Source organism: Sphingobium sp. SG1, from assembly GCF_057063145.1.
Genome location: NZ_JBVVOJ010000014.1, coordinates 1 through 55,337, shown reverse-complemented (window position 1 = coordinate 55,337; position 55,337 = coordinate 1). Strand labels below are relative to the sequence as shown.

The 55,337-nt window shown below is 65.6% G+C and carries 53 protein-coding genes (1 of these 53 running past the window's edge); 29 read left to right on the top strand and 24 right to left on the bottom strand.

Annotation, left to right across the window (positions count from 1 at the left end; all coding sequences use genetic code 11):
* A protein-coding gene (locus AC0KVN_RS22040; protein WP_435568076.1) for an SMP-30/gluconolactonase/LRE family protein crosses the window boundary here: on the top strand, nt 1–1,579 show its 3' portion. Its footprint begins 20 nt before the window's first position; only the last 1,579 of its 1,599 coding nucleotides appear in the window; its start codon lies off the left edge, out of view; it ends in the stop codon at nt 1,577–1,579.
* Here the strand turns inward: AC0KVN_RS22040 and AC0KVN_RS22035 are convergent.
* On the bottom strand, nt 1,565–2,398 hold the full coding sequence (locus tag AC0KVN_RS22035) for an IclR family transcriptional regulator (protein WP_435568075.1): 834 nt from the start codon (nt 2,396–2,398) through the stop codon (nt 1,565–1,567). The genes AC0KVN_RS22040 and AC0KVN_RS22035 overlap by 15 nt on opposite strands.
* A 155-nt stretch (nt 2,399–2,553) precedes the next feature.
* Here AC0KVN_RS22035 and AC0KVN_RS22030 point away from each other — a divergent pair, with 155 nt between their 5' ends.
* The 4 genes from AC0KVN_RS22030 to AC0KVN_RS22015 all read left to right on the top strand — a co-directional run bounded on the left by AC0KVN_RS22030 (nt 2,554) and on the right by AC0KVN_RS22015 (nt 7,589).
* A complete protein-coding gene (locus AC0KVN_RS22030) occupies nt 2,554–4,137 on the top strand; it encodes an acetate--CoA ligase (protein WP_435568074.1) in 1,584 nt (527 codons plus the stop codon).
* Nucleotides 4,138–4,153: 16 nt separating this feature from the next.
* Nucleotides 4,154–5,302 carry an FAS1-like dehydratase domain-containing protein gene (locus tag AC0KVN_RS22025; protein WP_435568073.1) on the top strand — a complete coding sequence of 383 codons (1,149 nt, stop codon included), beginning with the start codon at nt 4,154–4,156 and terminating at the stop codon, nt 5,300–5,302.
* A gap of 68 nt (nt 5,303–5,370) precedes the next feature.
* Entirely contained in the window at nt 5,371–6,588 is a 1,218-nt protein-coding gene (locus AC0KVN_RS22020; RefSeq protein WP_435568072.1) for a CaiB/BaiF CoA transferase family protein, read from the top strand.
* An 83-nt stretch (nt 6,589–6,671) separates the two neighbouring features.
* A complete protein-coding gene (locus AC0KVN_RS22015; protein WP_278986881.1) occupies nt 6,672–7,589 on the top strand; it encodes an SDR family NAD(P)-dependent oxidoreductase in 918 nt (305 codons plus the stop codon).
* Nucleotides 7,590–7,593: 4 nt separating this feature from the next.
* Here the strand turns inward: AC0KVN_RS22015 and AC0KVN_RS22010 are convergent, their stop codons facing one another.
* From AC0KVN_RS22010 to AC0KVN_RS21975, 8 genes are all read right to left on the bottom strand, one after another.
* Nucleotides 7,594–8,001 (bottom strand): nuclear transport factor 2 family protein, encoded by a 408-nt coding sequence (locus tag AC0KVN_RS22010; RefSeq protein ID WP_435568071.1) that lies wholly within the window; start codon nt 7,999–8,001, stop codon nt 7,594–7,596.
* Nucleotides 8,002–8,005: 4 nt separating this feature from the next.
* On the bottom strand, nt 8,006–9,169 hold the full coding sequence (locus AC0KVN_RS22005) for a sulfotransferase family protein (RefSeq protein ID WP_435568070.1): 1,164 nt from the start codon (nt 9,167–9,169) through the stop codon (nt 8,006–8,008).
* Nucleotides 9,170–9,190: 21 nt separating this feature from the next.
* Complete coding sequence (locus tag AC0KVN_RS22000; RefSeq protein WP_435568069.1) at nt 9,191–9,940, bottom strand: 3'(2'),5'-bisphosphate nucleotidase CysQ; 750 nt, start codon at nt 9,938–9,940, stop codon at nt 9,191–9,193.
* 11 nt (nt 9,941–9,951) lie between these two features.
* Nucleotides 9,952–11,871, bottom strand: a complete 1,920-nt coding sequence (gene cysN / locus AC0KVN_RS21995) for a sulfate adenylyltransferase subunit CysN (protein ID WP_435568068.1) — start codon at nt 11,869–11,871, stop codon at nt 9,952–9,954.
* A 129-nt stretch (nt 11,872–12,000) separates the two neighbouring features.
* A complete protein-coding gene (gene cysD / locus AC0KVN_RS21990; protein ID WP_435568067.1) occupies nt 12,001–12,906 on the bottom strand; it encodes a sulfate adenylyltransferase subunit CysD in 906 nt (301 codons plus the stop codon).
* Nucleotides 12,907–12,929: 23 nt separating this feature from the next.
* Entirely contained in the window at nt 12,930–14,186 is a 1,257-nt protein-coding gene (locus tag AC0KVN_RS21985) for an MBL fold metallo-hydrolase (RefSeq protein ID WP_435568066.1), read from the bottom strand.
* Nucleotides 14,183–15,196 (bottom strand): zinc-dependent alcohol dehydrogenase, encoded by a 1,014-nt coding sequence (locus AC0KVN_RS21980; RefSeq protein WP_435568065.1) that lies wholly within the window; start codon nt 15,194–15,196, stop codon nt 14,183–14,185. Before AC0KVN_RS21980 ends, AC0KVN_RS21985 begins: the two co-directional genes overlap by 4 nt.
* A 21-nt stretch (nt 15,197–15,217) precedes the next feature.
* Nucleotides 15,218–16,039, bottom strand: coding sequence for an SDR family NAD(P)-dependent oxidoreductase (locus AC0KVN_RS21975; RefSeq protein ID WP_037518837.1), 822 nt, complete (start codon nt 16,037–16,039; stop codon nt 15,218–15,220).
* 151 nt (nt 16,040–16,190) lie between these two features.
* On the opposite strand from AC0KVN_RS21975, the gene AC0KVN_RS21970 reads away from it, so the two are divergent.
* The 4 genes from AC0KVN_RS21970 to AC0KVN_RS21955 all read left to right on the top strand — a co-directional run bounded on the left by AC0KVN_RS21970 (nt 16,191) and on the right by AC0KVN_RS21955 (nt 19,286).
* Nucleotides 16,191–17,057 (top strand): helix-turn-helix domain-containing protein, encoded by an 867-nt coding sequence (locus AC0KVN_RS21970; protein ID WP_037518834.1) that lies wholly within the window; start codon nt 16,191–16,193, stop codon nt 17,055–17,057.
* Nucleotides 17,058–17,184: 127 nt separating this feature from the next.
* Nucleotides 17,185–18,336 (top strand): sulfotransferase family protein, encoded by a 1,152-nt coding sequence (locus AC0KVN_RS21965; RefSeq protein ID WP_435568064.1) that lies wholly within the window; start codon nt 17,185–17,187, stop codon nt 18,334–18,336.
* Nucleotides 18,337–18,339: 3 nt separating this feature from the next.
* Nucleotides 18,340–18,807, top strand: coding sequence for a VOC family protein (locus tag AC0KVN_RS21960; RefSeq protein ID WP_435568063.1), 468 nt, complete (start codon nt 18,340–18,342; stop codon nt 18,805–18,807).
* 95 nt (nt 18,808–18,902) lie between these two features.
* Nucleotides 18,903–19,286, top strand: coding sequence for a VOC family protein (locus AC0KVN_RS21955; RefSeq protein WP_313230931.1), 384 nt, complete (start codon nt 18,903–18,905; stop codon nt 19,284–19,286).
* A 1-nt stretch (nt 19,287) separates the two neighbouring features.
* On the opposite strand, the gene AC0KVN_RS21950 is transcribed toward AC0KVN_RS21955, so the two are convergent.
* A complete protein-coding gene (locus tag AC0KVN_RS21950; RefSeq protein ID WP_423301503.1) occupies nt 19,288–20,088 on the bottom strand; it encodes an SDR family NAD(P)-dependent oxidoreductase in 801 nt (266 codons plus the stop codon).
* Nucleotides 20,089–20,347: 259 nt separating this feature from the next.
* Between AC0KVN_RS21950 and AC0KVN_RS21945 the strand changes: the two genes are divergently transcribed.
* From AC0KVN_RS21945 to AC0KVN_RS21910, 8 genes are all read left to right on the top strand, one after another.
* Nucleotides 20,348–22,777 (top strand): TonB-dependent receptor, encoded by a 2,430-nt coding sequence (locus AC0KVN_RS21945; RefSeq protein ID WP_435568062.1) that lies wholly within the window; start codon nt 20,348–20,350, stop codon nt 22,775–22,777.
* 209 nt (nt 22,778–22,986) lie between these two features.
* The gene (locus tag AC0KVN_RS21940; protein WP_010336475.1) at nt 22,987–23,667 is read left to right on the top strand and encodes a TetR/AcrR family transcriptional regulator; all 681 of its coding nucleotides are present in this window, start codon (nt 22,987–22,989) and stop codon (nt 23,665–23,667) included.
* Between the two features lie 42 nt (nt 23,668–23,709).
* Entirely contained in the window at nt 23,710–24,693 is a 984-nt protein-coding gene (acuI, locus tag AC0KVN_RS21935) for an acrylyl-CoA reductase (NADPH) (RefSeq protein ID WP_435568061.1), read from the top strand.
* A gap of 4 nt (nt 24,694–24,697) precedes the next feature.
* Complete coding sequence (locus AC0KVN_RS21930; RefSeq protein ID WP_435568060.1) at nt 24,698–26,374, top strand: class I adenylate-forming enzyme family protein; 1,677 nt, start codon at nt 24,698–24,700, stop codon at nt 26,372–26,374.
* On the top strand, nt 26,371–27,270 hold the full coding sequence (locus tag AC0KVN_RS21925) for a sugar phosphate isomerase/epimerase family protein (protein ID WP_435568059.1): 900 nt from the start codon (nt 26,371–26,373) through the stop codon (nt 27,268–27,270). Before AC0KVN_RS21930 ends, AC0KVN_RS21925 begins: the two co-directional genes overlap by 4 nt.
* Nucleotides 27,271–27,297: 27 nt before the next feature.
* The gene (locus AC0KVN_RS21920) at nt 27,298–28,059 is read left to right on the top strand and encodes an SDR family NAD(P)-dependent oxidoreductase (protein WP_435568058.1); all 762 of its coding nucleotides are present in this window, start codon (nt 27,298–27,300) and stop codon (nt 28,057–28,059) included.
* Nucleotides 28,059–28,481: a nuclear transport factor 2 family protein gene (locus AC0KVN_RS21915; RefSeq protein ID WP_435568057.1), complete on the top strand. Its 423-nt coding sequence runs from the start codon at nt 28,059–28,061 to the stop codon at nt 28,479–28,481. The genes AC0KVN_RS21920 and AC0KVN_RS21915 overlap by 1 nt, the downstream gene beginning before the upstream one ends.
* Before the next feature lie 78 nt (nt 28,482–28,559).
* The gene (locus AC0KVN_RS21910; protein WP_017501849.1) at nt 28,560–29,252 is read left to right on the top strand and encodes a CDP-alcohol phosphatidyltransferase family protein; all 693 of its coding nucleotides are present in this window, start codon (nt 28,560–28,562) and stop codon (nt 29,250–29,252) included.
* Between the two features lie 6 nt (nt 29,253–29,258).
* Here the strand turns inward: AC0KVN_RS21910 and AC0KVN_RS21905 are convergent, their stop codons facing one another.
* Nucleotides 29,259–29,798 (bottom strand): cupin domain-containing protein, encoded by a 540-nt coding sequence (locus tag AC0KVN_RS21905; RefSeq protein ID WP_435568056.1) that lies wholly within the window; start codon nt 29,796–29,798, stop codon nt 29,259–29,261.
* 185 nt (nt 29,799–29,983) lie between these two features.
* Here AC0KVN_RS21905 and AC0KVN_RS21900 point away from each other — a divergent pair, with 185 nt between their 5' ends.
* From AC0KVN_RS21900 to AC0KVN_RS21885, 4 genes are all read left to right on the top strand, one after another.
* Nucleotides 29,984–30,766, top strand: a complete 783-nt coding sequence (locus tag AC0KVN_RS21900) for a hypothetical protein (RefSeq protein ID WP_435568055.1) — start codon at nt 29,984–29,986, stop codon at nt 30,764–30,766.
* Between the two features lie 100 nt (nt 30,767–30,866).
* Nucleotides 30,867–31,604 (top strand): SDR family oxidoreductase, encoded by a 738-nt coding sequence (locus AC0KVN_RS21895; RefSeq protein ID WP_435568054.1) that lies wholly within the window; start codon nt 30,867–30,869, stop codon nt 31,602–31,604.
* A 51-nt stretch (nt 31,605–31,655) separates the two neighbouring features.
* Nucleotides 31,656–33,125 carry an aldehyde dehydrogenase family protein gene (locus tag AC0KVN_RS21890; RefSeq protein ID WP_435568053.1) on the top strand — a complete coding sequence of 490 codons (1,470 nt, stop codon included), beginning with the start codon at nt 31,656–31,658 and terminating at the stop codon, nt 33,123–33,125.
* A 31-nt stretch (nt 33,126–33,156) separates the two neighbouring features.
* On the top strand, nt 33,157–33,891 hold the full coding sequence (locus AC0KVN_RS21885; protein ID WP_435568052.1) for a TetR/AcrR family transcriptional regulator: 735 nt from the start codon (nt 33,157–33,159) through the stop codon (nt 33,889–33,891).
* A 264-nt stretch (nt 33,892–34,155) separates the two neighbouring features.
* Here the strand turns inward: AC0KVN_RS21885 and AC0KVN_RS21880 are convergent, their stop codons facing one another.
* The 4 genes from AC0KVN_RS21880 to AC0KVN_RS21865 are packed head-to-tail and all read right to left on the bottom strand — an operon-like array spanning nt 34,156 to nt 38,275.
* Nucleotides 34,156–34,962 carry an enoyl-CoA hydratase/isomerase family protein gene (locus tag AC0KVN_RS21880; protein WP_367349564.1) on the bottom strand — a complete coding sequence of 269 codons (807 nt, stop codon included), beginning with the start codon at nt 34,960–34,962 and terminating at the stop codon, nt 34,156–34,158.
* A gap of 10 nt (nt 34,963–34,972) precedes the next feature.
* A complete protein-coding gene (locus AC0KVN_RS21875; RefSeq protein WP_435568051.1) occupies nt 34,973–37,183 on the bottom strand; it encodes an acyl-CoA dehydrogenase family protein in 2,211 nt (736 codons plus the stop codon).
* A gap of 5 nt (nt 37,184–37,188) precedes the next feature.
* A complete protein-coding gene (locus AC0KVN_RS21870) occupies nt 37,189–38,022 on the bottom strand; it encodes a coniferyl-alcohol dehydrogenase (protein ID WP_010336461.1) in 834 nt (277 codons plus the stop codon).
* Nucleotides 38,023–38,044: 22 nt separating this feature from the next.
* Nucleotides 38,045–38,275, bottom strand: a complete 231-nt coding sequence (locus AC0KVN_RS21865) for a ferredoxin (protein WP_004209034.1) — start codon at nt 38,273–38,275, stop codon at nt 38,045–38,047.
* A 234-nt stretch (nt 38,276–38,509) separates the two neighbouring features.
* Here AC0KVN_RS21865 and AC0KVN_RS21860 point away from each other — a divergent pair, with 234 nt between their 5' ends.
* The 5 genes from AC0KVN_RS21860 to AC0KVN_RS21840 are packed head-to-tail and all read left to right on the top strand — an operon-like array spanning nt 38,510 to nt 43,064.
* Nucleotides 38,510–39,763, top strand: coding sequence for a cytochrome P450 (locus tag AC0KVN_RS21860; protein WP_010336460.1), 1,254 nt, complete (start codon nt 38,510–38,512; stop codon nt 39,761–39,763).
* A complete protein-coding gene (locus AC0KVN_RS21855) occupies nt 39,763–40,167 on the top strand; it encodes a Zn-ribbon domain-containing OB-fold protein (protein WP_004209032.1) in 405 nt (134 codons plus the stop codon). The genes AC0KVN_RS21860 and AC0KVN_RS21855 overlap by 1 nt, the downstream gene beginning before the upstream one ends.
* Nucleotides 40,164–41,330, top strand: a complete 1,167-nt coding sequence (locus AC0KVN_RS21850) for a thiolase family protein (RefSeq protein WP_435568050.1) — start codon at nt 40,164–40,166, stop codon at nt 41,328–41,330. The genes AC0KVN_RS21855 and AC0KVN_RS21850 overlap by 4 nt, the downstream gene beginning before the upstream one ends.
* A 5-nt stretch (nt 41,331–41,335) precedes the next feature.
* Complete coding sequence (locus AC0KVN_RS21845; protein ID WP_435568049.1) at nt 41,336–42,082, top strand: DUF2889 domain-containing protein; 747 nt, start codon at nt 41,336–41,338, stop codon at nt 42,080–42,082.
* 13 nt (nt 42,083–42,095) lie between these two features.
* Nucleotides 42,096–43,064, top strand: a complete 969-nt coding sequence (locus tag AC0KVN_RS21840; protein ID WP_435568110.1) for an alpha/beta hydrolase — start codon at nt 42,096–42,098, stop codon at nt 43,062–43,064.
* A gap of 9 nt (nt 43,065–43,073) precedes the next feature.
* On the opposite strand, the gene AC0KVN_RS21835 is transcribed toward AC0KVN_RS21840, so the two are convergent.
* The 6 genes from AC0KVN_RS21835 to AC0KVN_RS21810 form a co-directional block, all read right to left on the bottom strand.
* A complete protein-coding gene (locus tag AC0KVN_RS21835) occupies nt 43,074–44,081 on the bottom strand; it encodes an LLM class flavin-dependent oxidoreductase (RefSeq protein WP_435568048.1) in 1,008 nt (335 codons plus the stop codon).
* A 78-nt stretch (nt 44,082–44,159) separates the two neighbouring features.
* Nucleotides 44,160–44,999 carry a TauD/TfdA dioxygenase family protein gene (locus AC0KVN_RS21830; protein WP_037521676.1) on the bottom strand — a complete coding sequence of 280 codons (840 nt, stop codon included), beginning with the start codon at nt 44,997–44,999 and terminating at the stop codon, nt 44,160–44,162.
* Between the two features lie 73 nt (nt 45,000–45,072).
* Nucleotides 45,073–45,657, bottom strand: coding sequence for a TetR/AcrR family transcriptional regulator (locus AC0KVN_RS21825; protein WP_234831948.1), 585 nt, complete (start codon nt 45,655–45,657; stop codon nt 45,073–45,075).
* A gap of 67 nt (nt 45,658–45,724) precedes the next feature.
* Nucleotides 45,725–46,477, bottom strand: coding sequence for an SDR family NAD(P)-dependent oxidoreductase (locus AC0KVN_RS21820; protein WP_435568047.1), 753 nt, complete (start codon nt 46,475–46,477; stop codon nt 45,725–45,727).
* A gap of 37 nt (nt 46,478–46,514) precedes the next feature.
* Complete coding sequence (locus tag AC0KVN_RS21815) at nt 46,515–47,336, bottom strand: TauD/TfdA dioxygenase family protein (protein WP_206434215.1); 822 nt, start codon at nt 47,334–47,336, stop codon at nt 46,515–46,517.
* A gap of 104 nt (nt 47,337–47,440) precedes the next feature.
* Nucleotides 47,441–47,953, bottom strand: a complete 513-nt coding sequence (locus AC0KVN_RS21810; RefSeq protein WP_483656386.1) for a nuclear transport factor 2 family protein — start codon at nt 47,951–47,953, stop codon at nt 47,441–47,443.
* Between the two features lie 124 nt (nt 47,954–48,077).
* Between AC0KVN_RS21810 and AC0KVN_RS21805 the strand changes: the two genes are divergently transcribed.
* Together AC0KVN_RS21805 and AC0KVN_RS21800 are read left to right on the top strand one after the other, a co-directional pair.
* Entirely contained in the window at nt 48,078–48,638 is a 561-nt protein-coding gene (locus AC0KVN_RS21805) for a TetR/AcrR family transcriptional regulator (RefSeq protein ID WP_367349554.1), read from the top strand.
* A gap of 97 nt (nt 48,639–48,735) precedes the next feature.
* The gene (locus tag AC0KVN_RS21800; RefSeq protein ID WP_435568046.1) at nt 48,736–50,187 is read left to right on the top strand and encodes a carboxylesterase/lipase family protein; all 1,452 of its coding nucleotides are present in this window, start codon (nt 48,736–48,738) and stop codon (nt 50,185–50,187) included.
* Here AC0KVN_RS21800 and AC0KVN_RS21795 read toward each other — a convergent pair.
* Genes AC0KVN_RS21795 through cysD (AC0KVN_RS21785) form a run of 3 tightly spaced genes read right to left on the bottom strand, consistent with a single transcriptional unit; the run spans nt 50,184 to nt 53,817 of the window.
* Nucleotides 50,184–50,915: a 3'(2'),5'-bisphosphate nucleotidase CysQ gene (locus AC0KVN_RS21795; protein WP_435568045.1), complete on the bottom strand. Its 732-nt coding sequence runs from the start codon at nt 50,913–50,915 to the stop codon at nt 50,184–50,186. The two genes, AC0KVN_RS21800 and AC0KVN_RS21795, sit on opposite strands and share 4 nt — an antisense overlap.
* Nucleotides 50,916–50,926: 11 nt before the next feature.
* Nucleotides 50,927–52,885, bottom strand: coding sequence for a sulfate adenylyltransferase subunit CysN (gene cysN / locus AC0KVN_RS21790; protein ID WP_483656385.1), 1,959 nt, complete (start codon nt 52,883–52,885; stop codon nt 50,927–50,929).
* Nucleotides 52,885–53,817 (bottom strand): sulfate adenylyltransferase subunit CysD, encoded by a 933-nt coding sequence (gene cysD, locus AC0KVN_RS21785; RefSeq protein WP_313737922.1) that lies wholly within the window; start codon nt 53,815–53,817, stop codon nt 52,885–52,887. Before cysD (AC0KVN_RS21785) ends, cysN (AC0KVN_RS21790) begins: the two co-directional genes overlap by 1 nt.
* 191 nt (nt 53,818–54,008) lie before the next feature.
* Between cysD (AC0KVN_RS21785) and AC0KVN_RS21780 the strand changes: the two genes are divergently transcribed.
* Nucleotides 54,009–55,022, top strand: a complete 1,014-nt coding sequence (locus AC0KVN_RS21780) for an aldo/keto reductase (RefSeq protein ID WP_435568043.1) — start codon at nt 54,009–54,011, stop codon at nt 55,020–55,022.
* Nucleotides 55,023–55,337: the final 315 nt, after the last annotated feature.

Below are 55,337 nucleotides of genomic sequence, written 5' to 3'. Positions count from 1 at the left end.
CTATGGCGCCGCCAGTGCTGCGATCGCTGCCGAGGGCTGGTCGCTCGCGCGATTGACCCCGCCCAGCCGCCTGCACGGCGCCAATGGCCTGGCGACCGGGCCGGACGGGCGTCTCTATGTCGCACAGGTCGGTGGCAGCCAGGTCAGCGCGATCGATGTCGACAGCGGCGCGATCGAGACGATCAGCGCGATGGGCGGCGCCATCGTCGCGCCTGACGATCTGGTGTTCGACGATGCCGGCAACCTCTATCTGACCGAGATTACCGAGGGCCGGGTCGCGATGCGCACGCCATCGGGCGACGTGCGGGTGGTGCGCGGCGACATTCCGGTCGCCAATCCGATCACCTGGCATCAGGGCCGGCTGATTGCGGGCGAATGCCGCATCGGTGCGCGGATCATGGAACTGGACCTGGATGGGGGCGAACCGCGCGTCATCCTCGACAATATCCCGATGGCCAACGCCTTTCAGGTCGGGCCGGACGGCAAACTCTATTTTCCCGTGATGGGCGCCAACGAGATCTGGCGGGTGGACCTGAATGGCGGCGCGCCCGAAGTGGTAGCCGGCGATCTGGGCGTACCGGATTCGGTGAAGTTCGACAGCAAGGGGCGGATCGTCACGACCCAGGTGGCCAGCGGCCAGGTGCTGCGGCTCGACCTGGTGAGCGGCACACGCGAGGTGCTGGCCGATCTTGGCCCGGGCCTCGACAATGTCAGCTTCATCGGCGACCGCATCTTCGTGTCGAGCATTCCGGGCGAGATCACCGAATTGCTGGGCGACGGCAAGGTGCGATCGATGGTGCCGCGCGCACTGCAATGGCCGCTGGGTCTCGCCATGGGCGCGGACGGCGCGTTGTTCGTTGCTGACGGCACTTTCGGATATACGCTGCGGTCCGGCGAGGCGCTGACCCTCGCCGGCATGATCTTCTACCCCGGCTGCCCCGGCTATATGCGCGGTGTCGCAGCTGGCGCGCAGGCGGGGGAGTGGATCATCAGCACCGGCCTTGGCGCGGTGGCGCGCTATCGGCCGGGGCAAGGGGAAAGCGATTTCCTCGCCACCGGCCTCGACCAGTTGATGGGCGTGGCGGTCGCGTCGGGTGGCGCGGTGGTCGTCGCCGAATATGGCACGGGCAGGCTGCTCTCGATCGAGAATGGCGCGGTCAGCGAACTCGCGACCGGACTCGACAAGCCGATGGGCGTGGCGCTGGCGCCGGACGGGACAGTCTATGTTGCCGAGGCCGGGGCGGGGCGCGTGCTGCGCATCGCGGGCGGTCGCAGCGAGACGATCATCGATGGTCTTGGTCGGCCGGAAGGGCTGGCGATCCATGATGGGAAGCTGTTCGTCGTCGATACGCTGGCCAAGACATTGATCGCCACCGACCTGTCGGGCGGCGGGCGTGAGACGATCGCCAGCGCCCTGCCGGTCGGCGCGCCCGCCGGCGTGACGCCCAAATTCCTGGGCCCGATCGGTGACATGGCCGGGCCGATGATCAATTTCGCCGATGTGACGGCGGGACCGGACGGCACGCTCTATGTCTCGGGCGACGCCGAAGGGAGCGTGCTGGCGCTACGCCGCCGGTAGGGGACGGTCGCCGCTGAGCTGCTCGCTGAGCGCGTCCGCAGCCTCGACCAGCGCCTGTTGCAATGCGCCCAGCCCTTCGCGTTGCAGAGCGGCGCCGATGCCGATCGCGACCAGCGCATGGACCGGGCGGCCGGCGCCTTTCCACACCGGCGCGGAGACGACGGTGACGCCGGCAATATATTGGCCCTCGTCCACCGCGAAGCCCTGCGTGCGGGTCTGGCGCAATTGTTCCATCCAGTCGGCGAAGGGCGGCGGATCGTCCCAGCGCAGCGTGTCGAACCGCGCCTTCAGTTCCTTCTCGCCATAATCGCCAAAGGCGGCGATGCAGCGGCCGGTGGCGCTGATGAGAGCGGGAAAGCGGCTGCCGACCTGGGCGCTCAGCTGAAAGCCGCTGCCCGACTGCGCCATGGCGACGACGATCATATGATCGAGGCCCACCGCCTGCACCCCCAGCATGGTGAGGCCGAAGCGCTGGGCCAGCCGGTCGAGCACGGGCTGGGCAAGGTCGTTGAAGGCGTCGCGGCGCAGCCAGTTGCGCGCCAGCGTCAGCACGCCGGCCTGCAGCGCATAGCGTTTGGTGTCGGGATCGAAGGCGACCAGTTCCTCCTCCACCAGCGCGCGCAGCACATAGAGGCAGGTGCTGGGCACCAGCCCCAGTTCCTTGGCGATCGCCTGCACGCCGAGCGGTCGGTCGCTCTTGCCCAGCAGACGCAGGATTGCGGCGGCACGGGCGATGGCGGGCGCCTTGCTCTCCTGCACGGCCTTGGCGACCTTGCGGACGGTGGAGGGCGGGCGGGGCGTGGTGCGGCTGTCGGTCATGGCGCCATCCTATCGCGACGCCGATGGCCTGTCATTCGAAATATAGAACATTATTCACCATTTACAACAAATGAGTCGCTGTGACATCGCTTGTGGCAAGCAGCGACGGGGGTTTGACCCGTTCGCCCGGTTGAATACCGGACCGATGGGATGGGATGATGGCGAAGCTAACCGACTATCGCAGCTATGCCGATGCACAGGCACATGCGACCTCAGCGGCGCTGTGGGATCTGTTCGACGGCGACCGCGAAGACCTCAACATCGCCCATGAATGCATCACCCGCCATGCCGACGGATCGGGCCGCGCCGCCGTGCGCATCGCTCATGCCGCCAATGGTGATGATGGCGGCCGGGACGAGATATTGAGCTTCGACGCGATCGCGGCGGGCGCCGCGCGCTTCGCCCATTGGCTCGATGCCGAGGGTATTCAGCCAGGCGAACGCATCGCCTTCATGCTGGAGCCTTCGCTGCCCTTCTATGTCTGTCTGTTCGGGGCGATGCAGACCGGCGCGATCTCGGTACCGCTCTTCACCCTGTTCGGCCCGGATGCGCTGCGGCTGCGGGTGGATGACTGCAAGCCGACCATCCTCATCACCAATGCCGAAAAGGCGGAGCTTGCGCGCAGCATGGATGGCCCGCGCGTGATCGTCGCCGACGACGCATTGCTGGCCGATCTCGCCCGTTTCCCGGCGACTTACAGCCCGAAGACCAAGGCCAATGACCTGGCCGTCTTCCAATATACGTCGGGCACCACGCGCGAACTGCCCGAGGCGGTGAAGCACAGCCATCGCGCGCTGGTGACGTTGATGTTCGCCGCCCTCTACGGCACCGGCATCCGGCCGGGCGACGAATTTTTCTGCCCTTCCTCGCCGGCCTGGGGCCATGGCCTGTGGCATGGCACGCTGGCGCCGCTGGGGCTGGGCGTGACCACCGGCACCTTTGCCGGCCGCTTCGATCCGGTGCGGCTGATGCAGGCGCTGTCGGATCACAAAATCACCAACATGTCGGCCGCCGCGACCCATTATCGTATGATGAAGAATAGCGGCCGGGCCGCCGACTTCGCCTTCCATTTCGACAAGCTGTCCTACACCGGCGAGCCGATCGACCCGGCGACGCTGGAGTTCATCGGCGCCCATTTCAAGGTGCCGGCCTGTTCCATGTATGGCACGACTGAGATCGGCGTGGTGCTGGTCAACTATCCCGGCGCGCAGGATTTCATGGTGAAGCCGGGTTCGCTGGGCAAGGCGGTGCCGGGCCAGAAGCTGGAAGTGCAGCGCCCCGATGGCAGCGCCTGCGACCCCGGCGAGATTGGCGAACTGATGCTGTGGCGCCGCGACCGGTGGGAAACCACCAAGGACCGGGCGAAGATCGACGCTGACGGCTATTTCTACCATTGCGGCCGCGCCGACGACGTCATCATCTCGGCCGGCTGGACGATGAGCGCGGTCGAGATCGAGAATACGCTGCTCAAGCATGAGGCGGTGCTGGAATGCGCGGTGATCGGCGTGCCCGACGACAAGCGCGGCCAGGTGGTGAAGGCCTTCATCATCCTCAATCGCGACGGCAGCGATGCGCTGGTCCGCGAATTGCAGGACTTCACCCGCGAAAAGCTCGCCCAGCACGAATTTCCCCGCATCGTCGAATTCGTGACCGACCTGCCCAAGACGCCGGCCGGCAAGGTTCACCGCAAGATATTGAGAGATCGTGAGGCCGCCAAGGCGGTCGAACTCGCCAACTGAAGTCAGGAGAAGAGAGATGGCAACATTGGCCGCCGCGCCCGTGAACAAATTCCCCAAGATCACCGAGGAGGGGCTGGACGACCTGCGCAAGCGCATCGGCGTCAAGATCGAGAATACGGTCGAGCCGTGGAACTACGAAGCCACGCGCGACGCGATCCGCCACTATGCGCACGGTATCGGCGACGATAATCCACTGTGGTGCGATCCGGCCTATGCCGAGAAGACAAAACATGGTTCGCTGGTCGCGCTGCCGAGCTTCCTGTTCACCACCAGCCGCATCATCTCGGGCTATTGCGGTGGCCTGTCGGGCGTCCATGCGATGTGGGCGGGGGCCGACTGGACCTGGCACAAGCCGGTGCTGCGCAACGACACCATCCGCACCGAGGCCTATTTGAAGGATCTGATCGAGCATCAGACCAAGTTCGCCGGCCGCAGCTTCCAGCAGATCTATCATGTCGATTTCTTCAACCAGTCGGGCGACAAGGTGGCCGAAGGCGACAGCTGGGTGTTCCGCACCGACCGCGACGAAGCGCGCGAGCGTGGCACCAAGTACACCGAAGCCCGTGGCCGGGTGGAGCCCTTCACCGACGAACAGCTCGCCGAAATGTACAAGCTGTACGAGAAGGAAGAAATTCGCGGCGCCACGCCCCGTTATTGGGAAGATGTGCAGGTCGGCGACGAACTGCCGCGCATGATGAAGGGGCCGATGACCGTCACCGGCTTCATCTGCTACGCGCAGGGCTGGGGCGGCCTCTATATCCGCGCCAACAAGCTCGCCTGGAAGATGCAGCAGAAGCATCCCGGCACCGGCATCAAGAACCGCTTCAACGTGCCCGACTGCCCGGAACGCGTCCATTGGGACGAGGCGTTCGCGCTCGAAGTCGGCGCGCCGGGCGCTTATGACTATGGTCCGGAACGCTGCAGCTGGCTGACCCATCAGGTCACCAACTGGATCGGCGACGACGGCTTCCTGCACAAGAGCAAGTGCCAGATCCGCCGCCACAATCCCGATGGCGACGTGATCTTCATCGACGGCAGCGTGATCCGCAAGTTCGAGGAGAATGGCAAGAAATATGTCGAGATCCAGCAGCGCGCGGAAACCCATCGCGGCGAAGTCTCGGCCTTCGGCACCTCGATCGCCGAACTGCCCAGCCGCCCGGCCTGATCCGGGCGCGGCGGACCGTTCCTTCCCCCTGGGGAGGATTTGGGATGGGACGGTCCGCTGGACGATACATGATGGACAGCCACGACAAGAATATATGGGCGGGGCCGCTGGCCGGGGTGCGGGTGCTGGATTTCACCCGCGTCCTGGCCGGCCCCTCGGCTGCATTGGCGCTCGCCGATCTGGGCGCGGAGGTGATCAAGGTGGAGCCGCCGGGCAGTGGCGACGACACCCGCAGCTTCCCGCCGCTGCGCGACGGCGAGAGCCATTATTTCCTCAGCGTCAATCGCGGCAAGAAGAGCATCGTGCTCGACCTCAAGGCCCCCGAGGGGCTGGCGATCGCCCGCGATCTGGCGGCCAAGTCCGACATCCTCATCGAAAATTACCGGCCCGGCGTGATGGACCGGCTGGGCCTTGGCTATGAGGCGCTGTCGGCGATCAATCCCGGCCTCATCTATTGCGCCATTTCGGGTTTCGGCATGACCGGGCCACTCAAGGACCGGCCGTCCTTCGACATCGTGCTGCAGGCCATGTCCGGCGCGCTCAGCGTCAATGGCGAGCCGGGCGGACTGCCGACCAAGCTCGGCATTCCGCTGGGCGATCTGGTCGGCGGCATCAACGGGCCGATCGCGATCCTCGCCGCCCTGCATGAGCGCCATGCGACCGGGCGTGGCCGGCTGATCGACATCAGCCTGATGGACGGGATGATCGGCCTGCTCGGCTATCTGGCGCAACTCAGCTTCTTCACCGGGCAGGATCCGGTGCCGCAGGGATCGCAGCACCCCAATCTCGTCCCTTATGGCGTCTTCCCGGCCAGCGACGGGTCGATCGTGATCGCCTGTCTCACCAATCATTTCTGGGGCAAGATCTGCGCCGCGCTGGGCCTGGAGGCGCTGGCCGACGATCCGCGATACGACATGCTGGACAAGAGGCGCGAGCGGCGGGCGGAGGTGAACGCCCTGCTGTCGGCGGTGACCCAGACCCGCACCGTGGCTGACCTCGCCGATCTGTTCGCCGCGCATCAGGTGCCCCATGCGCCGATCCTGACCATCAGCGAGGCGCTGGCCCAGCCGCAGACGCTTGCCCGCAACATGGTGGTGGAGACCGAGCACAGGACGCTGGGCATGATCCCGATCGTCAACCGTCCCTTCCGCTTCCCCGGCGCCGAGCAGCCTGTGCCGAGCGCCCCGCCGGTGCTGGGCGAGCATAGCGATGCGGTGCTGGCAGACCTTCTGGGGATGGATGCGCAGACCATCGCCCGGTTGCGCGGCGCGGGCATCGTCGCCTGAGCGATCAATTGCCCGCCCGCTTGGGGGGAGGGGGCACGCACCGCTAAGCTCCCCGCCAACCATCATCCGGGAGAGAGACTATCATGCTGCGATTTGACGACCGCGTCGCCCTGATCACCGGCGCCGGGCGTGGCCTCGGCCGGGCCTATGCACTGCTGCTGGCGGCGCGCGGCGCGAAGGTGGTGGTCAATGATCCCGGCGTCAGCATGCAGGGCGAAGGGACCGATGCCGGCCCGGCCCAGTCCGTGGTGGACGAAATCCGCGCCGCCGGCGGCCAGGCGATCGCCTCGACCGACAGCGTCGCCACCCCCGAAGGCGGACAGGCGATGATCGACCTCGCCCGCGACCATTTCGGTAGCATCGACATCCTTATCCACAATGCCGGCATCGTCCGGCGCGGCGGTCTGGCGGAACTCAGCTATGCCGATTTCGAGACGGTGCTCGACGTTCATCTGCGCGGCGCCTTCCATGTCGTGCGCGCCGCCTTCCCGCATATGTGTGCGGCGACTTATGGCCGCATCGTCCTCACCGGATCGATCAACGGCCTTTATGGCAATGCCGGCGTGGTCAATTACAGCGTGGCCAAGGCGGGGATGATCGGCCTGTCCAACGTCGCCGCGATAGAGGGCGCGGCCCATGGGGTGAAGAGCAACATCATCCTGCCCGGCGCCGTCACCCGCATGGCCGAGGGTCTCGACACCAGCGCCTATCCGCCGATGGATCCGGAGCTGGTCGCACCCGCCGTCGGCTATCTCGCGCATCAGGATTGCGCCGTCAGCGGTGAGATGCTGATCGCCATGGCTGGCCGCGTCGCGCGGGCCTACACGATGGAAACGGTCGGCGTGTTCCAGCCCGACTGGACGATCGAGCAGATTGCCGATCGGCTGGAGGGGATACGCGACACGCAGGACGCGCTGCTGTTTCCACCAGTCCCCACCGGCCATCTTGACCATCTGCGCTACAGTTTCGCAATGGCCAGTCAGGGCGCCAAGCAGGGCTGATTGCTCAGCCCTGTTTCGCCGCCATCATCGCCTGGATCAGCGGCTTGATCTGGGCTTCCACCGGCGCCGGGTTGAAATGCTCGGCGACCGAGGCGATCCGGCCGTCGCGGATGCGCAGCAGGAAGACATAGCGATTGGCGAAGGGCTCGCCATTCACCAGCGTGCCGGCCGACCGCACCTCGGCCGCGACCCGGTCCGCTTCGGCCGTCAGCGAATCGACGGTGAAGGTCAGCCCGCCCTGGAACAGCGACCCCAGCATCGCGACGCCGCGCTGATAGGATGCGCGCGGCGCATCGACGCCCGACGTCGTCGTCCAGGCGGTCATGTCGTCGGTCAGCAATTCGTCCGGCAGTGCCGCCGCCGACAGGGCGGCGAAGAAGCGGCGGGCGAGATCATGATGGGCCTGCGTCATCGGATCAGGCCTTCACGGGGATCGAGAAGCGATCGGTATAGGCCTTGAAATGGGCGTGGATCTGCGCCCGATCGAGGCCATAATCGGCCAGGTCATAGCTGTGCTTGCCATGTTTGCCCTGTGGATTGGCGGCCAGCATCGCGGTCATGCCGGCTTCCGCTTCCGCCGTGAACGGTTCGTCGAAGCGAGCATAGAGTTTGCGCATCTCGCCGATCGGGTCGCGCAGCTGGTCGTCATACTGGATGTCCTGGATCGCATCCTGGCCATGCTTGGCGCGATAGGCCAGCATCCGCTCGATCATCAGGTCGAAGGTGCGCAGTTGCGAGCGGCCGACCTCGACCGGGTCGACATCGGCGCTGAACATCTTGCGCACCTGATAGACGAGGGAGCAGGCCGAGCCGACGACATCGGCCGGATCGCGATGGGTCATGACCAGTTGGGCATCGGGATAGACGGTGGTGAGGTCGTCCAGGAACAGCGGATGCCAGGGATTCTTCAGTGTCCAGCGGCCGCCATTTTCTGCCTGCAGCAATTGCAGCAGCCGCTTGTGATAGCGGAAGGCGGGCAGGTAGCTCGTGGCGAACAGCCATTTCTGATAGCTCGGCACATGCAGAACCGAGTCATAATATTGGGCGCAGAAGGACGGCGCCATGGCGAACTGGCACTCGGTCGGGCTGTCGGCATCCTCATGATGGATGGCCGAAATATGCGGCGCATATTTGAGCGACATGTCCAGCCGCGCCTGTTCCGCGACATAGCGCGGGTCGCTGCTGAGCGTGCCGGCCGCAGCGGGCGGCGCCGAATTGAATGCTTCCCAGCGCAGGAAGGACCGGCGAGCCGGATCTGCGTTCAGCAGGTTGATCGTCAAGGTTGTGCCGGTGCGCGGCAGGCCGAAGACGAACATCGGTTTCTCGACCGGCGCGTCGAGCAATTCGGGATGGCGGGCGAGCCAGTCCTCGACCTGCAAGCGGTTGGCGAGCGTCGCGGTCAGCTGCTGCGCCCAGCGGCCCTGCGCCGATTCGGTCAGATGCGCCTCGCGATTGATCGCGTCGACCAGCACGTCCAGCCCTTCCAATATGGCGTCGTCGCCGAGATTGGTGAGGCCGGTCTGGGCACGCGCGGCGGCGACCAGGGCGTCGGCGTCGAGGCCGATGGTGTCGGTGGTCATGATCCTCTTCCCTTCTGTTTTTCAGGCGGCCTGCGCCGCGATCTCGGCCAAGGCCCCCAGCACGCTGTCGGCATGTTCATGCCGACAGATGAGGAGGTCGGGCATGTATGTGTCTTCTTGGTTGTAGATGAGCGGCGATCCATCGATGCGGGATGCATGGAGGCCGTGTGCGAGCGCGACGGCGGCGGGTGCGCAGCTGTCCCATTCATATTGGCCGCCGGCATGGAGATAGATGTCGGCCTGGCCCAGGATCACGGCCATGGCCTTGGCGCCGGCCGATCCCATGGGCACCAGCTCGGCGCCCAGCGCCTCTGCGACCGCGACCGCCTGGGGTGCGGGGCGGGTGCGGGAGACGACCATGCGGAGCTTTTCGGGCGCGGGCGGGATGGCGCGCGGCTGGTCGGTGCGCAGGACGATGCCGTCTTCATGGCCCGGCAGCGCAACCGCACCGATGGTGGCGACGCCGTCGATGGCGAGGCCGACATGGACGGCCCAGTCGGCGCGTTCCTCGCCATATTCGCGGGTGCCGTCGACCGGATCGACGATCCACACGCGGCTGTGGGTCAGTCGCGCCCCGTCACAGGCCATCTCCTCGGAGAGCAACCCATCCTCGGCCCGCTGTTCCCGCAGCGCATGGACGAGGAATTGGTTGGCGGTCTGGTCGCCGGCCTTGCCGAGCGCCTTGGCGCTGAACAGGCCCGAGGCGCGGACCTCCAGCAGCAGGCGGCCGGCGGTTTCGGCGAGATGGGCGGCCAGGTCCGCGTCGGTCATGCTGCCCTCTCTCATTTGAGCGGCATGATCTTGCGGATGATATGCTCGGCGGCCTCTTCCGGCGTCATCTCGACGGTGTTGACCCGTATCTCGGGGCTGGTGGGCGCCTCATAGGGACTGTCGATGCCGGTGAAGTTCTTGAGGCTGCCCGAGCGCGCCTTCTTGTAGAGACCCTTGACGTCGCGCGCCTCGGCGACCTCCAGCGGGGTATCGACGAAGATCTCGATGAACTCGCCGTCCGGCAGCATCTCGCGCACCATCTCGCGCTCGGCGCGGAAGGGGGAGATGAAGGCGGTCAGCACGATCAGGCCCGCGTCGGCCATCAGCTTGGCAACCTCGCCGACCCGGCGGATATTCTCGATCCGGTCTGCCTCGGTAAAGCCCAGATCCTTGTTGAGGCCATGGCGGATATTGTCGCCATCCAAGAGGAAGGTGTGGCGGTTCATCAGCGCGAGCCGCTTTTCCACCTCATTGGCGATGGTCGACTTGCCCGAGCCCGAGAGGCCGGTGAACCAGAGGATGCGGGGCACCTGGTTCTTGAGCTGGGCATGGGCCTCGCGGCCGATGTCGGTCGCCTGCCAATGGACATTCTGGGCGCGGCGCAGCGAGAAGTGGAGCATGCCCGCCGCCACGGTGCGGTTGCTGATCTTGTCGATCAGAATGAAGCCGCCCAAGGTCCGGTTGTCGGCATAGGGCTCGAACGTGATCGGCTTGTCGGTCGCCAGTTCGGCAACGCCAATGGCATTGAGGTCCAGCGTCTTGGCCGCCAGATGCTCCATGGTGTTGACGTTGACGACATATTTGGGCGCCTGGACAGTGGCCGAGACGCTCTGTGTGCCGATCTTGAGCCAATAGGGCCGACCCGGCAGCATCGCCTCGTCATCCATCCACACGATGGTCGCCTCGAACTGGCTGGAGACCTCGGGCGGATTGTCGGCGACCGCGATCACGTCGCCGCGCGAACAGTCGATCTCATCGGCAAAGCACAGGGTCACCGACTGGCCGGCGATCGCTTCGTCGAGGTCGCCATCGAGCGTGACGATGCGACTGATGGTGCTGGTCTTGCCCGAGGGCAGCACCCGCACGGCATCGCCCGGCTTGACCGATCCGCTGGCGATCAGGCCGGCAAAGCCGCGAAAGTCGAGATTGGGGCGATTGACCCACTGGACCGGCATGCGGAAGGGCTTGGCCGCCGCGGTGGTGGCATCGACCTCGACGCTTTCGAGATGGGCCATCAGCGTTGGGCCCTGATACCAGGGGGTGTTGTCGGACCGGGCGGTGATATTGTCGCCCTTGAAGCCGGAGATGGGGATGGGCGTGAAGGCGCTGATGCCGATCGATTGCGCGAACGCGGCATAATCGGCGACGATCTTGTCGAACACGGCCTGGTCATAGCCGACCAGGTCCATCTTGTTGACGGCGAGCACGATGTTGCGGATGCCGATCAGGTGGGCGAGGTAGCTGTGGCGCCGCGTCTGGGTCAAGATGCCCTTGCGCGCGTCGATCAGGATGACGGCCAGGTCGGCGGTGGACGCGCCGGTGACCATGTTGCGGGTATATTGTTCATGGCCGGGCGTGTCGGCGACGATGAACTTGCGCTTCTCGGTGGCGAAGAAGCGATAGGCGACGTCGATGGTGATGCCCTGTTCGCGCTCGGCGGCGAGGCCATCGACCAGCAGGGCGAAGTCGATCTCTTGGCCCTGGGTGCCGACGCGCTTGCTATCGGCCTGCAGCGCCTCGAGCTGATCCTCGAAGATCATCTTGCTGTCATAGAGCAGCCGCCCGATCAGGGTGGACTTGCCGTCATCGACCGAGCCGCAGGTGATGAAGCGCAGCATGGTCTTGTGCTGATGGACGTCGAGATAGGCGTCGATGTCCTGCGCGATGAGGGCATCGGTCTGGTAGATCGGGTCGGCGAGCGTATCGGTCATTGGCTTTGTCCCGTCATCCCAGCGAAGGCTGGGATCTCGTTGATCTTGGGGAGAGGGTCAGCCCGGAGGCCTGAGGCCCCGGCCTTTGCCGGGGTTGACGCTTCGGAACGCTACGCATTCCGTGGCGCGTCAAAAATACCCCTCCTGCTTCTTCTTCTCCATGCCGGCGCCGCCGGCATCCTTGTCGATGGCGCGTCCCTGGCGCTCGGATGTGGTGGTGAGCAGCATCTCCTGGATCACCTCCGACAGGGTGCTGGCCTCGCTCTCGACCGCGCCGGTGAGCGGATAGCAGCCCAGCGTGCGGAAGCGGATCGAGCGCTCGACCGGCACTTCGCCGGGCTCAAGCGGGAAGCGCTCATCATCGACCATCAGCAGCATGCCGTCGCGCTCGACGGTGGGGCGCGGCGCGGCGAAATAGAGCGGCACGATCTCGATGCCCTCGAGCTGGATATATTGCCAGATGTCGAGCTCGGTCCAGTTGCTGATCGGGAAGACGCGGATGCTCTCGCCCTTGGCCTTGCGGGCATTATAGAGGTTCCAGAGTTCCGGCCGCTGGTTCTTGGGATCCCAGCCATGCGAGGCGGTGCGGAAGGAGAAGATGCGCTCCTTGGCACGGCTCTTCTCCTCGTCGCGGCGCGCGCCGCCGAAGGCCGCGTCGAAGCCGAACTTGTCGAGCGCCTGCTTCAACCCTTCCGTCTTCCACATGTCGGTATGGAGCGCGCCATGGTCGAACGGGTTGATGCCGCGGGCCTGCGCTTCGGGATTATGATGGACCAGCAGTTCCATCCCCGCGTCACGCGCGGCCTTGTCGCGCAGGTCGTACATCGCGCGGAACTTCCAGGTGGTGTCGACATGGAGCAGCGGGAAGGGTGGCGGCGAGGGATAGAAGGCCTTCTTGGCCAGATGCAGCATCACCGCCGAATCCTTGCCCACCGAATACAGCATCACAGGCCGATCCGCCTCCGACACAACCTCCCGCAATATATGTATGCTCTCCGCCTCTAGGCGCTCCAAATGGGTAAGACTGCGTGCCATGATTATGCTTCCTGAAATGGGGGTCAGGCGGCCGGGAGCCGCTTGTCGGCGTCGGCGATTTCCGCCTTCAGCCACATGGTTTCGGACAGGTTGGTGCCGCCGCTGCGGGCGAGCAATTGTTCGAGCGCGGCCTTCTTGACGGTCAGCGCCGCCTCATGGTCGGGCGCGACGCCCAGCGCGATGTCGAGCAGGTGCAGCGCCTCGAGCGGGCGCCCGGCTGCGGCATGGACATGGGCGCGCGCGGCGAGCGCCCCGGCACCGCCGGCCAGTTCGACCAGGTCGGGATAGACGGTCGGGCGCGGCACGCCATAAAGGGCGGTGGTGCCATCCTCATAATGGAACCAGCCGGCATTTTCCTCCCAGATGGCGCGGACGACCCAGCTGGTCTTGCCATGGAATTCGCCGATCCGGATATCCTCTGGCAGGACGATCTCGCGCATCAGATCCTGCACAGGACGACCGGCATTCATGCCGGCGATCGTCTCGCGCTCGATATAGGTGACGGCGGCATGCATCCGGTCGAGATCGGCGCGGATCGCGTCTGCACCACGGATCGGATCGCCATGGCCGGTGATGACCAGTTCGGGTTCGAGCGACCGGACATGCTCCAGCGACTGGAGATAGGCGCGCACCAGCCGGGGGCGGTCGCCGCGCATCGTCACCAGATTGGGCATGGAGCGCCACACCGGGCCGAACAGATTGCCGGTGAAGATGATCTTTTCTTCGGGCATCCAGACGAACACCGAGCAGAGCGTCTCGCCGCCCGGCGTCTTCACCACCTCGAACTTGCGGCCACCCTGTTCGAAGGCATGGACGGTCTCGACCATCCGGCCGGGGATGATGCGTGGCGGCTTGGGCGGCGGACCGTCGCGCCGGGTCATCGATGCCCAGAGCTTGCCCGATCGGATGCCGAGGAACGGGCCGAGCCGGTCGAAATACTCTTCCGTGTCGACGAAGTTGACACCCGTGATGACCTGCGTGCCCGGCTCTGTCTGGTCGGGCAGGGCGCCATAATGGTCGGGATGGGCCTGGGTGACGATGATGCGTTTCAGCGCGCCGGTGCGGTGGGGGGCGAACAGCCCCTTGTTGCGCGCGCCATTGCCCAGGAAGCCGGTATTGACGAGCAGGTCGCCATCGCCCGTCGTCACCAGATAGGCGTTGGAAATATCCTTCACCATGAAGATGCTCTCGGTGATCGCCTCCGCCTCGGTCTGGCCCTGTCCAGCCATGACGAGCGCACCCAAAGGCGTCTGCGGTTTCTCGGTGGCTTGCGTGCTCATGCGTCGGCTCCCTCGAACTCGATCATGACCTTGGCGGATTGCGGACGGGCGGCGATCTCCAGCCCCTCCATCACCTGCGCGAAGGGCAATTTATGACTGATCAGCGCCGCGATCTTGTCCTTGAGGCGCGGCATGGCGGCGATCACGTCGGGCATTTCGGTCGGATAGCCGACCGCCGTGGTGATCGTCATTTCCGTCGTCAGCATCGGACCGGCGGGCAACTCGATCGGCTTCATATAGGCGGCGGTGATGACATGGCGGGCATGGGTCTTGGCCATGGCGATCACGTCGGACAGGATGGAGGGCGCGCCGGCCGCATCGATATAGGCGTCGGTCTGCGCCTTTTCGCGGCCGAACACGGTGGTGGTGCCGTGGATCGCCTTGATCCGGGCGATCACATCTTCCTTCGCCGGATTGATCGTGTGGGCGCCGAGCGCGCGGGCCCGCTCCAGCCGTTCCTCGGCCAGGTCGAGCGCGATCACATCCTGGCAACCCCGGTCGATCGCCCACAGCACCATGCCAAGGCCGATCGGACCGCAGCCGAAGATCACGATCTTGTCGCCCGCCCTGGCCTGCGCCCGGTTGACGCCATGCATCGCCACCGACAACGGCTCGCACATGGCGGCGACATCATAGGGGATGCCGTCAGGGATCGGCAGCAGGCTGTCGCCCAGCCGCGCGTCGCGGACCAGCAGTTCTTCGGTAAAGGCGCCCTCCGGCCCGCCGCTGCCGATGAAGCTGGGGGTCATCATCGGGTTGATGATGACGCTTTGGCCGACGCTGACGCCCGCCACTTCCTCACCGACGATCATGATCTCGCCCGCGCCCTCATGGCCGAGCGCGGTCAGCTTGCCGGGGCCGGGAATGCCGCCATTCTTGATATAGCTGAGGTCGCTGCCGCAAATGCCGCAGGCCTTCATCTTCACGACGACGTCCTTCGGACCCGGCTCGGGCCGCTGATAGGCGTCGAGCCGGACATCGTTCACATCATGGATGTTGAGCAGGTGCATCGGGGCGCTCCGTCGATCGGCTCAGAAGGCGTAGGGCGGATAGACGAGGCTGCCGCCGTCGATGACGATCGTGTCGCCGCTATGGTAACGCGAGGCGTCGGACGCGAGATAGGCGCCGATCCCTTCGAAATCCTCGATCGCGCCGGGGCGATGGATCGGCGTCTTGGCGGAGAAATGGGCGTCGACGGCGGCCATGCGGGCCTTCATCTCCTCGCTCATTTCGCCATCGCCGCCGATGCCGGTCTTGATATAGCCGGGCGCAATGCTGTTGGCGCGGATCTCATATTTGCCCAGTTCCGCCGCCATGCCGCGCACGGCGGCGCCCATGCCACCCTTCGACGCGGCATAATTGTTGATCCCGGCAATGCCATGGAACATCGACAGGCTGCCGCAATAGACCAGGCTGCCGCCCGGCTCGCCGGCCTCGGCGCGGGCGACCATCGCCTTGGCCCCTTCGCGCAGGGTGAAGAAGGCGCCATGCAGGTTGACCGCCAGCAGATCATGCCATTCGGCCGAATCCAGCGTCAGCACCGAGCGCGAACGCGAGGCGCGGCCCGAATTGGCGAAGACGCAGTCGATGCGGCCGAAATCGGCGAGCAATGTGGCATAGCCGTCGATGATCGCCTCTTCCGACGCGACATCGACCTGATAGGTTTCGACCCGGCCGGCGCCGGCTTCGCGCAGGGCTGCGGCTGCGGCTGCGTTCTTGTCCGTGTTGCGGGCCCAGATGGCGATGTCGCCGCCCATCTTGGCGACGCCCATGGCGAAGCCCAGGCCGATGCCGCCATTGCCGCCGGTGACCAGCGTGACCTTGCCCGTGCAGTCGAAAAGACCCTTAGCCATTCATCTCTCTCCATAGGGTGCCGCATCGTTGGCGGCTTGCCTGATGGCCCGAGGATGGGGGCGACTCCGGCGCCGACGCAATTGACCAGACTGTCGAGAATGAGCCATAGTGCAGCGATAGGGCCAAACATGGCCAGAGAGCGGGGGAGCGATGGCGGAATCCTATGCCAGGTCGGTTTTCGAGGCCGAGATTGCGGTGCCGCAGGCGCAGGCGCGGATCATGCGGCTCGACCTGGCGGGGCCGACCGACCGCATTTTCCGGCGCGAGCGCCATTATTGGCTCGACATGTGCCTGACCCCCCGGCCCGAGCGGGTGCGCGGCTGCTATGCCGACCATTGGGGGCCGCATCGCTATGAGCGGCTGGGCGAGATTTTCCTGGTGCCGCCGGGGCAGGCCTTGCGGTTGCGGACCGAAGGGCAGGGCAGCCAGTCTTCGGTTGTGTGCGAGATCAAGGCGGAGGCGATCGACCGCTGGCTCGATGGGCCGATCGAATGGACCGACAGTCGGCTCGCCGCCTGTCTCGACATCGCCCATCCGCATATGCGCGCCTGCCTGTTCCGCCTGGCGGAAGAGGTGAACCGGCCGGGGCCGGGCAGCATCGTGCTGACCGAACTGATCGCCGGGCAGCTGGCGATCGAGGTGGCGCGCTACTGCCAGGCGATCGCGGAGGGACCGGCGACCGGGGGGCTTGCCACCTGGCGGTTGCGGCGGATCGACGAGCGGCTGCAACTGGGCGGCGCGGCGCCCTCGCTGGAGGAACTGGCGACCCTGTGCAACCTGTCGGTGCGGCAACTGACGCGCGGCTTTCGCGCCAGCCGGGGCTGTTCGATCGGCGACTATATCGTCCAGTGCCGGATCGATGTCGCCAAACGCTATCTGGGGTCGAGCGAGAGCATCAAGGAGATCGCCTTCGCGCTTGGATTCGCCTCGCCCTCCAGCTTCGCCTTCGCCTTTCGCCGTGCCACCGGGGCGACGCCGCGCCAGTTTCGCCAGCATCTGACATCGCGCCCGCGATAGCGGCTGGCCGCGCGCTTCTGATATGGCCCGATGTCGATAGTCCGTCCCGTTCACTTGATCGGGCAGCATTGGCGCGCCTCGCCCGGCTGCCCATGATGGCGGCAAAAGACATCAGGAGAGACATGCCATGGGCGCTGCTTTGGTTGCCGACGCGCTGATCGACCGCGCGATCAAGGCCACCGGCCTCGATCGCTTCGATTCCGACAGTTATCGCGAAGGGCTGGACATATTGCTGGCGGACGCGAACCAGGCCGGCCTGTCGGACAGCGGCCATGCGCGGATGGAGGCCAATGTCGTCGACCTTCTGTCCAATCGCCTCAGGACCACCGATTATCTGGCGCAGCGGCCCGAACTGCTGGAACGGCCGGTCGAACGACCGGTCTTCGTCTTCGGCATTCCCCGCACCGGCACCACCCTACTCAGCAATTTGCTGGCCTGCGACCCGGCCCGGCGCTCGCCACTGACCTGGGAGATTGACGAACCGGTGCCGCCGGCGACCAGCGCGACGCTCAAGAGCGATCCGCGTGCCATCGCCCGGCTGGAACAGGAAAAGGCGATGCTCGCCGCCCGGCCGGAAATGGGCAAATATTATCGCAATTCGGCCGTCTATCCCAATGAATGCATCTTCTTCATGGCGCATGATTTCAAGGCGCTGGCGCTGGAATCGCGGGGGAAGCTGCCCAATTATCGCGACTGGCTGTTCTCGACCGACATGACGTCGGCCTATGACTATCACAAACGCTTCCTGCAGTTGCTGCAGGCCGATGCGCCGGGCGTGTGGAACCTCAAAATGCCGAGCCACAGCCTGTGGATCGAGACGATCCGCAAAATCTATCCCGACGCCCGCTTCATCTGGACCCATCGCGATCCCTACACCGCCATGGGCAGCTTCTGCTCGATCATCAGCCTGGGGCAGATGGCCTTTACCGGTCGGGTCGATCCCGAATGGCTGGCGGAAAATTGCACCTATCAGGCGCGGCTCCATGCCGACCGCATCATGGATGCGCGCGAAAAACTGGGTGAGGAAAGCATGGTCGACGTCCATTATGCCGACCTCACCAGCGATCCCATCGGCACGATGCGGCGGCTCTACGCGGCGCTGGGCGATGAGTTCACGCCGGAGGCGGAGGCCGCGATGCAGGCCTGGCTGGACGATAATCCGCAGGGCAAGTTCGGTCGCCACGACTATAAGCTCGCCCAATATGACCTGTCGGTGGAGCAATTGGCGCCGCATTTCGAGCGCTATCTTTCGCGCTATGACGTCGCGCGGGAGGGCTGAGCCATGCTGACCGGCCATCATTTCCAGAACGCCTATGTCACCCGCAATGTCGACAAGGCGGTCGAACAGTTCCGCACGCAGGCCGATGTCCGCACCCTCTCCGAAATCGAGGTGCCGGTGCAGTTGTGGACGCCGCAGGGCGAGGGGCAGGGCGTGCAGAAGCTCGCCTTCGTCTGGGTCGATGACATGCAGTTCGAACTGATCCAGCCGATATCGGGGGATGTGCTGGCGCTCTATCGCGATGCGCTGCCCGCCGATGACCGGCTTGTCTTCCACCATATCTGCAACCGGGTCGATGACTGGGCGGCCTTCATGGCGCGGGTCGAGCAGCAGCCCTATCCGGTGGTGCTCAAGGGCGGGACGCCGGGCATGTTGAAGTTCGTCTATCTCGATACCCGGCCGTGGCTTGGTCATTATGTCGAATATGTGTGGATGGGGCCGGACCGCTGGCGCGGCATGGGGGGCCTCTAGAGCGCGCAGCGCGCTCTAGATCTTTGTTGTCGCATCGCTGTTGCGCAAAACCGGTTCCCACTTTTGCGCGCGATGCTTTGAAAGGGAGAGCGAATATGATCAGCATGGCCCGTTTCGGCACCCGCGACCTCGATGGCGCGAAACGTTTCTATGACGGCATTGCCGAACTGCTGGGCGCGGTGCGCGCCTATGACCGGCCCGATCTGGTCGCCTACAAGACGGCCGAGGGCGGCATGCTGCTGATCGGCATTCCGTTCGAGGGGGATGCAACGCCGGGCAATGGCAATCAGGTCGGCATCCAGGCGGACAGCCGGGCACAGGTCGATGCGGTCCATGCCCGTGCGCTCGAACTGGGCGGCAAGTGCGAGGGCAGGCCCGGCATTCGCGGTGATGATCCCAACGGCTTCTATGGCGCCTATTTCCGTGATCTCGACGGCAACAAGATGACGATCTTCCGCTTCGGCCCGCCCGACGCCTGATTCACAGCAGGCTGCCGCCGTCCACCGGATAGACCTGGCCGGTGATGAAGCCGGCCTGGTCGGACGCCAGATAGACGGCAAGCGAGGCAACCTCCTCGGCAAAGGCGACCGGGCGGCCCAGCACCGTCTGGCGCGACCGCTTCTCCATGTCCTTCGGGCTGGTGCTGGCAAAGGCCCGGCCGAAGAAGTTGCGATCGGGGTGGAATCGGCTGCCGCTGGAGAAGGCGGCGGGATCGCGCGACACGGTGCCATAGGGGGCGACGCAATTGACGCGGATGCCGTGCGGCCCGACTTCCTTGGCCAGCACCTTGGTAAAGCCGTGGACTGCCGCCTTGGCCGCCGAATAGACCGGCAGCATATAGTCGCCGACGATTCCCGCGGTGGAACCGATATTGACGATCGCGCCCGCCTTGCGCGCGATCATGCCGGGCAGTGTCGCATGAGTCATGCGCAGCAGCGTGCCGAGGTTGAGGTCGATGTCGCCGGCCCAGCTCGCCGGATCGGAATCGACGAAGAATCCCGCGCCGATATTGCCGCCGACATTGTTGACCAGGATCGCGACCTCGCCCAGCGCGGAGGCCGCCGCCAGAATCTGCCCCGGCGCGGCCGGATCGCTGAGGTCGGCCGCCACGAAACGGGCGTCCTGCGCGCCGGTGGCGATCGCCTGCTCCACCAGCCGGGCGCCAGCCGCCTGGTCGCGCCCCACCGCGACCAGCTTCACCCCTTCGGCCGCCAGCCCCAGGCTGATGGCGCGGCCGATATTGGCGGTCGCGCCGGTCACGATCGCGACCCTGCCCGTCATTTGCATGTCCATTGCGCTCTCCCCTCTCATGCGCCATCGGCTGGCGATCATGCAGGGGGAAAGGGCAGGCGCAAATCGCCTGGGGGATCAGTGACGATCTGGTGGAATCGCGATGGCGATATGTCGCCATCTGCAAGGCGGCCGGGCTTCTCGGGCCGCCAATATCAGGCATAACGAGAATCAACCAAAGCAAAAAAAGATCACTGCATCAATGGTGACTCAATAGTCAACATGATGTTTATTTGGGGAGGCTTCACTTATGAATCGCATGTCGGCCTATTATTTGATCGGCGCGAGTGTCGCGGCACTCACCATCGCGACGCCGGCTCTTGCCCAGGCGCCCGAGGAGCAGGCTGCAACCGGCAACACCGGTTTCGACGCCCAGATCATCATCGTCGAGGCGCGTCGTCGCGGCGAAGACATTCAGGACGTGCCCGCGGTGGTCAACGCGGTCACCGAACAGGCGATCGGCAACCTCAACATCCGCACCTTCAACGAGGTCCAGGCGCTGGCGCCGGGCCTTGAACTGACCAACAATGCCAATGGCATCGGCGGCAATGCGCGCCTGCGCGGCGTGAATTTCGACGCCAATGCCAGCGGCAACAGCGGCACCATCCAATTCTACTTCAACGACGCTCCGCTCTCGCCGGGCGCCGTGCTGCAGCAGATGTACGACATCGGCCAGATCGAAGTGCAGCGCGGGCCGCAGGGTACGCTGCGCGGCCGCGCTTCGCCGTCGGGTTCGATCACCATCACCACGCGCAAGCCCGACCTTAACCAGTTTGGCGGTTTCATCGACTGGACCGGCAACGATATCGGCACGCTCAACTTCAAGGGTGGGCTCAACCTGCCGATCATCGAAGGGATCGCCGGCATCCGCGTGTCGGGCGTCTGGAACGAGGATGATGCCGATCGCGTTCGCCCGATCAGCGGCGGACCGAGCCCCTGGTCGCGCACCAAGAGCACGCGCATCGTCGGCACGATCGAGCCGACCGACTGGCTGAAGCTGGAGGGCACCTATCAATATATGGACCGCGATGCGCGGACCTATGACCAGGCGATTTCCTTCAGCGAGGCCAATCCCGACGCCACGCCCAGCCCGGTGCTGATCACGGCCAAGGATCGCCTGTCGATCCAGGAGCAGCCGCGCAACATCAACCAGCGCTTCGACATCTTCAACTGGCGGTCGGAACTGGCCTTTGCCGGCCAGCGCCTGATCTATCAGGGCATGTATACCAAGCAGAAATTCCATTCGACCGACAATGTCGACGATGGCAATTTCTTCGTCGGCCGCGACGTCAACCAGGTCACCGACACGGTGGCCAAGGAAACCTCGCATGAAATCCGGTTGCAGAATGAAGAACGCGTCTTCGACATGTTCGACTATGTCATCGGCTTCTTCGACGACCGGCTCAACCCGCCGACGCACCTGACCTCGCCGACGATCGTGCGCCTGCCTGCGGCGCTTGGCGGTCGGATTGCCTCGATCGTGCAGACCGAGATCGATCGCACCGGCAAGTCGCACGAACAGTCCTTCTTCGGCAACCTGACCGCCCATTTTGGCGAGGCGACCGAACTGGCGGGCGGCCTGCGCCAGATCAAGTACAAGTCGAACAACTATCTGGCGGTCAACGGCAACACCATCGCCGCGGATTCGCAGGATGCCGACAAGCTGATCTACAGCGCGTCGATCAAGCATAATTTCACGCCCGATTTCCTGGTCTATGCCGCCACCGGCAGCTCCTTCCGTCCGGGCATCAACGTGGTCGGCGACTTCAACATCGCGCCGTCGGCGCTGGAGCGCTCCTTCCTCGACCTGCCGCCCGAAACCTCCAAATCCTATGAGCTGGGCTTCAAGAGCACGCTGATGGGCGGGCGGATGCGCTTCAACGTCACCGCCTATCACCAGAAGTACAAGAACTTCCCCTATCGCGTGCCCAACAACGGCGTTTATTATGTGAACACCGTCGCCGTCCGCAATGCGGCCGGCCAGGTGACCGGCACCGCGCAGCAGGTCGGCTCGTTCAACTTCGTGGGCGCCGTCCCGGTCGAGGTGAACGGCGTGGAAAGCGAACTGGGCTTCGACATCACCCGCAGCTGGAACGTCAATCTGACCGGCAGCTATTCGCTCGGCAAGATCAAGAACGGCACGATCCCGTGCAACGACCTCAACGGCGACGGCATCCCCGATCCGGTCGGCAATGCGCCCAGTCTGGCGGAGCTGCAGGGGGCGGTGGGCGCCGACAATCTGTCGGCTTGCGCCGTGAGCCAGCGCGCGGCCTTCCTGCCGCCGATCACCGCCACGTTGCAGAGCGAGTTCCACACGACCATTTCGGGCAAGACCGACGGCTTCATCCGTGGCCTCGTCAATTATAACGGCAAGTCGAAGGGCGATCCGGGCAATAATTATGACGATGTCAGCGCCTATGCGCTGGTCAATCTCTATGCCGGTATCCGCGACCCCGATGGCGGCTGGGAAATCTCGCTGTTCGCCAAGAATCTGTTCGACACGACCAAGGTGCTGACGCGGACCACCCCGCTCTTCACCGGCTATCAGCAGATCACCGGCTTCACCGCGACCGGCGCAACCACCGCAGCGGCGACCTATACCAGCACCTATACCGGTGCCACGGTCACCCCGCCGCGCGAATTCGGCGTCAATCTGCGCTTCGCCTTCGGTTCGCGCTGATCCATCCGCGCCAAGGGCCAGACGATCGGCCGGGCAGCCCCAGGGGGTGCCCGGCCGATCGGCGTTTGGGGCCATGGCCTTCGCGGGAGCGATGAGGGTGCGGCCGCCGGGCCGCAGCGATTGACTCTGGCCCCGGAGCGGGCAGGGATGGAGCCGATCAACAGGGCTGATCATTATAGGCTCTGAACGATCAACCTAGGTGAGGCAGCATGACGGACATTCGGAAAAGGCGCGCCCGCGATCCCGTGGCGACCCGCGAGGCCATATTGGAAGCCGCCCGTGCGCTGCTGGCCAAGGATGGGCCGGATGGCGTCAGCCTGTCGGAAGTCGCCCATCTCGCCGGCGTCAATCGCGGCACCGCCTACCAGCATTTCGAAACCCGCGAGAAGCTGATCGAGGCGACCGCGGACTGGGTGTCGGAACGCATGTTCCGTTCGGTCTTCGGCGATCCCGAGACGATCGGCGAGCGCCGGGTCGAGGAAGTCGACATTGCCGACACCACTGACCGGCTGGCTTTGTTCGCGATGGACAATCCCGAGCTTTGCCGCATCTGGCTGCTGCAATTGCTGGCCTCGCCCGATCCGATGGCGGATCCCTTCTGGCGCGAATATGAAGGTTCGCTCCAGCGCTTCGCCAACAGCGATCTCGCCGAAGACGGCGTCGATGCCGAAGTCCTGTCGGTGCTGATGCTGGCCGGTGCCTTTCTCTGGCCGATCTGGGCGCGCAGTCATGCGCGCGAAGAGGGGGAACGGCGCGCACTTGGCCGTCGCCTCGCCCAGGAATGCCTGCGCCTGTGCATGTTCGGATCGATGCGCAGCGACAAATTCCCCGACATTGCCGAGCGGCTCGGCCGTCCGCTCGCGCCGCTCCCCAGGGTTGCCCAGGGATAGGCTGCCCGACTTCCCTTTCTCTCTTCAAGAAGGACCGACCGCATGTTTTCCGCCATCCTGATCGAAAAGACCGACGACAAGCAGAGCGTGTCGCTCGCCCAGGTCGATGAGGCGCAGCTGCCCGAGGGCGATGTGACCATCGACGTCGATTATTCGACCCTGAACTACAAGGATGGCCTGGCGATCACCGGTGCCTCGCCGGTGGTGCGCAAATTCCCGATGGTGCCCGGCATCGATCTGGTCGGCACCGTCCGCAGTTCCGACCATGGCGACTGGAAGGCCGGCGACAAGGTGGTGCTGAACGGCTGGGGCGTGGGTGAGGGCCATTGGGGCGGCCTCTCCCAGGTTGCCCGGCTGAAGGGTGACTGGCTGGTGCCGCTGCCCACCGCCTTTACGCCGAAGCAGGCGATGGCGATCGGCACCGCCGGCTACACGGCGGCGCTCTGCGTCGAGGCGCTGGTGAAGGCCGGCGTGACCCCCGATCAGGGCGAAATCCTGGTCACCGGCGCCACCGGCGGCGTCGGCAGCGTCGCGGTTGCCCTGCTCAAGAAGGCGGGCTTCACCGTGATCGGCTCCACCGGCAAGTCGGCCGAGGGCGACTATCTCAAGACGCTGGGCGCCGACGGCGTGATCGACCGCGCCGAACTGTCGGAAAAGAGCAAGCCGCTGCAGAAGGAACGCTGGGCCGGCGTCGTCGACTCGGTCGGCAGCTTCACCCTCGCCAATGCCTGCGCCCAGACCCGCTATGGCGGCGCGGTTGCGGCCTGTGGCCTTGCCCAGGGCGCCGATTTCCCGGCGACCGTCATGCCCTTCATCCTGCGCGGCGTGCGCCTGCTCGGCGTCGACAGCGTGATGGCGCCCAAGCCCGTGCGCCTCGCCGCCTGGGCGCGGCTGGCCCGCGATCTCGACCCGGCGCTGCTGGAGGTGATCGCGCAGGAAATCAGCCTGGGCGACGCAATCGGCGTCGCCGCCGACCTGCTCGCCGGCAAGGTGCGCGGCCGCGTCATCGTCGACGTCAACCGCTAAGCCGATGGCTGCGCTCTCGATCGTCGCCGGCCCGCCTCTTGCTGATGAGGAGGGCCTGGGCACGCTGACGCTCGGCGGCTGGCTGCGTGAGGTCACGCAGGCCCATGCCGGGCGGGAGGCGCTGGTCTTCCACGGACCCGATGGCGTGGTCCGCTGGAGCCATGACGATCTGTGGGCGCAGGCCAATGCGGTCGCCCGGTCGCTGGTCGCCTGTGGCGTCGGCAAGGGCACGCGCGTCGGCGTGCTGATGACCAACCGGCCGGAATTCCTTTCGGCGGTGTTCGGCGTCGCGCTCGCCGGTGGCGTCGCCGCCACGCTCAGCACCTTCTCGACCCCGGCCGAACTCGACCATCTGGTCCAGTCCTCGGCCTGCTCCGTGCTATTGCTCGAACGCGCGGTCCTGAAGAAGGATTTCGGCGCGATCCTCGCCGATCTGGAACCGGCGATCGGCGTCGCGGGCGACGGCCGGCTGGTCTCCACCCGCTTCCCCTTCCTGCGCCATCTCGCTGCGGTCGATGGGGCGATGGGCCGGATCGAGGGCTGGAACGACTTCCTCGCGCGCGGTGACGCGGTCGATCAGGCGCTGGTCGACGCAACCGCCGCCACCGTCATGCCGGCCGATCCGGGCGTGCTCTTCTTCTCCTCCGGCTCCACTGCCAAGCCCAAGGGCATCATCAGCGCGCATCGCGGCCCGACCCTGCAGCTCTGGCGTTGGAAACGCTTCCTGCAGGCGAAGCCCGATGCCCGCGCCTGGTCGGCGAACGGCTTTTTCTGGTCGGGCAATTTCTGCATGGCGATCGGCGGCGCGCTGACCGGCGGCGGCAGCCTGATCCTGCAACAGACCTTCCAGCCGGCGGAAGCGCTGAGCCTGATGGAAGCGGAAAAGGCGACCATGGCCTTCGCCTGGCCGCATCAATGGGCGCAACTGGAAGCCGCACCCAATTGGGGCGATGTCGACCTGTCCTCGCTCTATTATGTGAACCCGTCCAATCCGCTCGGCCGCCATCCGACCGTCAGCACCGACTGGCAGGAGCCGATGGCTGCCTATGGCAATACCGAAACCTTCACGATCAGCTCGATCTTTCCGTCCGGCACGCCCGAGGAACGGATCGCCGGTAGCCATGGCGCGCCGCTGCCCGGCAATATCTTCAAGATCGTCGATCCGCTCACCGGCGCGGTCGTGCCGCTCGGCGAACGGGGCGAGATCGCGGTCAAGGGACCGACCTTGATGCTGGGCTATGTCGGCATCCCGCTCGATGACTCGGTCGATGGCGAGGGCTTCTTCCGCACCGGCGATGGCGGCTGGTTCGACACGGAAGGACGGCTGCACTGGGAAGGGCGGCTCAACGACATCATCAAGACCGGCGGCGCCAATGTCTCGCCGATCGAGATCGACAGCGTCATCAAGACCTGTCCGGGGGTGAAGGTGACCCAGACCGTGGGCGTGCCGCATGAGACGCTGGGTGAACTGGTAGTCACCTGCATCGTCCCGCATGCGGATGCCACGCTGGACGAGGATGGCATCCGCGGCTTCGCCAAGGAACAACTGGCCAGCTTCAAGGTGCCCCGCCGCGTCCTCTTCTTTGCGGAAAGCGATCTGGAACTGACCGGCAGTGCCAAGATCAAGACCGCCGATCTCAAGGCATTGGTAGTCAAGCGGTTGGAGGTCGACGCGGCGTGACCGACCCGGCCGGGCACTTGCGGGCGCCGCAATGCCTTGGTCGCCGGTCGCTGCTGCTGGGCGGCAGCGCGGCCTTGCTGCTGCCCGGCCAGGCGGCGGCGAGGCGCGGCGCATCGACGCTGGGCCTGGCCGACACGACCGTGCGCAAGGAACTGGCGCGTGACTATGCCGGCACGCTGCGCGCCGTGGCGGCGATGGGCTATGGCCTGTTCGGCTTACGCCTCGCTTCCTATGTCGCCAACGATCCGTCCGAACCCACGCCGCAGGACAAGGCCCGCATGGTGCGCGACGCCGGCATGGCGGTGGGCGTGGTCCGGCTCGGCGTGCGCGGCGCGGACTATGACCGGCAGTTCGATCAGGCGGCGGCGATCGGCGCGAACATCGTCGCGCTGACCACTGCGCCGATCTTCATCGCCAGCCGCACCCTCGGCCAGACGACGCGCGCCGCGCTCGACGCCTATATCCCGCAGCTCGCGGCGCTAGGGGAAAAGGCGAAGGCGGCCGGCCTGACTCTCGCCTATCATAATCACTGGTATGATCTGATGCCGATCGACGGCGACCGGCCGCTTGACCTGATGGCCAGCCGGATCGCGCCGGACCTGCTCTCGTTCGAAATCGACCTGGCCTGGGCCTGGTATGCTGGTGTGGCGCCGCTCGATCTGCTGGCGGCGCTGGGACCGCGCGTGGTGTCGATGCATCTCAAGGACATCGACCGGTACCATGGCACGGCGATCACCGACCATGCGGTCACGCCCGGCAGTGGCGAGATGGGCTATGCCGCGCTGATGCCGCGTATCGCCCGGCTGACCCGCGCGACCGGCTATGTCGAGGTCGACAATCCCGAGGATGGGCTGGCGGCTGCACGCGCCGCCATGGCCTATCTGCGCGGGCGATAGGGTTTCAACCAGAATAGGAGGCAAAGGATGGCGGGACGTTTCGCGGGCAAGACCGTGCTGGTAACGGGCGGCGCGGCGGGGCTGGGGCGCGCTTATGCGCTTGCCTTTGGCGGCGAGGGCGCGCATCTGATCCTGGCCGACATCAACGAAGCGGGGCTGGCCGAGAGCAAGGCGCTGGTCGAACAGCTTGACGTGACTGCCACCGTCCATCGCGTCGACATGAGCGATGAAGCCGATATCCAGGCCTTCGCCGCTGACGTGCTGGCCGTCCATGACCGGCTGGATGTGCTGATCAACAATGCCGGCCTGCATCTGGGCGAGATTGCGCGCGGCTTCTTCGGCCTGGGCCAGGCCAAGTGGCAGCATTATTTCGCGGTCAACACCATCGGCCCGCTGCTGCTGGCCGAAGCATTGCGGCCGGCATTGGCGAAGGCGAAGGGCGTCATCATCAACAAGTCGTCGATGGCCAGCTACAACCCGGCCACCGCCTATGGCATCACCAAGGCCGCGCTCAACATCTTCACCCATGCGATGGCGATGCAGTTCGGCCAGGACGAGATACGCTGCGTCGGCATCGCGCCGGGCCTGATGGCGACCGAGGCGGCGCAGGACGGCGTTGCCGCCGACAATTGGGAACGGCTAAAGGGCATGCAGTCGGTCAAGCGCCAGGGCACGGCCGAGGATATCGCCAATCTCGGCCTGTTCCTCGCCTCCGACGAGGGCAGCTTCATCAATAATCAGGTGATATTGTGCGACGGCGGCAACCAGATGCGCGGTTTCCGTTTCTGATGGCCGCGCCCGACTTTGCCGACTGGCTGGCCATCGCCAATGTGAAGGCGCGCTATTGTCGCCTGCTCGATACCAAGGACTGGGACGGCTTTGCCGCGCTGTTCACGCCCGACTTCCGGCTCGACGCGACCGGATCGGGCGGGCCGCTGCTGGAGGGACGCGATGTCGCGATCGCCAGCGTCCGCGCCTCGATCGACGCCGCGCGCACGGTCCATCATGTCCATTCGCCCGAAATCGCCATCGACGGCGATGAAGCGAACGCCATCTGGGCGATGCAGGACCATCTGGTCTGGCCCGATGGCCGCAGCCTGATCGGCCATGGCCATTATCATGAACAATATCGCCGGGAAGACGGCCAATGGCGCATCGCCCGATCCCGCCTCACCCGGCTGGCGATCGACATGAAGGCGCCGCCGGCCTGAACGGGAAGGCGGGCACCCTGTCGTCATGTGTGGGGGATGTTGCCTTGTCCGCGCCACATATCTCCTCGATAAGGGATCATGACAGATCAAAGACATGATGCGGCCACGACGCTGGACCGCATCCAGCAAAATTTCCTGGCACGCTCCGAACGCCAGCTTCTCACCTGGCTGTGCGCGCATATGCCGCGACAGGTCACGCCGGACCTTTTGACCCTGCTGGGGCTGATCGGCGCGCTGATGACCTTCATCGGTTATACCGCCAGCAATGTCGGTGCATCCTGGCTGCTGCTCGCGATCCTGGGCTATGTCATCCAGTGGTTCGGCGATTCCATGGATGGCAGCCTGGCGCGCTACCGCCGGATCGAACGGCCCTCCTATGGCTATTTCATCGACCATAGCTGCGATGGACTGGTGACCTTGCTGATCCTCGCCGGCATCGGCCTCAGCCCCTATGTCACCATGGATGTCGCCCTGGTGGCGCTCGCCGGCTATCTGCTGCTGTCGATCCACGCCTATCTGTCCGCCCGCGTGCTGGGGGAGTTCAAGCTCTCCTATCTGTCGGCCGGCCCGACCGAATTGCGGCTGATGCTGATCGCGCTGACGGTGATGATGATGGTGCTGGGCGACAAGCCCGGCCTGTTCGGGCGCTGGTCTGGCTTCGACATTTTCGTCGGCACGGTTGGGGTGATCCTGATCATCCTGTTCGTCGGCCAGACGCTGGTGACCGGGCGCCGCCTGGCCGCGCATGAGGCGGCAAACGGCCGGGGCTGATCGCCCCTATCCGCCGTCGGCTTCGGGTCCGAAGGACAGGCCCGACGGCGGCGTTTCGCCTGTCCAATGGGCGCGCTGCGCCGTGACCTGCGCCACCGCCCGGTCCCAATAGGCGCGGTTGTTGGCGAGCATTTTGATGTCGAAGCTGTCGGCGCCGCGAAATTCCAGCACCTCGACGCCCTGGGCGCCGGGCACATAGGTGTAGGGGACGTTGGCGCCGACGAAGAAGCCGTCGCCCGCGCCCAGTTCCTCCGTGCCGATGCGCAATGATCCGGCGAGGATGAAATAGAGGCAGTCGACATCATGGCTGTGGCGCGGCAGCGGGAAGCCGCTGCGGAACCAGGCATGGGTGAGGCTGAGGCCTGGCATGGAAAAGAGCAGCTTCACTCGCGTCCCTTCCAGCATGCCGGCCTCGACCGCGGCGATTGATCCTGCCATCTCGATCGGCGTCGGCGGCACCGTCGCCATCAGGCCGCTTTCCTCGAAATCGGTCGCATCCTTCGCGCGGAACAGGGCGAAGCGGGGCGCGGCTACGGGGTCGGTCATCACGCGTCCTTCCGACATGATTGCCGCGCCAGGATGGGGAGCGCTGCCGACAGGGTCAATTCGCGTCCGCCTCTCAATGCCCCGGCGATCATTGGCCGGCGGATCTGGCATGTCCGGGGCATCCATGCTGGATTGCCGCCGCACACAGGGTCGGGACCAGCCGGCCGGGCAGCCGGGGACGAGGAATGAGCCTGTATACTACCATCCATCTGCACAATGTCGCGGCCGGCCGCGCGGAGGATTATGCGCGCTGGTTCGACGGCGCGCATCGGGAGGATCTGGCCCGGCTGCGCGGCTTTCGGTCGGCCGATCGCTATGAGGTGACGCCGCAGCAGATCATGCCCGACATTCCCCAGCCCTGGCGCTTCCTGTCGGTCTATGAGTTCGACTATGCCGCGCCGGAGATCGACCTACCAGCGCTTGCGCCCTTGCTAGCCGATGCGCGCGACGCGGGGCTGATCGACGACAGCAACGAAAGCGAGCGCATTCACAGCTATGCGATGTATTCGGACTGGGTCGCCAGCCCCAATCACCAGCCCGACCAGCCCTTTTCCGGGGTGTCGATCATCCTCGCCAATTTCGTCGCCGGGCGGGAGGCGGAATATCATCACTGGTATGACATGGTTCATGGCCCCGAAGTGACGCGCGTGCCGGGCAAGGTGGCGATGAAGCGCGGGCGGCTGTCGCCGCTCCAGGTCGAACCGCGCCGCTATTGTCCCGGCAGCGACCTGGTCTTCTGTGCCCAGCAGACCGACGACCTGCTGTTCACGGTCAAGGATTTCAGCGCCCGTGCGCGCGGCGTCAGCCCCAGCGGCGTCGCCTTCCAGCCGCGCTCCTCGGCCGGCTCCTTCGCCCGCACGGTCCATTATTTTGCCAAGGTGAGTGGCGCCCGCTTCTGGCCGGGCGGGATCGCCTATGATGGCGACCTGTCCGTCTATCCGGCCGATTTCGCGCGGCCGGCGGGCTGAATTTCCCAACTATCGCGCGCGCGATGCGGCGCCATCTTGCCGCGCCGCGGACGACATGCGCAAGTAAATGCCAACAGCACAAGAACAGGTGGAGCGAGAGGTGAGCAAGGTCATCGTCATTACCGGTGCGGGCGACGGGCTGGGACGCGCATTGGCGCGGCGGTTCGCGCGCGATGGCGAAACCGTCATCCTGCTGGGCCGCACCCTGTCGAAGGTCGAGGCGGTCGCGCAGGAACTGGGCGCACCCCATTTCGCGGTGGCATGCGATGTCGGCAATCCCGATTCCGTCCGCGCCGCCTTTGCCGCGATCGCGCAGCGTCATCCCAGGATCGACGTGCTGATCAACAATGCCGCCATCTACGAACCCTTCACCCTGGCCGAGGTGCGCGACGAGCAGATCGCAGCATCGCTCGCCACCAATGTCGCCGGCCCGATCCATTGCGCGCGGGAGGCGCTGCCGCTGCTGCGCGGGGGCGGCCATATCATCAATGTCACCAGCGAATCCGTGCCGCTGAAAATGCCGATGCTGTGGCTTTACGCCGGCGGCAAGGCGGGGCTGGAACTGATGTCCGACATGTGGGCGCGCGAACTGGAGCCCGAGGGCGTGCGCGTCACCGTGGTCCAGGCCGGCATGATGATGGACGAGACCAAGACCGGCAGCAGCTGGCCGATGGATGTCGCGATCCGCTTCGCCCAGGAAAATGCCAAGGTCGGCCTCAACCTGCGCGAGCGCGGCATCAGCCATTATAATTCGGTCACAGACGTCTTCCGCGCCGTGCTCGACATGCCGGCGGACCTGCACATCGGATCGGTCGCCCTGAGCGCGCGCAAGCGCTGACCGGGCGACTTATCCACAACATCCACAGAAGTTATCCACAGGAAGGCGATCATGGCCACTCTTCCCGAAGCCAAGCTCTATATCGACGGCGTGCTGCGCGGTGCCGAAGGCGGCAAGACCTTTGACGTGATCGGTCCCTGGACCGGCGAACCGGTCGGCACCGCCGCCGATGCCTCGCCCGCCGATGTCGAGGCCGCGATCGTCGCTGCCCGCCGCGCCTTTGACGAAACCGACTGGTCGACCAATGTAGACCTGCGCGTCGCGCTGGTGACGAAGCTGCGCGACCTGTTCCAGGCGAACAAGGAACGGCTGTCGGATCTGGCCCGGCATGAGGCCGGCGCCGCCATGGGCGCGGTCGGCCGTGCCCATGTCGACATGGCACTCGACGGCTGGGACGATTATCTGGCCGTCTTTCCCAAGCTGGAATGGGAAAAGGATTATGGCGGCCGCACCGGCTATGGCTTTGAAAGCCTGCGCAAGGCGGTCTATGAGCCGGTCGGCGTGGTTGCGGCGATCACGCCGTGGAACGTGCCGCTCTATGTGAATGTCGGCAAGGTCGTGGCCGCGCTGCTGGCCGGCTGCACTGTGATCCTGAAGCCCGCGCCCAACACGCCTGGCATGGGCGCGATCTTCGGCGAACTGGCGGCGGAGGCGGGCTTCCCCGCCGGCGTCATCAATGTCGTGTTCGGCAGCGACCCGGCACTGGCCGGCGAGATGCTGGTCACCGATCCGCGCGTCGATCTTGTCTCCTTCACCGGATCGACGGGCGTTGGCAAGCGCATCATGGAACAGGGCGCTGCCACGCTGAAGCGCGTCTTCCTGGAACTGGGCGGCAAGTCGGCGAAGATCGTGCTCGACGATTCCGCCAATTTCGCGATGGACGTCGCCCAGACCATGCTGGTCTTCCATGCCGGCCAGGGCTGCGCCGTCCATTCGCGCCTGCTGGTGCCGCGCAGCCGCTATGAGGAGGCGAAGGCGATCCTGAAGCATGCCTATGCCAGCTTTGGCGACAATTGGGGCGTTTTCGACAATCCCCAGCACATCATGGGGCCGGTCATTTCCAAGCGGCAGATGGAGCGGGTGCTGTCCTATGTCGATATCGGCCAGGCCGAGGGCGCGACCCTGCTGGCCGGCGGCAAGGCGCGGCCGGACAAGGGCGGCGGTTATTTCATCGAGCCGACCTGCTTCGTCGACGTCACCAACGACATGCGCATCGCCCAGGAAGAGATTTTCGGACCGGTGCTGGTGGTCATCCCGTTCGAGGATGATGCCGATGCCGTGCGCATCGCCAATGAAAGCAGCTATGGCCTGTCGGGCGGCGTCAGTTCGGGCAATCTTGACCGGGCGATCAATGTCGCCAAGCAGATCCGCAGCGGATCGATCAGCGTCAATGGCGGCATGTGCATCGCCGGCGACTTGCCTTTCGGTGGCTACAAGGCCAGTGGTATAGGCCGCGAATGGGGCCTCGAAGGGATCGAGGAGTTCCTGGAAACCAAGCTGATCGCCTGGCGCGCCGCCTGAGGCGCGCGACGGGGCATGGATAGGACGGGTTTTGACGGCAAAGGCATCGATTGCGGCGGACGGGCCGTCGGAACCCAAGGGCCGGGGACGGGCCACCAAGGCGCTGAGCCATAATCTCAATGGCCAGCGCCTGGGTCGCAAGGGGCGCGACACGCGCGAGCGCATCTTGGCGGCGACCAATGAATTGCTGGCCGGGCCGGTGGATGTCGAAATCTCGCTGAGCGCGGTCGCGCGCCAGGCCTCGCTCGGCATGACGTCGCTCTATAATTATTTCTCCGACCTCACCGAATTGCTGCTCGCCGTGCTGGAGCCGGTGATGGCCACGGCCGAGGCCGACTATGTCGGCCTGCTGCGGACCCGATGGAGCGAGGAGGAACTGGGGGAGAAGGCGCTGGCCTTCGTCACCGCCTATCATGGCTTTTGGGTCAAGCACTCCCGCCTGCTCCACCTGCGCAACAATATGGCCGATCGCCAGAATGAGCGGATGATGCTGCATCGCGTCCATGCCGCCCAGCCGGTTATGCGGCTGCTGGTCGACCAGATGGACGGCGGCAACGAAGAGGCCGGATCGCCGGTGTTCAGCATGGGCACCGCGCTGATGACCGGGCTGGAGCGTGTCGTCACCGTCACCACCGACATGGCGCTGCAGAATATCCTCCATTCCCCGCATCCGCTGGCGCGCACCCATTTGCTGCGGGCCGAGGCGCGGCTGATGGAACTGGGCATCCGCGACTATCGCGCGATGCTGCGCGACACGCGCGCCTGAGAGCTGCGCGCGTTCGACTTATCCACAGGCTTATCGACAGAAGTTATCCACAGCTTTTCCCACGCCTATCTGTGGGAAAAGCTGTGGATAAGTGTGTGGGCAGATGAAGGCGCTTGGCATGTGTTGGAAAATCCGGCCGTAGCCGGATTGCCGCACCAGCCCACACCCCCACCCGACCTCCCATCAGGATACCATGTCTGGGCGGTGGGGTGGGGGTGTGGGCTGGTGCCGATGCGCCGGAGGCGCATTTCTCCAAACGAACTCCTATTCCTTCTTGCCGCCAATGCCCTTCAGATAGCGTTCCATCCCCTCCAGATAGGCGGGGTTCAGCATCAGTGCGCTGTTGGCCATGCGTTCGACATGGCGCCCCATGGACGGACCGACTTCGGCGGCCAGCTCGATCGCGATCTTGGCGGCACCCATCTGCTCGCCATTCTGCTTGGTGAGGTGACGGCAGAAGGCGAGGGCCGCGTCCTCGAAGCCCTCGTCGGGCATCACGTCATGCACCAGGCCCATGATGAGCGCACGGTCGGCATCGGCCTTCTGATTGCCCATAATCAACCAGCGCGCCCAGTGCGGGCCGCAGATGCGGGTCAGACGGCTGACCCCGTTGGAGGCCGGCAGCACGCCGAACAGCCCTTCGGGGAAGGAGAAGGCGGCCGACTTGGCGGCCAGGCGGAAATCGCAGGACAGCGCCATTTCCAGTCCGCCGCCGACGCAGGTGGCGTGGATGGCGCAGACGATCGGCTTTTCCACATGCTCCATCTCGTCATAGATGCGTTGCATCCCGTTGAGCTGGAGCCGGTGATTTTCGCGGATGCCGCTGGGCGTGCGGGGATAGTCCCTGGGCGACCCGCCGCTCTTCATGTCCGCGCCGGAACAGAAATAGCGGCCGGTCGATCGGACCAGCATCACCTTCAGGTCCGGCGTGTCGCGGAAGCGGATCAGCGCCGCCTCGAACAGCGCCATCGTCTCCGCCGACAGGGCATTGAGCTTGTCCGGCCGGTTCAGCGTGGCGATGAGGATGCCATCCTGTTCCTGCGTCAGCAGATGGGGCGCGTCGTCCGTCATGCGATCTTCCTCAGGCGCGGGTGCGCGGCAGGCCCAGGCCCTTTTCCGCGATCATGCTGCGATGCACCTCGCTGGTGCCGCCATAGATGGTCGATCCCTGGGCGTGGCGATAGAACATGTTGATCTCCTCCGCCGGTCCCTTACGCTTGGACAGCGAGGCCGGGGCGGTAAGATCGAGCAGGTCGCGCGCGTCGGTCAGGAACTTCTCCGAACTGAACATCTTGGCCATCGGGCCATAGGCATGGTTCGGCTTCTTTTCCGACATCACCCATTGGGCGCGATAGGTGATGAGTTCCGACGCCCATAGATTGGCGGCGGTGCGGGCCAGCCGCGCCTGTGCGCCACCATCCTCGATCAGCGGCCTGCCCCGGTGGATAAGTTCGCGACAAAGGGCTTCGCCGGCCTGCAGCATCTTGCGCTGATATTTGGCGAAGCCGCCGCCATGTTCCAACTCCAGGCTGGCACTCATGGTGCGCACGCCGCCGTCGATCTCGCCCAGCCGCCAGCTATCGGGGATGCGCACGCCATCATAGAAGGTGATGTTGGTACGCTCGTCCTGGAAGGTGTGGACCGGCTGCACCGTGACGCCATCGGCCTTCAACGGCACGATGAACATGGTGAGGCCCTTATGCTTGGCCACGTCCGGGTTGGTGCGGCAGAGCATCAGCACATAGGTGGACAGGTTGGCGCCCGACGTGAACATCTTGGTGCCGTCGATCCGCCAGCTGCCGTCGGCCTCCTGCGTCGCGCGGCATTGCGCGGCGAACACGTCGGAGCCCGATCCGGGTTCGGAATAGCCGAGCGAACAGATCACCTCGCCGCGCATGATTTCCGGCAGCACCGCCTGCTTCAGCTCCTCGGTGCCAAAGCGGTGAATGATGAGCGACACCATCTGCGTCACATTGGCGGCGGGGTTGTTATATCCCTGCTCCTCGAACGCATCCATCGCCGCCGTCTTCTCATAGGCGGACAGGCCCCGGCCACCCACATCCTTGGGCAGGCCGAGATAGAGGAGATTCTGCGCCGCCAGCTTGCGGTTGAGGGTGGGGTTATAGCCCTCCCAGCTATAGTGGAAGGTTGCCCGCATCTCTGGCGTCACATTGGCCGCGAAGAAGGCGTTGATCTCGTCCTTGATCGTCTGCGCGGCTTCGCCCAGGTCGAAATCGACCGGCATCGGCCCGGCGTCGGGAAGGGCGGCGGCCTCATCGGCGTAGAGCCGGCGGCCGGCCTCGTCGAGCCAGCGCTGCGGATCGCCGCCGATCAGCGGCCAGGCCTTGGCCCGCAGATTATAGAGGAAGATGTCATATTCGGTGGTGAGGCCATAGCCGCCGAAGGTGTGGAGCGATTGCGCCACTGCCTTGGCCGCGCTCTGGGCATTCCACCAGGCGGCGATCGAGATCGCGCCGCCGGCTTCGGGTGCGCCATCGGCCAGGTCGCGGATCGCCTTCCACACCAGGAACTTGCCGCCGTCGATCTCGCAGAGAATGTCGGCCAGCGGATGGGAAATGGCCTGGAACTGGCCGATATATTGGTCGAATTGCTTGCGCTCGCAGGCATAGGCGGCGGCAAGCTTGAGCGCCTCGCGGCCGATGCCGGCCAGGCCGGCGGCGATCAGCAGCTTCCATTCCTCAATCCCGGCGGCGAAGGTCGCCAGAGCCTCGGCCCCCGAAGCCAGCACCGTGCGCGGATGCGCCGACAGGTCGGTCTGCGCGATCGGGGTGGAGGCGAGATTATCCTCCGCCTTGCGCGCCTCTGCCGGCACGGTGACGAGGATGATGTCGTCGCCCGACCGGGCCAACACCGCTTCGGCCACCAGACCACCGCCGATCCACTGGACGGGCGTGTCCGCCACATCCTCGAAGGCGAAGCTGGCGACCGCATCACCCGCCAGCACCCGGCCGAGCAGGTCGGCCGTCGCCTCGCCGCCCAGTTGCGCCAGCAAGCGCGCCGCCACCAGCGCTTCGGCCAGCGGCCCCGAAGCCAATGTCCGGCCCGCTTCCTCCATCAGGATGGTCGCGTCGAACAGGCCGAGGCCCAGGCCCCCGGCCTCTTCGGGCACGCGGATCGACAGTGCCCCCAGTTCCGCCAGCCCCTGCCACAAAGCGGGGTCGAAGCCGGTCGGCGCGGCGGCGCGGACCCGCGCCATGCTGCTATGTTCGTCCAGGAAGCGCGCGAACATGTCGCGCATCATCTCCTGATCGTCGGTCAGGTCGAAATTCATGGGGCTCAGGCCTCGGCGGGCGCCGAACGCCGCATCATGACGCTGAGGTCCACCTGGCCGGTGGCGACGCCGCCCATGAAGCCGCCATCGACCGGGAAGACCACGCCATTGACGATGCCGGCCAGATCGCTGTTCAGCAGGACGATGCCGCCCGCCTGTTCGGCCGGGGTCGAGTAACGGCCCATCGGTTCGGCGGCGGCGGCGACCACATCCTTGCCGGACGCGGCCTCGAACGTCGCCATCATCGGCGTCTGGGTGGGCGAGGGCAGGGTGCAGTTGATGCGAATGCCCTTCTTGATGAGATGCGCGCCCATATACTGGGTCCAGACGATCACATTCTCCTTGGAGAAGCTGTAGCCTTCCTTGACCACATCATCGAGATGCGCCTCGCACCAGGCGACGGCGGCGTCATAACCCTTGGTGGTGACGAATTCCATGTTGGTCGGGATGCGGCGGCTCCAGCCCAGGCCGCCGGTGGAGGCGATGCTGGCGATCGCGCCACCCGGCCCCATCAGCGGCAGCACCTGTTCGGTCAGGTGGCGCAGGCCGATGAAGTTCACCTTCATGACGTCGAGCGGCGGGAAGGACTGGGGCAGGCCAGCGCAGTTGAACAGCGCATCCACCTTGCCACCGATGCCGGCCACCGCCGCCTCGATCGAGGCCGGGTCGCGCAGGTCGACATTGGTGAAGGAGGCGAGCGGCAGGCTGCTGTCCCTGAAGTCCAGGCCATGAACCTCGGCGCCCAGTTCCAGCAGCAGCTTGGCGGTCGCCTCCCCCATGCCGGAGAAGCAGCCGCTCACGATCACGCGCTTGCCCTTATAGCCCAAAATGTCGCTCATCTCGCTCTCCCGGATTCTCTGATTATGCCTTGGCCTTGGGCGGCCAGCTGATGCTGCCATCATCTTCCTCGACGACGATGATGCGTTCGGGGCAGGCGCGCGCGCCGCGCTTGGCGGTCTGCTGCTCGCCATCTGCCACGTCGAAACCCTCGGTCGCGATATAGCCGTCCTCGTCCAGCGGATACATGTCCTCGGACACGGCGGCGCAGCGGGCATTGCCCACGCAGCCTGACTTTTCGATGCGGATTCTCATCTGCCCTCTCCGGCTATTCTGACCTTCCTTAGAAAGGAGATTACGGCCCCGATCAACGTGGCCCCCGGCACAATCGCCATCGCGATACGGAGCCGCGACGCGGATCGTCGGTGCGTTATCTGGCATCGCCGCACCCAGCCCCTTTGCCTTTGCCGGGCCGCCGGGCAAAACGGGTCCGACAAGAAGGGACGCGTCCTGCACGCGCCCGCCCCAGCAGGGAAGACGGAGAGAATCATGGCCCACGCCACCTTGAGCCCCGCCGCGCCACAGCCGGCCCATGTGCCCGACGCGCTCGTCTATGATTTCGATGTCCATGCCGATCCGGGCCTGCTGGCCGATCCGCATGCGCGCATCCTCGACCTGCTGAAGACGGCGCCGCCGGTCTTCTGGACGCCGCGCAATGGCGGCGGCTGGGTCGCGCTGACCCACGCCGCCAATTATGAAGCGTCGCGCGATACCGAAACCTATTCCAGCGAGTTCGTGCCGGCCGACAAGATGAAGGCGCTGCTCGCCTCGCTGCCGCCGGGCGCGCCGCATATTCCGCAACCGATCCCGATCACGCTCGATCCGCCCGAGCACACCAAATATCGCCAGCCGCTGCAGAAGGTCTTCTCGCCCAAGACGATCGCGGCGCTCAAGGATAGCATCCGCGAACTGGCTGGCGAGCTGATCGACGCGATCAAGGCCGATGGCCAGTGCGAGTTCATGAGCACGGTGGCCGAGCCGCTGCCGGTGCAGGTCTTCCTCAAGATGCTGGGCCTGCCACTGGAACGGCTGCCGGAATATCGCCAGATCGTGAAGGAGCATATGGAGGCGATCGATACCGATCGCGAAGGCTCCATGCGCCGCTTGCAGCGCATTGCCGCAGCGATGCGCGACACCGTGCTGGAGCGCAGGGATAATCCGAAGGACGATATCATCTCCATGCTGTGGAAGCTGGAGGTGGACGGCCAGCCGAGCACGCTTGCCGACATGGAGAATTACGGCGTGCTGCTGTTCATCGCCGGCCTCGATACGGTGATGAACGGCATGGGCCTGGCCATGCGCGGCCTGGCGCTCGACCTGCCATTGCAGGCAAAGTTGCGGGCCGAGCCCAAGCTGGTGGCCGAAGCCGCTGAGGAAATGCTGCGCCGCTATACCTTCACCGTGCCGATGCGGGTCATCAAGAAGCCGGCCGAACTGGCTGGGGCCAAGATGATGCCCGGCGACATGCTCAAGCTGTTCCTGCCCGCCGCCGATCTGGATGCGAAAGAATTCCCGCAGCCCGACAGCTATGATCTTGACCGCGAGAACAATGTTCACATCGCCTTCGGTGTCGGCCCGCATCGTTGCCTGGGCTCGCATCTGGCGCGCGTCGAATTGCAGGTTCTTTATGAGGAGATGCTGGCGCGTCTGCCCGAATTCCGGCTCGATCCGGCCAAGCCCACGGTCTTCCATGGCGGCCATGTGATCGGCATCGAAAGCCTGAACCTGGTCTGGGACGTCTGATGGTCTGGCAACGTTCGCGCCCGCGCCTCGATCGGGAAAATCGCGCCTTCTGGACCGGCGGGGCGGAGGGGAAGCTCAACATCACCCGCTGCGACGATTGCGGCCAGTTCACCCATCCGCCGCGCGAGATCTGCCGCCATTGCCAGTCGGAAAATGTCGGCCCCCATGCGGTCGCCGGCACCGGCGCGGTCGATACCTACACGATCAACTATCAGGCCTGGGCCAAGGATATGGAGGTGCCCTTCGTCATCGCCCGTGTCCGGCTCGACGACGTGCCGGGCGTCTATCTGACCACCAATATCGTCAATTGCCCGGTCGATGCCGTCGACATGGATGACCGCGTCCGCGTCACCTTCGAGGAGCAGGACGGCATCTGGTTCCCCCTGTTCGAGAAGGTCGCATGAGCATGGCGCGCGAAGCCTATATCACCGGCATCGGCATGTCGGAGGTCGGCGTGCGGCTGACCCGGTCGCCGCTGGGCCTGACACTGGACGCCGTGCGCGAGGCGATTGCCGACGCCGGCCTGACGCTCGACCAGATCGATGGTGTCGCCACCTATCCCGGCAAGATGTCGACCTTCCTCGGTTTCTCGCCGGTCAGTTCCGACGATGTGATCGAGATATTGGGCCTCAACACACGCTGGCATATCGGCGCGGCCGAGGCGACGGCCCAGCTGGGCGCGATCGCCGAGGCGGCAATGGCGGTGAAGGCCGGCCTTGCCCGCCATGTCCTGTGCTTCCGCACCGTCTATGAAGCGGCGGCGTTGGCCCGCCCCGAAGAATTTCCGCCGATGGAACGGCGCAAGGATGTGTCGGGCAATTCGCAATGGGTCTCGCCCTTCGGCGCCTTTTCGGCCGCCAACTGGACCGCGCAATTCGCGATGCGCCACATGAAGCGCTATGGCCTGACCCGCGAACAGCTCGCCCAGGTGGCGTTGAACGATCATGCCAATGCCGCGCGCAACCCGCGCGCTATCGTCAAGAAGCCGCTGACCATGGACGAGTATATGGCGGCGCGGATGATCAGTTCGCCCTTCTGCCTCTATGATTGCGATCGTTTCACCGATGCCTCGACCGTACTGATCGTGTCGGCGGGGGATGCGCTGGACGAGGTGAAGACGACGCCGATCCGCATCGCGGCCAGCGCCGGATCGGTCGAGCGCTACAGCTGGGACCAGGCCGAATGGGCGAGCGCCTATCCGACCGGGCGCGACCTGTGGAACAACACGGACTACACGGCCAAGGATGTCGATACCGTCCAATTTTATGACGGCTTCGCCTTCCAGCCGATCACCTGGCTCGAAGGGCTGGGCTTTTGCGATGTCGGCGAAGGCGGCCAGTTCCTCGAAGAGGGCAAGCGCATCGCGCTCGACGGCGAATTGCCGATGAACACCGGCGGCGGCCAGCTTGGCTGGGGACGGCTGCACGGCTTTGGATTTGCCTATGAATCGGTGGTGCAGTTGCGCGGAGAGGGCGGCGCGCGCCAGATCGCTGGCGACCCGAAGGTGGCTGTGGCGACATCGGGTGGCGGCCCCATGGCGGCGGCGCTGCTGCTGGCGAAGGACTGATCGCGATGGACAGCGGCATGCTGGACATGCTGCCCGGCTTTCGCCGTCGCTTCCTGGTGACGCCGCGGCCCGGCCGGGTGACGGCGGCAGTCGAGGATGACTATCACAGCATGGCCGTCATCCTGCACCATGACGGCGCGCGCATCAGCGGCGTCGACGCGATCATGGAGCGGGTGCCCTGGACTACCTGTCCGGGCGCGCCTGCGGTGCTGCAGGCGACCTTCACCGGTGTCGCGCTGGCTGAGGCGGCGGCGCGGGGCGAGAAGAAGGCGAACTGCACCCATTTGCACGACCTGGCCGTGCTGGCCGCCGCCCATGCCGGCGACGATGCGCCGACCCGTTACGAGATTCTTGCCTGCGATCCGATCGAGGATGAGGCGGTGGCCGAAATCCGCCGCAACGGCGCGCCGGTGCTGCAGGTCGCCCATCGCCGCCATGTCATGGTCGCGCCCGCCGAGATTGCCGGCCAGTCGCTGATGAAGCTGCGCCTGTGGATCGACGCGCTGGATGAGCCCCGGCGTGAGGCCGCCCGGCTGCTGCAATGGGGCACGATCCTCGCCAATGGCCGGCTGATTCCGATGGAGCGGCAATCGACCGCGACCCGCGTGCCGCCCAATTGCTTCACCTTCCAGCCGGAAAATGCGGTCCATGCGATCCGCGTCGGCCGGGTGATCGACTTCACCGCCGAACCCCTGGTGCCGCTCGACCATTTCGATGGCGCCGCCTATGACCGGCCGCGCGACGCTCAATAGAGGAAACGGGACGATGGACGAGGCGCGGCAACTGGTGGCCCCCGAATTGCGCGCGGCGCTCGACCTCTTCCCGCCGCTCGACCTCAGCGATCAGACGATCGCCGCCTTCCGCCAGCCCTTTGCCAACCGCCCAGCAGAACCAATGCCCGATGCGCTGGCTGCCGTGCAGCGGGAGGAAGTCTTCCTGCCCGGCGCGCCCGGATCGCCCGATGTCCGCTGCCTGCTCTATCGCCCGGCCGAGGCGATTGGCGACGCGCGGCGGCCGGCCTATCTCCATATTCATGGCGGTGGCTTCGTGCTCGGCATGGCCGATATGAGCGACCTGTCCAACCGGGCCTGGGTGGCGCAGCTGGGTTGTGTCGTCCTGTCGGTCGATTATCGGCTGGCGCCCGAAACGCCGTTTCCCGGCGCGCGCGACGATTGCTACGCGGCGCTCGGCTGGCTGCATGACCAGGCCGACGCGCTGGGCATCGACCCCAGCCGCATCGCGGTCGGCGGCGAGAGCGCGGGTGGCGGCCATGCCGTGGCGCTGGCGATCCATGCCCGCGACCTTGGCGCCTATCCGATCTGCTTCATGCTGCTCGACGCGCCGATGCTCGACGATCGCACCGGCAGCAGCGCGCCGCATCATCCGGTCACCGGCCGGTTCGTCTGGACCCCGGCGCAGAATCGCTATGGCTGGGGGGCTTTACTCGGACAGGACGCCGGAACCGACCTTGTGTCCGTGCAGGCCGTGCCGGCCCGCTGCCCCGACCTGTCCGGCCTGCCGCCCGCCTTCATCAGCGTCGGCGCGCTCGACCTGTTCCTGGAGGAGGATATCGACTTCGCCCGCCGGCTGATGGCGCTCGGCATCGCAGTCGAACTCCATGTCACGCCCGGCGCCTATCATGGCTTCGGCCTGGCCGGCGCCGATACGCCGCAGATGCAGGCGCTCCAGGCGATGCGCCTCGCGGCGCTGCGCCGCGCCTTGCAGGGGAACTGACGCCGCCCTTCAGAAGGCGGGCATCACCCTGTCGGCGAACAACTGGGCATAGGGTTGGAATTTCGCCGGCGGCAGGCCCGGCGGGAGCATCATCATGATATGCTCGACATTGATGCGTTGCTGCATTGCGCGGAAATGGTCGATCGCCGCGTCGGGGGTCAGGATCTGCAGGATGCCGCTGCGCTTGAAGGCGTCGAGCGACATGGGTTTCAGCGCCACCTTGTCGATGCCGGACGCCTGATCCTCGGCCAGCCATGCGCCATAAGTCTCGTTCACATGGTGGAAATAGGGGGCCATCTCCGCCATCGCCGCCTCGGGGTCTTCGGCGACCAGGGTGAACAGGCTCTGGATGCGGATGCGCGCGGCGGCCGGGTCTTTCCCCTCGGCGCGCAGCTTGTCGGCATAAAGGCCGCACACCTCCTCATTGCCGAAATAGCCGTCGGCATATTTCGCCACCCGCGCCAGCGCCTTTTCGGCAAAGCCGCCGATATAGAGGGGGATGCGGCCGCGCGGCGCGGCCGGGCGCAGGGTTGCGCCGGCGATGCTGTAATGTTGCCCGGCAAAATCGACCGTCTCGCCCGCCCATAGCCGCTGGACGATTGCCAGAAACTCGTCGAAGCGGGCGCCGCGCTTGCCGAAATCGACGCCATAGGCCTGAGTCTCGCGGCGGCGGTAGCCGATTGCCAGCGCCATCTCCAGCCGGCCGTCGGACAGGATATCCAGCACCGCGCACTCCTCGGCAAAGCGGACCGGATGATAGAGCGGGGCGAGCGCGATCGCCGATCCCAGCCTGATCCGGCTGGTGCGCGCCGCGATCGCCGCCAGCGCGACATTGGGCGCGGGCATGTAACCATCCTGCGCGCCATGATGTTCGGGCACCCAGGCACCGGCAAAGCCCGCCGTCTCGCTCCAGGCGACGAAGTCCAGTATCTCGGCATAGAGATCGGCCGGGCGCCGTTCCCATTGGGGCGGGTTCCGGAAATCATAGAGATAGCCGAAGGTCAGCGGATTGCTCATGACGATGCTCCGGGGGCAGGGCAAAACGCCCGCCAACCCGGTGGGGCGGCGGGCGTGGAAAGGCCGTGGGGCCGATCCTTATTCGAAGGGTTCTTCGCCCTGCAGCTTGGTACGGTGCATCATGCGGTTGCAGTCGGGATCATATTTCTCGGCCCGGTGCATGGTGCCGGTATTGTCCCAGATGACCAGGTCGCCGACGCTCCATTCATGGCTGTAGCTGAATTCCTCGCGGGTCGCCCATTCGCGCAGCCCGACCAGGATTTCGGCGCTGGCATAGGGATCGAGATCCTTGACCCGCTGGGCGGTGCAGCCCAGCACCAGCGACTTGCGGCCCGACTTGTGGTTCCACACCAGGGGCAGCTCATTCTCGCCGACCTGGCGCATCCCCTTCAGCTTGGCGAGGCTGGGCTCGGGCTCATAATAGAAGACCGTCGCCCAGACCGAGTGGATCACGCGCAGCTTCTCATACTCCGCCTTCTGCTCGTCGGTCAGCGCCTCATAGGCGGCATAGGTGTTGCAGAAGCCGGTATTGCCGCCCCAGGTGGCGGGCACCTTGCACGACAGCAAGGAGGCGAGGATCGGCACATCGTTCATCGTGCCGTCGATATGCCAGTAGAGCGAGCCCTTGAGATATTCGGCGCTCTGCGGATTTTCCTTCACGTCGAGGGTGATCTTGTGGATTTCCTCGCCACCGCGATGCTCGGGGGCAAAGGCGCCCAGCGTCTTGGTGAAGGCGATCTGTTCCTCGTCGGTGAAGTCGATCTTCGGGAAGACCAGCACGCCGCGCTGTTCCAGCAGCTCGCGGATCTGCGGCGCCAGCTCGCCGGCCAGCAGTTCCTCCTTGCTGTTGAGGATGCGGCTGCCGATGCTCGGCTTGATATCTTCATGCACGAAACGGGTAATGGTGGTGGCGGACATGCCTTGCTCTCCTATGCATCCCTGCGCGTTTGAACACATGTTCAACATGCTTGCATGGAAAAGTCAATGCCTCTCATTTTTTGGGCGGCAGCAATTCGTCCAATAGCGCCTCGACCGAAGCGCGCGCGTCGGCATGTCCGCTCGCGACCCCCATGTCGGCTTCCATCACCAGGGTGCGGCCGACGGCGGCCAGCAACAGGCTGAGGCCCGCCGCCGTCACCTTGTGATCGGCGAGTCGATCCCCCAGCAACTGCTCCATCAACTGCGCCTGGCGATCTCGCATCGCTTCGCTGTGGCGGGCGATCTCGGCGCGGATCGCCTTGCGGTGATTGGCCATGGCGACAAATTCCATCGCCAGCGCGTTGCGGCTGGGGTCGGAGAAGAAGCGCCACAGTGCCCGCACCGGATCGGCGCTGGTCAGCGCCGCCTCGATCATCGCGTCGCTCTGTTCGGCGCCGCGGCGGAACACCGCCAGCAGCAGGTCGTCGGTGGTCGGAAAATAATAATGGACCAGCGAGGGCGGCAGTTCGGCGCGCAGCGCCACCCGGCGCGAACTGGCGGCGGCATAGCCTTCGTCGCGGATCACCTGTTCGGTGGCCTCCACGATCCGGGCGCGGGTTTCGGAGCTTTCGGCGCCGACGCGACGTTTCTGGACCATGGCTGGAGCATAAATGGCCGGGCCGCCCATGCAAGCGTCCCGGCTCTCATCGCCAGATGCGGTCCTGTTAATGCGACCCCATATAGCGGCCGCCATTGGTGCTGATCGTCTGGCCGGTGATGTAGCTGGCCTCTTCCGACGCCAGATAGGCGCAGGCGGCGGCGATATCCTCGGGCTTGCCGATCCGCTTCATCGGCAGCGTCTGGGCAAAGGCGTCGGCGTCGATCGGCGCGGCGCGCAGCATCGGCGTGTCGATGAAGCCGGGGGGCACCATGTTGAAGGTCACGCCGCTCGGCGCGAATTCCAGCGCCAGCGCCTTGGTCATGCCCATCAGGCCACCCTTGGACGAGACATAATGGCCCTGGGCGAAGGAGCCCGACTGGACCGAGGAGGAGGTGATGTTGATCACCCGACCCCAGCCGGCGGCCAGCATGTCGGGCAGCACTTCCTTGGTCAGCAGATAGGGGCCGCGCAGGTTGATGCGGATGACCTTGTCGAACAGATCGTCGTCAATGTCCATGAACGGGGTGAAGGGGGCGATGCCGGCATTGTTCACCAGGATGGCGATCGGCCCCAGCTTGGCGCGGGTCTCTTCCGCCGCCGCATGGATCGCCGCCTTGTCCGAACAGTCGACGGTGATGGCGATGGCAGTGCCGCCTGCCGCCTCGATCAGCTTGACGGTCTCGGCCGCGCCGTCGCCATTAATGTCCCACACCGCGATCTTGGCCGTATCCTCGGCCAGGCGCAGCGCGATCGCGCGGCCAATGCCCGATCCTGCACCCGTGACCACGGCCGTGCGGCCGTTGAGAGACCTCGTCATCGCAATTCCTTCCTATATGTCAATTTCGGTGTCGCTTTCAGGCGCCGACCAGTTGCTCGATCGCCTCGATCGTCGTGCGGTGCATCATCCGATTTTCTTCCAGCGGATAGGGATCGACCCGGTGCATCGTGCCGCTATTGTCCCAGATCAGCAGGTCGCCCTCCGTCCAGTCGTGGCGATAGACGAATTGCGGCTGGATCGCCCATTCGCGCAGCCTGGACAGCAGCACGCGGCCCTGCGCCGGGTCCATCCCCTCGACATGGTCGGCGGTCGACCCCAGAACCAGCGACTTGCGCCCGGTCTCATGGGTCCAGACCAAGGGATGGACCTTGGGCGTGCGCATCTGCCAGAAATTCAGCTCCGCCACGGTGGGTTCGGGGTTCACATAGCGCTGCGACGTCTCGAAGCTGTGGACCACGCGCAACCCGTCATAGGCCGCCTTCTCTTCGTCGGGCAGGTCGTCCCAGGCGGCATAGGTATTGGCGAAATAGGTGCTGCCCCCGGTCCTGGACAGCGACTTGGCGTTCAGCGTCGCGGCGAAATTGGGCACATCGTCGCTCGCCCCGTCGATATGCCAGAAGAAGGCGCCCTTGATATATTCGGCGCCGGGATTCTCCTTGGGGTCGATCGTCACCTTGAAGATGCCGCCTTCGCCCTGCGGCTGGACCCGGCCCAGCGTGTGGGAAAAGGCCAGCTGATCTTCGCGACTCATGTGCAGCCCACGCACGATCAGCACGCCGCGCTGCTGCAACAGCGCCAGGATCGTGTCGGCGTGGGCGCCCGACACCAGGGTTGCCGCGTCGGTCCGGATTTCGGTGCCGATGCGGGCGGTCAGGTCGATCGTCGAAAAGGCCATCATCCGCTCCAGCGGGCGCCTGTCGCGCCGCTCTTCTTGGCTATCATCAACAGGATTGTTGATTTGACTGTCAAGGAAGCGGCGGCGACATCGCTGCGGCGAAGCCGTTACCGACCGGCCCCGCGCGCAAACAGCGGCGCCAGCAGCGCATAGCTGGGATCCTTCACCGGCACCGGCTTGTCGCCATGGTCGGCGGCGGGTTGCAGCAGCTTCATGTCGAAGCTCACCACCCGCTTGGCGAAGCGCCACTGGCCATCGACGCGGCGATAGCTGTCGATATAGCGCACCCCCTGGATGTCGTGCAGCAGCCCGCCCTTGCCGTCGGGGATCAGGTGCCAGGCAATGGCATAGACCTCGCCCTCGCCGGTATCGCCATCGACACTGACCAGATGGTTGCAGACGAAATGATTGCCGATATGCATGTGCGGCAGCGACGCTTCGAGAAAGGCGACATAGCCATCGACCGGCCCGTCATAATAGGCGCCATGGCTGTCGGTCGCGTCGTCGGTATAGAGCGACCGGATCAGCGCGAAATCCTGCCGGTCGACCCCGCGCGAATAGAGCTGGGCCAGTTCCCTGATCTCTTCCCTGGCTATCAGTGTCTCGATCCGGTTGTTCATGGCGTGCTTCCTCTCCTGTCGGGCCGGACCCTAGTCGGGCAGGGGCGCCGGGCAATGGGGCGGGGGCGGATCATCGGCCGGGCGATCCTCCCCTCTGTTCAGGCGGGTGCGAAGGCCCTAAGCCATGGCCCCGATGGATAATCTGCCGACCGACGCGCGCCAGCTGCGCTCCCGCCGCCAACTGCTCGACGCGATGCTCCACCTGCTGGAAACCCGCCCCTATGATCAGGTGACGATCCGCGAGGTCGCGCGCGAGGCGGAGGTCGGCTACGCCACCTTCTTCCGCCATTATCCGTCCAAGGATGCGCTGCTGCACGATCTGGCGGCCGGACAGATCGCCGACCTTTTGCAACGCGCGCTGCCGATCCTGTTCGCCGATGATGCGCGCCAGTCCTGCATGACCCTGTTCGCTTATGTCGGCGAACGGCGCGCGCTCTGGTCGGCCTTCCTGACCGGCGGCGCGGCGACCATGCTCAAGCAGGAATTTTCTGACCAGGCGCGCCAGCTGGCGCAGCAGAGGCCGCATGATGCCGGCTGGCTGCCCGACGAACTGCGCATCGTCTTCGCGGTCAGTGCCACGGTCGAGATTCTTGCCTGGTGGCTGCAGCAGGAACCCGATTATCCGCTCGATCGCATGGCGGAAATTCTCGACCGGCTGGTCGTCACCCCTTCGATGCAGCCCTGATCGGGCAGGGGCATCGCCCCGCCGCTATCTCCGCCCCGTGCGTTGGCGCCTGATCCGGCGCCGCCTAGCATCTTCGCCGCAAGACGGGAGGGGCGGCATGGACGGATTGACGGTGACGACCACGGCCGGGCCGGTGCGCGGCATCCGGACGAACGGCGTGCGATGCTGGCGTGGCATTCCCTATGCACGGGCCGACCGCTTTGCTGCCCCGGAGGCGCCGACGCCCTGGAATGATGTGCGCGACGCATCACGTCCCGGTCCGCAATGTCCGCAAATGTATGGCAATCAGGCGAAACGGGCGCGGCTCTCCATGCCCGACTTTGCCGAGGATTGCCTGTCCCTCAACATCCATGTGCCCGACGGCGCGACCGGCCCGCTGCCGGTCTATGTCTGGATTCACGGCGGCGCCTTCGTCGCGGGTGGCGGCCATAGCTATGACGGCAGCGATCTCGCCCGCGACGGTGACATCATCGTCGTCACCATCAACTATCGGCTGGGCGTGCTCGGCTTCGTCAATTTCGGCGCGGTCGTGCCGGGCATCCCCTCCAATCTCGGCCTGCGCGACCAGATCGCGGCGCTCGCCTGGGTGCGGGACAATATTGCGGCCTTCGGTGGCGATCCGGCGCGGGTGACGGTCGGCGGTCAGTCGGCCGGCTCCATGTCGGTCTCGCTATTGCTCCACGCCCCGGCCGCGCGCGGCCTCTTTGCCGGGGCGATCATGCAGAGCGGCGCGGTCAGCCTGATCCATGGCCGCGACCGCAGCGAACAGGTGGCGCGCGATTATATGGCGGCGCTCGGCAACCCCGATCTCGCCGCGCTGCGCAGCATGGACCTCATCCGCCTGTTCGAGGCGCAGGGCGCGGCCGGTGCCGCCAATCCCGGAACTATTCCTGCCGCCCCCTGGTTCGACGGCGACCTGCTGCCCGCCTCGCTGGCGGATGCGGTGGCGGAGCCGGCAGCGCCGGTGCCGTTGCTCGCCGGCGCCACGCGTGAGGAAATCCGCCTGTTCGAACTGATGCCCGGCGATATCTTGCCGACCGGCTGGCCGGCGCTCGAAGCCTTGCTCCATGCCCAATTGCCGGCGGATCATGCGGCCCGTATCCTCGCTACCTATCCGCGCGACAAGGCGGGGCGCCGCGCGCTCGCCACCGATCTCACCTTCCTGATGCCGACGCGCCATTTCGCCGATCGCCAGTCGGGGCAGGCGCCGACCTGGTTCTATCGTTTCGACTATCGCCATCCGATCGCCGGCGCGGCCCATGGGCTCGATCTGACCCTGACCTGGCCGTTGCGCGGCCTGCGCGCCGCCTTGGCGCGGGGCGGGCCAATGCGCGGGCGTCGGGCTGCGCTCGGCCGGCGGATGACCGATCATATCGCCCATTTCGTCCGCCATGGCGCGCCAGAGCCGGACTGGCCCGCCTATCATGTCGATCGACCGGCAGTGAAGATCTTCGACCTGGCGGATCGAATGGAGGTGGACCCCGACGGTGACCGTTGGCGCGCCTGGGCGGGCGCTGATGTCGGTGCCGGACTGGCGACCCGCGCCTAGCCCTTCAGTGCCCCCAGCACGCTGTCGGCATGTTCGCGCCGACAGATGAGGAGGTCAGGCATATATGTGTCTTCTTGGTTGTAGATGAGCGGCGATCCGTCGATTCGGGATGCGTGGAGGCCGTGTGCGAGTGCGACGGCGGCGGGCGCGCAGCTGTCCCATTCATATTGGCCGCCGGCGTGGAGATAGATGTCGGCCTGGCCCAGGATCACGGCCATGGCCTTGGCGCCAGCGCTGCCCATGGGCACCAGTTCGGCGCCGAGCGCCTCTGCCACCGCGACCGCCTGGGGGGCGGGGCGGGTGCGGGATACGACCATGCGCAGCTTCTCGGGCGCGGGCGGCACGACACGCGGCTGGTCGGTGCGCAGGACGATACCGTCTTCATGCCCCGGCAGCGCGACCGCGCCGATGGTGGCGACGCCATCAATGGCGAGGCCGACATGGACGGCCCAGTCGGCGCGCGCCTCGCCATATTCGCGGGTACCGTCGACCGGATCGACGATCCACACGCGGCTGTGCTGGAGCCGCGCCCCGTCACAGGCCATTTCCTCGGAGAGCAACCCGTCCTCGGCCCGCTGTTCCCGCAGCGCATGGACGAGGAACTGGTTGGCGGTCTGGTCGCCGGCCTTGCCGAGCGCCCTGGCGCTGAACAGGCCCGAGGCGCGGACCTCCAGTAGCAGGCGGCCGGCGGTCTCGGCGAGATGGGCGGCGAGGTCCGCGTCGGTCATGCTGCCCTCTCTCATTTGAGCGGCATGATCTTGCGGATGATATGCTCGGCGGCTTCCTCCGGGGTCATCTCGACGGTGTTGACCCGGATTTCGGGGCTGGTGGGCGCCTCATAGGGACTGTCGATGCCGGTGAAGTTCTTGAGGCTGCCCGATCGCGCCTTCTTGTAGAGGCCCTTGACGTCGCGCGCCTCGGCGACCTCCAGCGGCGTATCGACGAAGATCTCGATGAACTCGCCGTCCGGCAGCATCTCGCGCACCATCTCGCGCTCGGCGCGGAAGGGGGAGATGAAGGCGGTCAGCACGATCAGGCCCGCGTCGGCCATCAGCTTGGCAACCTCGCCGACGCGGCGGATATTCTCGATCCGGTCTGCCTCGGTAAAGCCCAGATCCTTGTTGAGGCCATGGCGGATATTGTCGCCATCCAAGAGGAAGGTGTGGCGGTTCATCAGCGCGAGCCGCTTTTCCACCTCATTGGCGATGGTCGACTTGCCAGAGCCCGAGAGACCGGTGAACCAGAGGATGCGGGGCAGCTGGTTCTTGAGCGCGGCATGGGCCTCGCGGCCGATGTCGGTCGCCTGCCAATGGACGTTCTGGGCCCGGCGCAGCGAGAAGTGGAGCATGCCCGCCGCCACGGTGCGGTTGCTGATCTTGTCGATCAGGATGAACCCACCCAGGGTCCGGTTATCGGCATAGGGCTCGAACGTGATCGGCTTGTCGGTCGCCAGTTCGGCGACGCCAATGGCATTCAAGTCCAGCGTCTTGGCGGCCAGATGCTCCATGGTGTTGACGTTGACGACATATTTGGGCGCCTGGACGGTGGCCGAGACGCTCTGCGTGCCGATCTTGAGCCAATAGGGCCGGCCCGGCAGCATCGCCTCGTCATCCATCCACACGATGGTCGCCTCGAACTGGCTGGAGACCTCCGGCGGATTGTCGGCCACGGCGATGACGTCGCCGCGCGAACAGTCGATCTCGTCGGCAAAGCAGAGCGTGACCGACTGGCCGGCGATCGCTTCGTCCAGGTCGCCGTCACCACCGGTCCCGCTTGCCGGGCCGGTACCACCCGGCATCGTGACGATGCGCGAGATGGTGCTGGTCTTGCCCGAAGGCAGCACCCGCACGGCGTCGCCCGGCTTGACCGATCCGCTGGCGATCAGGCCGGCAAAGCCGCGAAAGTCGAGATTGGGGCGATTGACCCACTGGACCGGCATGCGGAAGGGCTTGGCCGCCGCGGTGGTGGCATCGACCTCGACGCTTTCGAGATGCGCCATCAGCGTTGGGCCCTGATACCAGGGGGTGTTGTCGGACCGGGCGGTGATATTGTCGCCCTTGAAGCCGGAGATGGGGATGGGCGTGAAGGCGCTGATGCCGATCGATTGCGCGAACGCGGCATAGTCCGCCACGATCTTGTCGAACACGGCCTGATCATAGCCGACCAGGTCCATCTTGTTGACGGCGAGCACGATGTTGCGGATGCCGATCAGGTGGGCGAGGTAGCTATGGCGCCGCGTCTGGGTCAAGATGCCCTTGCGCGCGTCGATCAGGATGACGGCCAGGTCGGCGGTGGAGGCACCGGTGACCATGTTGCGGGTATATTGTTCATGGCCGGGCGTATCGGCGACGATGAACTTGCGCTTCTCGGTGGCGAAGAAGCGATAGGCGACGTCGATGGTGATGCCCTGTTCGCGCTCGGCGGCGAGGCCATCGACCAGCAGGGCGAAGTCGATCTCGCCGCCCTGGGTGCCGACGCGCTTGCTATCGGCCTGCAGCGCTTCGAGCTGATCCTCGAAGATCATCTTGCTGTCATAGAGCAGCCGCCCGATCAGGGTGGACTTGCCGTCGTCGACGCTGCCGCAGGTGATGAAGCGCAGCATGGTCTTGTGCTGGTGGACGTCGAGATAGGCGTCGATGTCCTGCGCGATGAGGGCATCGGTCTGGTAGACGGGGTCCTGTGTGATCACGTCGGACATCAGAAATACCCCTCCTGCTTCTTCTTCTCCATGCCGGCGCCGCCGGCATCCTTGTCGATGGCGCGGCCCTGGCGCTCGGATGTGGTGGTGAGCAGCATCTCCTGGATCACCTCCGACAGGGTGCTGGCCTCGCTCTCGACCGCGCCGGTGAGGGGATAGCAGCCCAGTGTGCGGAAGCGGATCGAGCGTTCGACCGGCACTTCGCCCGGTTCAAGCGGGAAACGGTCATCATCGACCATCAGCAGCATGCCGTCGCGCTCGACGGTGGGGCGGGGGGCGGCGAAATAGAGCGGCACGATCTCGATGCCCTCGAGCTGGATATATTGCCAGATGTCGAGCTCGGTCCAGTTGGAGATGGGGAAGACGCGGATGCTCTCGCCCTTGGCCTTCTTCGCATTATAGAGGTTCCACAGCTCGGGCCGCTGGTTCTTGGGATCCCAGCCGTGGGAGGCGGTGCGGAAGGAGAAGATGCGCTCCTTGGCGCGGCTCTTCTCCTCGTCGCGGCGCGCGCCGCCAAAGGCCGCGTCGAAGCCGAACTTGTCGAGCGCCTGCTTCAACCCTTCCGTCTTCCACATGTCGGTATGGAGGGCGCCATGGTCGAACGGGTTGATGCCGCGGGCCTGGGCCTCGGGATTATGATGGACCAGCAGTTCCATGCCCGCGTCGCGCGCCGCCTTGTCGCGCAGATCATACATCGCCCGGAACTTCCAGGTGGTGTCGACATGGAGCAGCGGGAAGGGCGGCGGCGAGGGATAGAAGGCCTTCTTCGCCAGATGCAGCATCACCGCCGAATCCTTGCCCACCGAATAAAGCATCACAGGCCGCTCCGCCTCCGACACTACCTCCCGCAATATATGTATGCTCTCCGCCTCAAGGCGCTGAAGATGGGTAAGGTTCCGGGTCATGGGCTCGCTCGCGCCGCAGGGCGGCATAAGGGTCTATAATGTGCCGTCGAAATGACCCCGCTGCGTCCGCCGGGCAAGATTGGCTTTATTAAGCCGGGTAAACCCCATCTTCTTTCGTCCTGCTGGGTGAAGGCATGACCAAGGGCATGACAGAGCGGAGAGGCGGACCTATCTCATGCGTCACGCACGGCCCCAACCGACAGGATGTTTCCCACCCCATGACGACCGCTCTTCCCACCCGCCGCCTGGGCGCACTCACCGTTTCCGCCATCGGCCTTGGCTGCATGAACCTCTCCCACGCCTATCTGCCGCGCCCGTCTGCGGACGAGGCCGAACGGCTGCTGCGCCATGCGCTCGATGTCGGCGTGACCTTCTTCGACACCGCCGCCCTCTATGGCTTCGGCGCCAATGAGGAATTGCTCGGCCGCACCATCATGAACCGCCGGGCCGATTTCACTCTCGCCAGCAAATGCGTGCTGGCCGAGATTGACGGCAAGCGCGGCCTCGACGGCTCACCCCAGGCGATCACCCGCGTGCTGGAGGATTCGCTGCGTCGGCTCAGGACCGACCATATCGATCTCTATTATCTCCATCGCCTCGACCCGAAGGTACCGATCGAGGAATCGGTCGGCGCGCTGGTGCGCGGCGTGGAGGATGGCAAGATCGGCGCGATCGGCCTGTCGGAAATGTCGGCCACGACGATTCGCCGCGCCCATGCGGTCCATCCGATCACCGCGGTGCAGACCGAATATTCGCCCTGGAGCCGCAACCCGGAGGTCGCCGTGCTCGACGCCTGCGCGGAACTCGACATCGGCTTCGTGGCCTTTTCGCCGGTCGGCCGCGGTCTGCTCGCCGGCGGGGTTGGGCCACAGGGCGTGCCGGAGGGGGATATTCGTGGCGCCATGCCGCGTTTCCAGCCGCCCCACCTTGCCCATAATCTGGTGTTGGCAACGAAGCTCAACGGGCTCGCCGACGAAGTGGGCTGCACCATGGCGCAGCTCTGCCTGGCCTGGCTGCTGTCCCGTCGTGATTTCATCGTGCCGATTCCCGGCACGACCAACATGGCCCATCTCGACGAGGATCTGGCGGCGGCCAGGCTCGATCTGCCGCGTCCGCTGCTCGACCGCGTCGACAGCCTGTTCGATTTCAGGGCGGTGTCGGGGCCGCGTTACCCGCGCGATGCGCAGGCGCAGATCGATACCGAATTGTGGGAAGGCGAGCCGCTGGCCTGATTCTCGCACCGATTCTCCCCTGATTCCCGATTCTTGCCGCAGCAGGATCGGGATTCGGATGGAGAGGCGTGGGACCCGGCGCCCAATCCGGTTCCGGAAACGCATTTTTATTACAAGCGCGTGAAATCTCCGAAATGCCCGAAAGGCCGGGCTTTTCACGCGATCGGGAGGGGCCGCATTCTCAACTTTCGGAGGGGAAATTCAAAAAGGGCGGAATTTCGCGGTTGACCGAATCAAATGCCCCGCCTAGAGGGCTTTTCACCGGACGGGGCGCTGCCAAACGGAAGCGCTCGGAACGGTCGCCCACATAGACGG

What these genes read in the sequence shown, in the direction of transcription:
- AC0KVN_RS22025 (WP_435568073.1), top strand. Translation starts at nt 4,154, where the DNA reads ATGGCAACATTGGCCGCCGCGCCCGTGAACAAATTCCCCAAGATCACC.
- AC0KVN_RS21820 (WP_435568047.1), bottom strand. Translation starts at nt 46,477, where the DNA reads ATGACGAGGTCTCTCAACGGCCGCACGGCCGTGGTCACGGGTGCAGGA.
- AC0KVN_RS21905 (WP_435568056.1), bottom strand. Translation starts at nt 29,798, where the DNA reads ATGACCGACCCCGTAGCCGCGCCCCGCTTCGCCCTGTTCCGCGCGAAG.
- AC0KVN_RS21955 (WP_313230931.1), top strand. Translation starts at nt 18,903, where the DNA reads ATGATCAGCATGGCCCGTTTCGGCACCCGCGACCTCGATGGCGCGAAA.
- AC0KVN_RS21795 (WP_435568045.1), bottom strand. Translation starts at nt 50,915, where the DNA reads ATGACCGACGCGGACCTCGCCGCCCATCTCGCCGAGACCGCCGGCCGC.
- AC0KVN_RS21805 (WP_367349554.1), top strand. Translation starts at nt 48,078, where the DNA reads ATGGCCCCGATGGATAATCTGCCGACCGACGCGCGCCAGCTGCGCTCC.
- AC0KVN_RS22020 (WP_435568072.1), top strand. Translation starts at nt 5,371, where the DNA reads ATGATGGACAGCCACGACAAGAATATATGGGCGGGGCCGCTGGCCGGG.
- AC0KVN_RS21930 (WP_435568060.1), top strand. Translation starts at nt 24,698, where the DNA reads ATGGCTGCGCTCTCGATCGTCGCCGGCCCGCCTCTTGCTGATGAGGAG.
- AC0KVN_RS22005 (WP_435568070.1), bottom strand. Translation starts at nt 9,169, where the DNA reads ATGACCACCGACACCATCGGCCTCGACGCCGACGCCCTGGTCGCCGCC.
- AC0KVN_RS21875 (WP_435568051.1), bottom strand. Translation starts at nt 37,183, where the DNA reads ATGAATTTCGACCTGACCGACGATCAGGAGATGATGCGCGACATGTTC.
- AC0KVN_RS22010 (WP_435568071.1), bottom strand. Translation starts at nt 8,001, where the DNA reads ATGACGCAGGCCCATCATGATCTCGCCCGCCGCTTCTTCGCCGCCCTG.
- AC0KVN_RS21865 (WP_004209034.1), bottom strand. Translation starts at nt 38,275, where the DNA reads ATGAGAATCCGCATCGAAAAGTCAGGCTGCGTGGGCAATGCCCGCTGC.
- AC0KVN_RS21860 (WP_010336460.1), top strand. Translation starts at nt 38,510, where the DNA reads ATGGCCCACGCCACCTTGAGCCCCGCCGCGCCACAGCCGGCCCATGTG.
- AC0KVN_RS21870 (WP_010336461.1), bottom strand. Translation starts at nt 38,022, where the DNA reads ATGAGCGACATTTTGGGCTATAAGGGCAAGCGCGTGATCGTGAGCGGC.
- cysD (WP_313737922.1), bottom strand. Translation starts at nt 53,817, where the DNA reads ATGCCGCCCTGCGGCGCGAGCGAGCCCATGACCCGGAACCTTACCCAT.
- AC0KVN_RS21840 (WP_435568110.1), top strand. Translation starts at nt 42,096, where the DNA reads ATGGACGAGGCGCGGCAACTGGTGGCCCCCGAATTGCGCGCGGCGCTC.
- AC0KVN_RS21965 (WP_435568064.1), top strand. Translation starts at nt 17,185, where the DNA reads ATGGGCGCTGCTTTGGTTGCCGACGCGCTGATCGACCGCGCGATCAAG.
- cysN (WP_483656385.1), bottom strand. Translation starts at nt 52,885, where the DNA reads ATGTCCGACGTGATCACACAGGACCCCGTCTACCAGACCGATGCCCTC.
- AC0KVN_RS22035 (WP_435568075.1), bottom strand. Translation starts at nt 2,398, where the DNA reads ATGACCGACAGCCGCACCACGCCCCGCCCGCCCTCCACCGTCCGCAAG.
- AC0KVN_RS21945 (WP_435568062.1), top strand. Translation starts at nt 20,348, where the DNA reads ATGAATCGCATGTCGGCCTATTATTTGATCGGCGCGAGTGTCGCGGCA.
- AC0KVN_RS21850 (WP_435568050.1), top strand. Translation starts at nt 40,164, where the DNA reads ATGAGCATGGCGCGCGAAGCCTATATCACCGGCATCGGCATGTCGGAG.
- AC0KVN_RS21900 (WP_435568055.1), top strand. Translation starts at nt 29,984, where the DNA reads ATGAGCCTGTATACTACCATCCATCTGCACAATGTCGCGGCCGGCCGC.
- AC0KVN_RS21855 (WP_004209032.1), top strand. Translation starts at nt 39,763, where the DNA reads ATGGTCTGGCAACGTTCGCGCCCGCGCCTCGATCGGGAAAATCGCGCC.
- AC0KVN_RS21845 (WP_435568049.1), top strand. Translation starts at nt 41,336, where the DNA reads ATGGACAGCGGCATGCTGGACATGCTGCCCGGCTTTCGCCGTCGCTTC.
- AC0KVN_RS21830 (WP_037521676.1), bottom strand. Translation starts at nt 44,999, where the DNA reads ATGTCCGCCACCACCATTACCCGTTTCGTGCATGAAGATATCAAGCCG.
- AC0KVN_RS21815 (WP_206434215.1), bottom strand. Translation starts at nt 47,336, where the DNA reads ATGATGGCCTTTTCGACGATCGACCTGACCGCCCGCATCGGCACCGAA.
- AC0KVN_RS22000 (WP_435568069.1), bottom strand. Translation starts at nt 9,940, where the DNA reads ATGACCGACGCGGACCTGGCCGCCCATCTCGCCGAAACCGCCGGCCGC.
- AC0KVN_RS21970 (WP_037518834.1), top strand. Translation starts at nt 16,191, where the DNA reads ATGGCGGAATCCTATGCCAGGTCGGTTTTCGAGGCCGAGATTGCGGTG.
- AC0KVN_RS21950 (WP_423301503.1), bottom strand. Translation starts at nt 20,088, where the DNA reads ATGACGGGCAGGGTCGCGATCGTGACCGGCGCGACCGCCAATATCGGC.
- AC0KVN_RS21975 (WP_037518837.1), bottom strand. Translation starts at nt 16,039, where the DNA reads ATGGCTAAGGGTCTTTTCGACTGCACGGGCAAGGTCACGCTGGTCACC.
- AC0KVN_RS21810 (WP_483656386.1), bottom strand. Translation starts at nt 47,953, where the DNA reads ATGAACAACCGGATCGAGACACTGATAGCCAGGGAAGAGATCAGGGAA.
- cysD (WP_435568067.1), bottom strand. Translation starts at nt 12,906, where the DNA reads ATGGCACGCAGTCTTACCCATTTGGAGCGCCTAGAGGCGGAGAGCATA.
- AC0KVN_RS21960 (WP_435568063.1), top strand. Translation starts at nt 18,340, where the DNA reads ATGCTGACCGGCCATCATTTCCAGAACGCCTATGTCACCCGCAATGTC.
- AC0KVN_RS21880 (WP_367349564.1), bottom strand. Translation starts at nt 34,962, where the DNA reads ATGACGGACGACGCGCCCCATCTGCTGACGCAGGAACAGGATGGCATC.
- AC0KVN_RS21890 (WP_435568053.1), top strand. Translation starts at nt 31,656, where the DNA reads ATGGCCACTCTTCCCGAAGCCAAGCTCTATATCGACGGCGTGCTGCGC.
- AC0KVN_RS22030 (WP_435568074.1), top strand. Translation starts at nt 2,554, where the DNA reads ATGATGGCGAAGCTAACCGACTATCGCAGCTATGCCGATGCACAGGCA.
- AC0KVN_RS21780 (WP_435568043.1), top strand. Translation starts at nt 54,009, where the DNA reads ATGACGACCGCTCTTCCCACCCGCCGCCTGGGCGCACTCACCGTTTCC.
- AC0KVN_RS21915 (WP_435568057.1), top strand. Translation starts at nt 28,059, where the DNA reads ATGGCCGCGCCCGACTTTGCCGACTGGCTGGCCATCGCCAATGTGAAG.
- AC0KVN_RS21800 (WP_435568046.1), top strand. Translation starts at nt 48,736, where the DNA reads ATGGACGGATTGACGGTGACGACCACGGCCGGGCCGGTGCGCGGCATC.
- AC0KVN_RS21980 (WP_435568065.1), bottom strand. Translation starts at nt 15,196, where the DNA reads ATGCACCTGCTCAACATCCATGATGTGAACGATGTCCGGCTCGACGCC.
- AC0KVN_RS21835 (WP_435568048.1), bottom strand. Translation starts at nt 44,081, where the DNA reads ATGAGCAATCCGCTGACCTTCGGCTATCTCTATGATTTCCGGAACCCG.
- AC0KVN_RS21920 (WP_435568058.1), top strand. Translation starts at nt 27,298, where the DNA reads ATGGCGGGACGTTTCGCGGGCAAGACCGTGCTGGTAACGGGCGGCGCG.
- acuI (WP_435568061.1), top strand. Translation starts at nt 23,710, where the DNA reads ATGTTTTCCGCCATCCTGATCGAAAAGACCGACGACAAGCAGAGCGTG.
- AC0KVN_RS21985 (WP_435568066.1), bottom strand. Translation starts at nt 14,186, where the DNA reads ATGAGCACGCAAGCCACCGAGAAACCGCAGACGCCTTTGGGTGCGCTC.
- AC0KVN_RS21910 (WP_017501849.1), top strand. Translation starts at nt 28,560, where the DNA reads ATGACAGATCAAAGACATGATGCGGCCACGACGCTGGACCGCATCCAG.
- cysN (WP_435568068.1), bottom strand. Translation starts at nt 11,871, where the DNA reads ATGACCGATACGCTCGCCGACCCGATCTACCAGACCGATGCCCTCATC.
- AC0KVN_RS22015 (WP_278986881.1), top strand. Translation starts at nt 6,672, where the DNA reads ATGCTGCGATTTGACGACCGCGTCGCCCTGATCACCGGCGCCGGGCGT.
- AC0KVN_RS21825 (WP_234831948.1), bottom strand. Translation starts at nt 45,657, where the DNA reads ATGGTCCAGAAACGTCGCGTCGGCGCCGAAAGCTCCGAAACCCGCGCC.
- AC0KVN_RS21940 (WP_010336475.1), top strand. Translation starts at nt 22,987, where the DNA reads ATGACGGACATTCGGAAAAGGCGCGCCCGCGATCCCGTGGCGACCCGC.